We start from the raw sequence: 56130 nt of genomic DNA on the forward strand, positions 1-56130 counted from the left end.
GCCACCCGCTACGACAAGACCGCCACGTCCTACACCGCCGTAGTCACCCTCGCATCGCTACTGCTCTGGTTATGACCTTTGAAGACACGGCCTAGGACAGCCTGATCCCGCCGATCACGGCCACCAGGCGGGGCTCGTCACCGGCGGCCACCTCCAGCTCGGCCCCGAGCGCGGCCAGGTAACCGGCGACGGCCTCGGGGTCGGGGTGGGAGGCGGTGAGCGAGGTCAGCTCCACCACGGGCAGGCCGCGCTCGGCGGGGTGCGCCGTGCTCCCCCAGTCGATCAGGAACGGGACCAGGCCGTCGCCGGTGTCGTCGGGCGAGGTGGTGAGCCGCCACTCCAGCAGCTCGCCCTCCGGGGTGCGGCGCGACATCGGGTGGACGTCGCCCGGTTCGTACCCGCGCTCGCGGGCCCGCGCGACGGTCGCGTCGAGGTCGGCCGGGTGGATCGCCCAGGTGACCAGGCGCGGGCCGGGCAGCAGGTCGAGGCCGAACGGCCGGGCGAGGCCGGGATCGGGCTGTTCGGGATCAGGGCCGATGATCTCCAGGTATCGGCGCCCGCCCAGGCCCAGCAGGTAGTTGCGGGTGCCCAGGCCCACGTGGCGCCCGCCCTCGACGGGCTCCGCGCCGAACAGGCCCGCGAGCTCCCGCACGGTCGCGTACAGGTCGGGGGTGGCGTAGACGAGGTGGTCGAGCAGTTCTTCCGGCATGGGTCGGGCTCCCGTCCGTGTTTGCGGCGGGCGGCTCGGCGCCCGCAGGAGAGGTGTACTCGCGGTGCGAGGCGGGCGTCACCACCGGCACCGGTACCGGCACCGTCATCGGTACCGGCACTGTCATCGGTACCGGCACTGTCATCGGCGAGGGTCGTGAGGGGGACGATGACGGTGACACCGTCACTGGCATCGGCATCGGCATCGGCATCGCCACCGGCACTGTCACCGGTGTCGGCACCGTCATCGGCGCAGGCTCTCGACGGTGGCCAGGGCGGCGCGGGCGGACGCGGCGTCGTGGACCCGGAAGACCCGGGCGCCCTGCCAGGCGGAGACCGCCAGCGTGGCCATGGTCCCCGCGTGGCGCTCGTCCACCGGCAGGCCGCCGAGGGTCTCGCCGACGAAGTCCTTGTTGGAGACCGCGACGAGCACCGGCCAGCCGGTGGCGACCATCTCGTCCAGGCGGCGGCTGACCTCCAGGGAGTGCCAGGTGTTCTTGCCGAAGTCGTGCGCCGGGTCGATGAGGATCGACTCCCTGGGCACCCCCGCGGCGACGGCGCGCTCGGCGAGGCCGACGGTGTAGCCGATGACGTCGGCGACCACGTCGGCGTAGGCGATGCGGTGCGGGCGGGTGCGCGGGGTCACGCGACCGGCGTGCGCGCAGACCAGGCCGATGCCGTGCTTGGCGGCGACCCCGGCCAGCTCGGGGTCGACCCCGCCCCAGGTGTCGTTGAGCAGGTCCGCGCCCGCCTCGGCGACGACCTCGGCGACCTCCGCGCGCCAGGTGTCGACGCTGACGACGAGCCGGGGGTGACGGCGCCTGACCTCCGCGACCAGGTCGGCCACCCGGCGGATCTCCTCCGCGGGATCGACCTCGTCGCCGGGACCCGCCTTGACGCCGCCGATGTCGACGATGTCCGCGCCTCCCGCGACGGCACCGTCCACCGCCTCCAGGGCCGCCGCGAAGCCGTACGTCCTTCCCCTGTCGAAGAAGGAGTCGGGGGTGCGGTTGACCACCGCCATGATCGCGAACTCGCCGGGCCGGAACTCACGGCCGCGCAGGCGCAAGATAGTCATCGAGACCGAGCCTATAGCCCGGTGTCGGAGAGGACGGCGCTCCCACCTGCGCCGCCTCTGGGGGGAAACGGGGAAAACTGACGAGCCTCGGGGCTCCTACGCGGCCGACCCACTTTCGGCCACGGACAGGAACTCCTGGGCGATGGCGGGCAGCCGCCGTCGCGCGTGAACGATGGCGATCACCCGGCGGACCGAGGGATCGAGGGTGCGGACCACGAGTCCGGCGCGGGCGGCCTGCTCGGCCATCCCCCGGTACCAGAGCATCGAGGCCGTACCCGAACGGACGGTGCTCAGCCAGTTGCCGCGCTCGTCGAGCTGCGTCGCCACCACGGGGGCCACACCGTGTTTGGCGAAGAGCGCGTCGAACTCCCTGCGCCGGGAACTGCCGGGAACCGGCAGCACCAGCCGCATGCCGTTGAGTCTCCTCATCGGCACCGGGTCGGGCAGGTCCACGCCGGGCGGGGAGATCAGCACGATCTCCTGGCGCTCCAGCGGATGGCTGATCAGATCGGTGGGGACGGGCAGGTCCGTCAGGCCGAGATCGGCCCTCTGGTCCCTGATGGCGCTCACCACGCCGTCCCGCCCGTCACAGCGGACGATGTGAATGCGTACCCCGGGATGTTCGGCGGTGTACGCGGGGAGGAGGCGTCCTGCCAGCCCCGGTTCGAGGCTGGGTATCGAGGCGATGCGGAGCTCCGCCTCGGACGCGTGGCCGTGCGTGGACAATGACTCGATCTCGCGGACGGCGTCGAGCGCCTCCCGGGCCAGCTTGACCACCCGGCGTCCCTGCGCCGTGACGACCACGCCACGTCCGGAACGTGCGAACAACGTCATCCCGAGCTCTCGTTCCAAATCTCTGATCGCACGGGAAAGGGCAGGTTGTGCGATGTACAGCGACCTGGCCGCGTCGGTCATGGTGCGATGCTCCGCCGTCGCGACCACATAGCGGAGCTGCTGCAGATTCATGATTTGAAGCTAGGTCACGGGCCCTGGATCGGTCCGGTACATCGCGGAGATCACCTCGGATGATTTCGGAATGTAATCGAATGCAGCGACATCCGTGACGGATGATAAATCAGTATGCTTACGCCCCAAATTCGGCAAAAGTCCGGACCCGTAGCTCAACATCGGACGCTCGGGTCAACGGGGAGACAGCGTGACAGGCAACGGGCATTACCCCCCACCGCCCCCTCCACCTCAGGGGCGACCACCCCAGGCACCGCCCGAGTGGGCGGCTCAGGGCCATCCTCAACCGCCGCCACCGGGGCATCCACCGCAGCCGCCGCCACCGGGACAGGGATATTCGCACCTGCCCGCCTATCCGGGGCAGGGAGGCCCGCCGGGGCAGGGGGGTCCACCGGCGGGGCAAGGGGATCCACCGGGACCACCGCCGGGGCCCCCACCGGGACAGGCGGGATATCCGCCGGGACCACCGACACAGGGAAACCGTCCAGCAGCGCCGCCGGGGCACGGGAGCCACCCGGCGTCGCCGCCAGGACGGGGATTCCCTCCCGGGTACGGGTACCCGCCCGCCCCCACCCGGCAGCCACCCCCACCCCCGCCCGGCCAGGGGTACCCGCCCCAGGGCCACCCCCAGCCGCCGCCCCCGGGGTATCCGCCGCCGGGACAGCCGCGTTTCCCGGCCCCGCCCCCACCCCCGCCGGCGCCTCCGCGGCAGCCACCGCCGGGACCGGGATACCGGCATCCGCCGGCGCGGCCCGGCGGCCAGATGCCGTACGGGCAGACGCGGCCCGGGGGCCAGGCGCCGTACGGACAGCCGCCGTACGGACAGCCGCCGTACGGACAGCCGCCGTACGGACAGCCGCCGTACGGGCAGGCGCCCTACGGGCACCCGGCCCCGCCGACGCCACCGCCGCCGGACCCCCGGCAGCGGCACGCCTACCCGCCGCCGCAGTGGCAGCCGCAGCGCCCGCGCTCCAGCGGTGCCGGGGCGATCGTCGGCGGGATCCTCGGCGTGTTCGCGCTGGTGTTCGTCGGGCTCGTGGTGATGGGCGCGGTGGCCAAGAACAGCCGCCGCCCGGATCCGGTCTCGCCGGTCGCGATCCTGCCGCTGCCCACCACCCTGGACAGCAGGCCGTCGTACCGGCCCACCTCCGAGCCGAGGCGGACGACGGCCTCCTCCGACATCTCGGAGGACACGATCAAGCCCCCGGCCAAGGTGCGGACGCTCAACACCAGCCTGGAGAACAACACGCTCTACCGGGCCGGAGGCCTGCCCAGGGTGAACTGCCCGGGGGGATCGGCCAGCATCTACAGCCACAGCCAGCTCAAGGCGCTGATCCTCAGGACGTCCAAGTGCATGGACAAGGGCTGGTCCCAGATCATGCGCGGGCAGGGCCTGGACTGGCGCCCGCCCGGCTACGCCCTCACCGCGACGAAGGGCCGCGGCGCCTGCGGCGACTTCCCCTCGCCGGGCAGCATGGTGCCGTACTACTGCCCGCGCAACACCACCATCTACGCCTCGACCAGGGCGATGGTGCGGGGGGTGGGCGACTCCGGCGGGTACGGCTCGATCACCGAGTGGCACGGCGGGGTGATCAGCATGATGGCGCACGAGTACGGGCACCACGTGCAGCAGATGTCGGGGCTGTCCAACACCTGGTGGCAGCGGTCGCTGCGGTCCGGCAGCCGGAGCGGGAGGCTCGCGCTGAGCCGCAGGTTCGAGCTCCAGGCGACCTGCTTCGGCGCGATGTTCATGCGCTCGGTCTCGGCCAGCTACCCGGTGACCCCGGCCCGGCGCAACACCCTCTACTACTTCTACTCCCGCGTGGGCGACTGGCCCGGCTACCCCCGGGACCACGGCTCCCCGCGCAACAACAACCGGTGGTTCCGCCAGGGCTACGAGAAGAACAAGGCGTTCCAGTGCAACACCTGGTTGGCGCCCTCGTCATCGACGTCTTAGCCGACGTCACGACTTAAGGGATCATTCACCACAGATTAGCCATCTGTCTGTCATGTCCAGGTATGGGGACTAGAATCCTGGCAAATTCCGTTCAATCGGGGAACCTGGCTGTTTTGGCAGGTAGACCGGGGCAAAAAGTAGTAGGAAGCGGTGTGACGATGCGCCTTGGGCAAGACTCGGGGGATCTCGCCGGCGACAGTGGGAAACGGCGCCCCCGGCGCCGCAGCGGTGGCTCGGGTACGGGCCGCGGCGGCGCGCAGGGTCCGGCCGAGACGCGAGTCCCCCCTGGCCCGCCCGGCGCGTCACCGGCCCAGGACCCTCCCGCCGGGGACGCGCGCGACGGGCTCCGGGCGGTTCCCGACCCGGTCCAGGGCGTACCGGACGGGCGGGGGACGCTTCCCCCGCAGCCCCGGCCCGTCGCACGGGGCGCCGCCGGAGGGCAGGAGGCGTACCCTCTCCAGGGCCCGCCCAACGGCCGGGGCACCAACGGCCAGGGGACGCCGCCCCCGCACGGCGTACCCAACGGGCAGGGAACTCCCCCCGCGCACGTCGTACCCAACGGCCAGGGGACCCCGCACGGTGCGCCCAACGGCCAGGGGGCGCCTCCCCCGCACGGCGTGCCCAGCGGGCAGGCCGCGTACAACGGGCAGGAGACCCTCCCCTCCCAGGGCGCGCCCGACGGGCGGACGGCCTCCCCCTCGCAGGCCGGAGCGGACACGCGGCCCGGCCAGGACGCCCAGCCGGTCCACGGCGCGGGGCCGGTCCAGGGGCAGGTTCAGCCGGGGGGACAGACCGGAGAGCCCGCCGGATCTCCTCCCGGACCCCCGGGACCCCCCGACCAGCCCGGTCCTCCCGGGAAGCGCCCGCGGTTCGCCAGGCCGCTCACGGTCGGCGCGCTCATCGGCTGGACCGCGCTGTCGGCGATCCTCCCCGGCGCGGCGCACCTGCGGTCTGGCCACCGCCGCACCGGGTACATCCTGCTCACGATCTTCGGCGCGCTGCTGCTGTCCATCCTGGTCGGCGCGCTCATCCTCAGCGGTGAGGGGAACGCGGGGTTCCTCGCCCGCGACAGCACGCTGATGACCGGGGCGGTCCTGGCCATCGTCGGCGCGATCGCCTGGTTCCTGCTGCTGCTCTTCTCCTACATCTCCCTCGGGCCCGACCGGCTCAGCGGCAGGGGGCAGATCGTGTCGGGCATCGCGGTCGGCGTGCTGTGCGTGGCGGTGATGGCGCCGTTCGCGCTGACCGCGAGCACCGTGCTGACCGGCAAGGAGACGGCCAACGCCATCTTCGCGCCCGCCGCGGGCAACCCCACGGCCGTCCCCGTCAAGCACGAGGACCCGTGGGGCGGGCGCAAGCGGGTGAACTTCCTGCTCGTCGGCGGCGACGGCGCCGGGAACCGGGAGGGCGTGCGGACCGACAGCATGACCATGGCCAGCGTGCACGTCGCGACCGGCAACACCGCCATGTTCAGCCTCCCCCGCAACCTCCAGCACGTCCGCTTCCCCCCCGGCAGCGCGCTCGGCAAGCGGTTCCCCGACGGCTTCATGCGCGAGCTGCCCAACGGCGGCCTGCTCAACGAGGTCTGGCAGTACGCCGAGGACCACCCCGAGCTGATGCCCGGGGTCAAGGACGGGCAGCGGGGCCCCCGGGCGCTCATGGACGCCATCGGCTACACGCTCAACCTGAAGATCGACTACTACGCCCTGGTCAACATGTTCGGCTTCGCCCACCTGGTGGACGCCATCGGCGGTCTCAGGATCAGGGTGGAGCGCGACGTCCCGTGGGGCGGCCTCTACGGCACCGCGGGGACCATCAAGGCCGGATACCGGAAGCTCTCCGGCGAGGAGGCCCTCTGGTACGGGCGCTCCCGGGTCGGCAGCGACGACTTCTCCCGGATGGCCCGCCAGCGCTGCGTCATCGGCGCCTTCGCCCAGCAGGCCACCCCGTCGGTCGTGCTCACCAACTTCGCCAAGATCGCGGGCGTGGCCAAGAAGATGGCCAAGACCGACATCCCCCGCGAGCTGCTTGAGCACATCATCGAACTGGGACTGAAGGTCAAGGACGCCAGGATCGTCAGCCTCCAGTTCGTACCGCCGGAGTTCTACACCGGCTCGCCCGACTGGCAGAAGATCCGTACCGCGACCTCCAGGGCGCTGCGCCGGTCGCTGCAGCCCGCCCGCCGCCCCCTGGCCGCGACGGCCTCCCCCGGCACGAGCGGTACGAGCGGGGCGAGCGGCGCGACGCCCACCGCCACGCCCAAGCCCTCCAGGACGGCGGTGGCGGCCGGCCCGAGCCAGACGCCCACCCAGAACGGCGAGGCCGAGTCCCTGGACGAGCTCTGCGGATTCTGACGGCCCCGCGCGGGCGGCCCACCCACTGACGGGACGTCCCCGCGCGACCGCCACAAGCGAGTGGCCCGCCCTCCTTCACGGGAGGACGGGCCACAGTGCTTTTCCGGGACTCCGGGACTCCGGGACTCCGGGACGGGACTTCCGGGCCCCGGGGCCCCCGGGACTCCGGTGCTGCGAGACCCCGGAACCCCGGGGTTCCGGGACTCCGGGACACCGGAATCCCGGTGCCTCAGAACCCCGGAACCACCCGGAACCCGCCGACCTCAGCCGGCCTCAGCCGACCTTGGCCACTCCCGCGCCCCCGGCGCCGCCGATCCCCCCGACTCCCCCGGACTTCCTGGGCAGCAGGGCGAAGGCGCCCAGGTAGACCAGGCCCGCCACGATCAGCAGTCCCTGGTAGCCGATGATCAGAGCCAGGTACTCCAGGCAGCCGCCGACCATCGCGCCCAGCAGGTTGGCGCCGAAGGACACCGTGGCGTCCGCGGAGTCGGCGAAGCGCTTGGCGAACACCACGTTGGCCGCGAAGATCGGCAGGAACGCCACGACCACGGCGGTCACCGCGCGCAGTGGCAGCGGCAGGCTCAGCAGCCAGGAGTTGGGCACCAGCCAGGCCAGGACGAGCCCGGCGAGCAGCACGCCGTACATCACCGGCAGGGACGGCACCCGGAAGCGGCGGGTCACCTCCACCGCGGCGAGCACGGCGACCAGCACCCCGCCGAACACGATCGCGTTCACCACCCAGGTGGTGCCGAACAGCAGCGCGAACCCGGTGACGCTCTTCGTCTCCAGCAGCAGGAACGCCACCCCGAGCAGGAAGAGGTCCGCGTACGGGCGCATCCTCCGGTACGGACCGGCGACGGCGCGGACGGCGAGCAGGCTCACGACGAGGATCAGGCCGAGGGTGATGATGTAGATCTGCGGGATCGTCTGGTCCTTCAGGTAGAGGAAGGGCCGGTCGTCGCTCGCCGGGGGCGGGGTGTCGGCGGTCGCCCCCGCCCACTCCGAGCCGCAGCGCTGCGCCTCGGTGGTGAGCCCCGCGGTGATCACCGCCTGCTGGCCGGTCTCGCTGACGATGTCGACGCAGGGCTTGTGGCCGAAGGCGGCCTGCATGGTGGAGCCGAGGCGGTCCACCAGCCAGGTCTCGCGGTAGTAGTTGTACATCGAGAAGGCGCCGCCGGGCTTGAGGTGGTCCCTGGCCGCCTCCATCGCCTGCCGGGTGAACAGGTAGCTCTCCAGCCGCAGCGAGCTCGCCCCGGACACCAGGGTGAGCGAGTCGGGCAGCGCGAAGAGGATCAGGTCGTACTTGTCGGAGGTCCGTTCCAGGAAGGCGCGGCCGTCGGTGACGTGGGTGGTGACCCGGGGATCGCTGTAGGGGTTGTCCGGATGGTAGGAGCGGCCGAGTTCGAGCAGCTTGGGGTCGATCTCCACGGCGTCGACGTGCTTGGCGCCCTTCGACAGCGCGATCGACACGTCGGTGCCGCTGCCCGCGCCCACGATGAGCACGTTGTCCAGCTTGCCGGAGGCCGCGCGCTCGTACGGCAGGGCGTACTGGCGCTCCCACTCCAGGCGGCTCTTGGCCGGGGTGGCCTGCTGGTGCGGGATGCCGTTGACGTCGATGTTCATCAGCGGCACGTCGTTCCAGTAGCCGCGCACGTAGGTCACCTTGTAGTAGGGCGACCACAGCGCCCCGGCCGTCAGCGTCTCCGTCGCGAGGACGCCGACGACGATCAGCGACGGCACGAGCAGCGCCGCGCGGGCCCAGACCTTGCGGGGCCAGAGCAGCACCGCGTAGGCGATCGCGGCGATCGTGCCCCACACCACCGGGGGCGCGCTGAGGAACGACAGCGCGGTGAACAGCGCGATGCCGCTGAGGCTGCCGATCAGGTCGTAGCGGTAGGCCTCCAGCCGTTCGAGCTCGGGGAAGCACCGCCCGACCAGCTCGGCCGGGCCCATCAGCACGATCGCCGCCGCGGCGAAGATCACCGGAAGGATGAGCCAGGGGGGCGGCCCGCTCGCGCTCAGGCTCGTCCAGTACAGGACGCCCTCGGTCTGGCGGTCCACGGTCACCGGGAAGAGCCACACGACCAGGACCAGGGCGGCCAGCACGATCGGCGAGTAGTACGGCTGCCGGGTGCTGCGTCCCACCCGCAGGAAGCCGAGCCCGATGCCGAGGAAGGACCCCAGCAGGACGAAGTTGGTGAAGTAACTCAGATGAACGATGTTCGATCCGGTCCACCGGATCAGGGCCAGTTCCAGGAAGAGCATGAAACCGCTGGCCACTATGAGTCTGGGCCGCGTGCTCAGCCAGTGTGTGTGCCGGTCATCGGGGCTGGGGGGTGGAGTCGTCTCCGCCTCTGCGGTCATGACGCCCAACGCTAGTGACCGGTACCCGCGCATGGAAGGAAATCCACGCCTGTCGTTTACCCGGTTTACAACCTGTGAGTCCGTATAGGGGGTGATTTCAACGGCTGGACGCGATCGAGGCGGATGCAGGAACGTGGTGGGGCCCGATCCCCTCGAACCCCGGTGGTGCACATGCGGGTCCTGCTCCAGCTCCGTCCCTCCCCAGACGTCGTCGCGGCCGTGGCCGATCCCACGGTGAGCACCCCGGCGGCCGACGTCGCCGACGCGCTGCCCGGGGTCGTCGTGGATCCCTCCTTCACCCCGGTCGTGGCGCCCCGGCCGGTCCCCGTCGCCGGGGGCGACCCGCTCTCGCTCAACCAGCCGCTGACGTTTTCCTTCGCCGACAACGAGGCCTCCGTCCTGGTCCGCGGGGAGATCTCCGACGACGAGGTCTCCACCCGGATCACCCTGCTGCCCTCGCTCCGTCCCGACGTCGTGGGGGTCTTCGCCGACCCGGTGATCGAGCGGGGTCTCACCTGCGGCGGCACACCCCCGGTGGGCGACTGGCGGGACGTGGAGCGGCTGCTGACCGTCGCCGAGCTGGCCCGCGAGGGTCTCGACGGCTCGGGCGTCGCGCTCGCGGTGCTCGACACCGGCATCAACGCCGCGCACGTGGCCCGGCGCCTCGACCGCGCCGTGGCCCTCGACGCGCAGCACAGCTGGAAGCCGTCGGGCGTACGGGGCGAGGCGGGCGAGTTCCCCGTCGACCACGGCACGATGTGCGCCTTCGACGCGCTCATCGCCGCGCCGAGGGCGTCGCTGATCGACGTGCCCGTGCTGCTGTCCCGGCGCCCCGGCGGCAGCGCGCTGGACGGCCTGCTGTCGGACGCGGTGGCGGCCTTCGCCCACCTGCGCACCGTCCTGGAGGCCCAGCCCGCCGCCTCGCGCTCCCTGGTCGTCAGCAACAGCTGGGGCTCCTTCTCCCCCGGCTGGGACTTCCCCGCGGGCCATCCCGGCAACTACTCCGACAACCCGGCCCACCCGTTCAACCTGATCGTCGCGAGCCTGGAGCGGGCGGGCGCCGACGTGCTGTTCGCCGCGGGAAACTGCGGGCGTGACTGTCCCGACGGCCGGTGCGCGTACCCCAGCCGGCCGATCACGGGCGCCAACTCCCACCCGCGCGTCCTGTCGATCGGCGGCGTCGACGTCCGGGGCGCGCGGGTCGGCTACTCCTCCCAGGGCCCCGGCCGCCTCACCGCCCGCAAGCCCGACCTCTGCGCCTACACCCACTTCTCCGGCTCGGGGGCCTTCGGCGACGACGAGGCCGACTCGGGCACCTCGGCCGCGTGCCCCGTCGCCGCCGGGCTGGTCGCGGCCGTACGCACCCGGTGGCCCTCCTCCCGCCTGTCGCCCTCCCAGCTGCGCACCCTGCTCCGGCGCACCGCCGACGACCAGGGCGACATCGGGTTCGACCACGACTACGGCTACGGCGTCGTCGACACCGCCGGGATCCTCGCCTCGTTGCGTCGCCGCGCCAAACGCGTAGCGTGAGTGCATGCTCCTGATCACCGTACGGCTCCCGTCCGACGCGACGCTCGCGCAGGCCATGCGGCGGCTGGAGTTGTCGGAGGAGGACGTCGACACCGACTACGGCCTGGTGCTCATCGACCCCGCCAAGGGTCTGTACGGCCTGCGGGTGAGCGAGTCCGCCGCCCACCGGGTCGCCCCGGCGGGCGGGGGCCCCTACTCCGACCCGAAGATCGAGCCGTACGGACCCCCTGGCTGAACACCGCGCCCGCCGGGCGATCAGGCGGTCGGGCGGTCGGGCGTTCAGGCGGTCAGGCGTTCTCGCGGTTGAAGACGCGGGTTCCCACGACGACGCAGAGCACGGACAGGACCACGGTCACGGCGACGCCGAGACCGACGGTCCCGTTCGCGTAGTTTCCGTTGAACAGCTCGCGCATCGCCTCCAGCACGTAGCGGAACGGCGTGGCCCGCGACAGGACGTCCAGCCAGCCCGGTGCCATCGACATCGGCAGGAACGCCCCGGACAGCAGGACCAGCGGGACGATCGCCGTGCTCATGATCGGCGCGAACGCCTCGGGGTCCATGACGAGCGCGATGGCGTTGGACAGCGCGGCCAGGCTGACGCCGAGCAGGATCATCAGCAGCAGCGCGACCAGCACACCGGGAACGGCCGCGCGCAGGCCGAAGGCGTAGCCCACCGCGATCAGCATGATCGACTGGATCACCAGGGTGAGCGAGTTGGCCAGGACGCGGCCGAGCAGCAGGGAGACGCGGTGCGCCGGGGTGACCCGCAACCGCTCCAGCACCCCGGCCCTGGCGTCCATCACGATGCCGAACCCCGCCAGGCCCGCGCTGAACAGCGCCACCTGGATGAGCAGGCCGGGGATGAGCGTCTCCCAGGGGCCGATCGTGACGAACAGCGGGCCGAACAGCACCAGGTAGAGCAGCGGCTGCAGGACCCCGAAAATGATCCCGGCCTTCTGCCGCAACGAGATCCGGACGTTGTGCCGGAAGATCAGCCAGGTGTCGCGGACGACGCTCATCGCTCCCCACCCGCCAGGTGAGCCGCCCGCCGCTCGTCGCGCGTTCCCGGTGACTCAGGTGAGCCCGGTGACTTCGGTGGGCCCGAAGAACCCAAAAAGTCCGAGGAGGCCGGTGGATCGGCTTCAAGGAAGCGGCCGGTGGTGGGTTCGCCGTCCGTTGCCGGGGAGCCCGGCGGGTCGTCCCTCAGGGAGCGGCCGGTGATCGACAGGAAGACGTCGTCAAGGGTGCCGGTGCCGCCCTTGAGCTCGGCCGGGGTGCCCCGGGCGACGATCACACCGCCGTCGATGACGAACAGGCGGTCGGCGAGCGTGTCCGCCTCGTCGAGGTAGTGCGTGGTCAGGAAGACCGTGAGGCCGAAGCCGTCGCGCAGTTGTCTGATGTGGTCCCACAGCGCGGCCCGGCTCTGCGGGTCCAGGCCCGTGGTGGGCTCGTCAAGGAAGAGCAGGACGGGGTCGTGCACCAGCCCGAAAGCGAGGTCGAAACGGCGGCGCTGACCGCCGGAGAGCGCCCCGCCCGGCCGGTCGCGCAGCTCGGTGAGCCCGAACCGGCCGAGCACCTCTGCGACCCGTTCGCGGGCCTCGGCCGGGCGCATGCCGTACAGCATGGCGTGCAGTTCCAGCTCCTCCCCCACCGGGTTCGACAGGTCTATCCCACCGCTCTGGGACACGTAGCCGATGCGCCGCCGCACGCCCCTCGGGTCGGTGAGCAGGTCGTGGCCCGCGACCGTGGCGGTGCCGCCGGTGGGACGCACCAGGGTGGTGAGCATCCGCATCGTGGTCGTCTTCCCCGCGCCGTTCGGGCCGAGGAAGCCGACGATCTCCCCGGCCTCCACCGCCAGGTCGACGCCCCGGACGGCCGCCACGCCGCCGGGGAAGGTCTTGCTCAGTGCCGATGTCTTGATCATTTGATCGCCTCCATTTTTACAGTAACACCAATTTTGGAGTGACTACAAAAATAGTCCGACACCTAGGATGGCATCCATGAGCGAGGGCCTGCGCGAGCGCAAGAAACGGGAGACCCGGCAGCGCATCTCCGACATCGCCACGTGGCTGTTCGTGACGAAGGGCTTCGACAACGTGACGGTGGCCGAGGTCGCGAGGACCGCCGACGTGTCGGTCAACACGGTCTTCAACTACTTCGGCACCAAGGAGGACCTGCTCTTCGACCGGCAGGAGGAGGTGGAGGACCTGCTCAGCAGGGTCGTACGGGAGCGGAGGCCCGGCGAGGGCACGCTGGGGGCGCTGCGCCGCGACTTCCTGGACGCGCTCGACACCCGCCACCACCGCTACGGGTTCCACGAGGGAAGCGACGCCTTCACCCGCATGGTCTCGCGGAGCCCGTCACTCACCGGCCGGGTGCGGGAGATGAACGAGGCGCGGGAGAAGGCCCTGGCCAGGACGCTCGCCGAGGAGGCCGGCGCCGGCCCCGGCGACCTCACCCCCGTGTTCGTCGCCGCCCAGGTCAGCGCGGTGCTGCACCGGCTGATGACCCACGCGGTCGAGCGCATGCTGGCGGGCGAGACCCTCGACGCCATCGCCCCCGACCTGCGACGGCACGCCGAACGCGCCTTTGGGCTGCTGGAGTCGGGCATCGGCGACTACTGCGCCCGCCGGTAGGGCGAATCGGCCACGGCGCTCGGCCTGGCCGACGTGGAACACCACGGGCTCCCGGGGGCGTTCGTGATCGCGAGGGGCCGCACCATGCCGGACGTGACCTACGTCGAGTCCGCCGCGCACGGCCAGGTCGGCTGACGCGCGAGGCCTCACGGACGTGGGCTCCCCCGAAACCGGTGGAGCCCGCGCGTGTCCCGACTCCCGGGGACCGCGAAGTTCACCTGACCGAAATGGTTCGTGACATCAATGGAGGATCCGGAACTTCACCAGTCCGTTATGATCTTGGCTGTTCCCGGCCCCTCCGACCCCCCAGGAGTCCCCGTGCCTCCGCGCGAGCGTCTCCGCGCCCTGCTCGAAACACACCGCTTCCAGCAGTTCATCATCACCGTCATCGTGATCAACGCGGCCACCCTCGGGCTGGAGACCTCGGTGGCGACCGTCGAGCGGTACGGCACGGTGCTCACCGCCGTCGACCACCTGGCGCTCTACATCTTCGTCGTCGAACTGGCCGCCAGGCTCTACGCCTACGGCTGGCGGTTCTTCCGCAACCCGTGGAACCTCTTCGACGCCGCGATCGTGACGGTCTCGCTGCTGCCCACGGCGGGCGGGCTCTCGGTGCTGCGGGCGCTGCGGATCCTGCGGGCGTTGCGGCTGATCTCCGTGGTGCCGAGCCTGCGCCGGGTGGTGACCGCGCTGCTCACCGCGCTGCCGGGGATGAGCTCGATCGTGCTGCTGCTGGCCCTGGTGCTCTACGTCACGGCGGTGATGGGCACGAAGCTCTATCACGTCACCGCCCCGGAGTACTTCGGCGACCTGCCCACCTCGCTGTTCACCCTGTTCCAGATGATGACCGGGGACGCCTGGTCCGACATCACCCGCGAGGTGATGGCCGTACACCCGTCGGCGTGGGTGTTCTTCGTGGCGTTCATGCTGGTGTGCACCTTCGTGGTGCTGAACCTGTTCATCGCGGTGGTGGTCAGCGCGATGGAGGAGGAGCACGCCGAGGAGTCCGTGCAGGCGACCGAGGACCTGGGCCGGGCGGTGCTCACCGAACTGGCGACACTCCGGGCCGAGGTACGGGAGCTGCGGGACCGGGTCCCGGTGACACCGGGCGGCGCTCCCGTCCCGGCCGCGAAGGGCACCCCGGACGCGACCGGGAACGGCGGCCGGACCTCCGGGCGCGCGCCCGCGAACGGCGACGCGCGCCCGGAGGGGAACCGCGGCCCGGACACGGGCCCGGGCGTCAAAAGCACACGAGGGAACGGCGGCCCGGATGCCGACGCGAACGCCAAAGGCGCGCGTGGGAACGGCGGCGCGGACGCCAAAGGCTCGCGAGGCAACGGCGGCACGGACCCCAAGGGCACACAAGGGAACGGCGGCGCGGACGCCAAGGGCTCGCGAGGGAACGGCGGCGCGAGAAAGCCCGCCACCCGGGGGGCAGCGGGCCGGCGCCGCGGATCGGCGTCAGGTCAGCGCGAGTAGAACTCCACCACGAGCTGCTCGTCCACCGGGACCACGACCTGCTCGCGCAGCGGACGGCTGAACAGGGTGAACTTGAGCTCGGCGTGATTGACGTCGAGATAGGCGGCGATCCGGTCGTCCGCGTACGTGCCCTCGGAGGCGGCGACGAAGGGCTGCATCCGGCGTGACTTCTCGCGCACCGCGATGACCTGGCCCGGCTTGACCAGGTAGCTGGGGATGTCGACCTTGCGGCCGTCCACGGTGATGTGGCCGTGGGCGACGTACTGGCGGGCCGCGTAAATGGACGGGGCGAGACCGGAGCGCAGGACCAGGGAGGCGAGGCGCGTCTCCAGCAGCACCACCAGCTCCGCGCCCGCCCGCCCGGTGCCGCGCAGCGCCAGGTCCCAGTAGCGGCGCATCTGCCGCTCGGAGACGTCGTAGTACCAGCGGAGCTTCTGCTTTTCCATCAACCGCAGGCCGTAGTCACCGGTCTGCCGCCGGTTGGTCTTGCGACCGTGCTCACCCGGCGGGTAGGGGCGCTCCTCGAAATAGCGGACGGCCTTGCGGGTCAGCGGCACGCCGGCCCTCCGGGACAGACGCACCTTCGGTCCGGTGTAGCGCATGCTCACTCCTTTGTGGTTAGGTCTACCTTAGTTAGGCAAGGCTAATCTTACACAGCAGTATCTCCCGACCTCAAGGAGAGCCGGTTCATGCAGCCCGTCACCGCTCCGCCGATCCCCGAGCGGGTCCGCACCCTCGCCGCCACCGCCGCTCCCACCCACGTGTCCATCTCCGGGACCACCGGTGCGGCGACGCCCGCCAAGGGCGGCGTGGACGGCGCCGGCCGTCCCGTGCTGCTCGTCCTGCCGGGCGACCCGCTCTACGGCGCGCGGGACGAGCCGGTGGTGACCGTGGACCTGACGTCGAACCGCTCGCTGGGAGAGCACGAGCTGTCGCGCGGCCTGCTCAAGGTGCAGGGCTGGGTGCAGACCGTGCCCGAGACCGAGGTGCGTGAGACGGCGGTGGCGATCGCCGAGCGCTGCCCCGACGAGGCTCTGTTCGAGGTGCTCGAAGGGACGGACGGCCCCCGGCTGCTGCGCGTCGACGTCGGCAGGGTGATCTATCTCACCGGGCCGGAGTCGGGCGTGCTGGACGCCGAGGAGTATCTCGGTGCCGCCCCCGACCCCCTGATGGGCGACGCCGAACGCATGCTCCACCACATCAACGACTCCCACCGCGGGCAGCTGGAGACCGCGCTGGGCTCCCTGCTCGCCGCGCCGGTGCCGGAGGCCTGGCTCTGGGAGCTCGACCGCTTCGGGGCGACCGTCCGCTGCGGCGTGGACGACCCGACGCTGATCCGCCTCCCCTGGCCCTCGCCCATCACCGACGCGGAGTCTTTGGAGCACGCCGTACGCTGCCTGCTCTGCCACCACTGACGGCGGGTGTCCGCTGGGTGGCCGGGAGGCGGCTAGTGGGATGATCGGGCGGTGGCCGTTCAACGGCCGGCGGGCGATTTCCCGATGTCCTGCCGCGCGTTTATCTCTGTGGCGCCGTTTCCGGCCACGATTGGAAATGGCGCCGGGCCGTTCCGCGCGAAACCACCCAGGACGCGAAATTATTCCCAGGGTGCGATCATCCCGAGCGAAATTCGCCTCGGGAACGGAATGTCAGCCCTCGGAGACCACCTCGCTGGTGTTCCGGATGACCTGGTCGACGAAACCGTAGTCCTTGGCCTCGGTGGCGGTGAACCAGCGGTCGCGATCCCAGTCTTCCTCGATGCGCTCCAGCGGCTGGCCGGTGTGGAAGGCGATCCGCTCGCGCATCGTCTGCTTGGTGTAGAGCATCTGCTCGGCCTGGATGGCGATGTCGGCCGCCGTGCCCCCGAGCCCTCCCGAGGGCTGGTGCATGATCACCCTGGCGTGCGGCAGGATGTAGCGCTTGCCAGGGGCGCCCGAGCAGAGCAGGAACTGCCCCATGGAGCCCGCGATGCCCATGCCCACGGTGGCGACGTCGTTGGGGATGTACTGCATCACGTCGTAGATGGCCATTCCGGCCGACACCGAGCCACCGGGTGAGTTGATGTAGAGCCAGATGTCGCGCCGGTCGTCGTCGGCGGAGAGCAGGAGCAGCTCCCCGCAGATGCGGTTGGCGACCTCGTCGTTCACCTCGCTGCCGAGCACGACGATCCGCTTGCGCAGCAGCCGCTGGTACAGCTGGTCTTCGGGGACGATCTGGGGACCGCTCATGTCTTCCACCTGCTCCGAACCCGGGTTTGCGAATAACGAATACTCGCGACCATAGTCCCGCCGGAGACCGCGTTTTCCGTTCGTTCGCTGTCAGCGCTTTTCGCTGAAAGCGCAGCGTCCGTCATTCTGTTTCCCCGCCGCACCCGGTTGTTCCGAAACCGGCCTCGGTCGTTCCAAAGGCCGACACGACCGCTCCGAAGCCGGATACGGCCGTTTCGCGCCCCGGGTACGACTGTTTCGCGCCCGGGGCACAGCCGTTTCGCGGCCACGGCATGTCCCGTGCCTCCCGCGAGGGACGCGATCCCGCCGTACGGGCGACGTCCGACGACGGAGGCGACCCAGTGGCCCAGTGGCCCAGTGGCCCAGTGGCCCTGACGATCCCGGCGGCCCCGGCAGCCCAGGCAGTCCCGAGGATCTCGGAGGCGACCCGGCGATCCTGACGGCCCCGGCAGCCCCGGGAACCCCGGCGATCCGGAGAGCGGCACGACCCGCGCGCCCGTCCTCCGGGCCTCCTCACCGGCCGATATCGGATCGACCTGGCCTCGGGAGGCGGGCATGTTTACCCCCTCCTCTGCGGGAGAGGGGATACCACAGCGTGGACAAGAATCCACAAACGGGAGGAATCACATCATGGGTGCCGACGACAAGATTGCCAACAAGGCCGAAGAGCTCGGAGGCAAGGTCAAGGAAGGCGCGGGACGCGCCACCGGCGACGAGCGCCTTGAGGCCGAAGGCAGGACCGACCAGGCCGACAGCCACCTCAAGCAGGCCGGGGAGAAGCTGAAGGACGGCGCGGAGAAGGTCAAGGACGCTTTCAAGAGCTGATTCTCGACCATGTGACGGGGGTCCCGGTTCTCCGGGACCCCCGCCGCCGTGTCCGGGGGAAGAGCGGCTTCCCAGGAGACCGGGCCGGGGGCTTCGAAGAAGGGAACTCCGAGGAAGGGGCTTCGAGGAAGAGGCTTCGGAGAAGGCCCGGTAACTCTGAGAAGACCGGGCCGCTCACGATCGCCTGGTCAAGAAGGCCCCCGGGCGACTACCTGGTCAGCGACTACCTGGTCAGAAGCCACCCGCGATTGCCTGGTCAGAAGGCCACCCGGGGGGCCTGGTCAGGAGGCGGGGCCGACCTCCGGTTCCGGTGCCCCGTCGCCGGACGTGTCCTCCCCCTCCCCCGCGTTCCCCTCGGCCCCGTCTCCGGTGTCCCCGGTGTCCTCGGTGGCCCCAGCCTCCCCGGTGGCCTCACCGTTCCCAGCCCCCTCCTCGGCCTCCTCGGCGTCGGCCCCACCGCTGTCCCCGGTGTCGGCCTCGGCCTTGGCGTCGCTCGCGCCCTCGGGGCTCTCCTCCTCCGGGGTGCGGCGCGCGTCGTCGGGGTCCGCGAGCAAAGGCCGCTCGGGGAAGGTCGTGTCCGACCCCGACCGCTCCGCCACGACCCGGGTCTCGCCGTCGACCCCTCGCGGGCCCGCGGGCGGCGGGTCCTTCTCGGGAGTGTCGTGCGCGGGGGTGTCGCGCTCGGTCGTGTCTTCGCTCACCTCAGGAGTCTCGGTCATGCCGATCCCCTCCCCTGGGAAACCCCAAATATGTCGCCGGCAGGCATGGGGCCGGTCACCCGGGTAGGGAAACCCTCGACGAAGGGAGCGAGATCATGACGGTTACCCGGTTTCAGGATCTGCCACTGGCCGATCACGACAGGACCTGGGACGGCGAGGCGGCCGAGAAGCGCGTCCGCTCGTGGTCAGGTGCCACCGACGAACCCAATGCCCGCTACCGGGAAGCCCATCTCTGGTACGACGGCGACGAACCGGAGAACTTCGGGAGCTACAAGCTCCCCATCGCCGACGTGGTCGACGGCAAGCTCAAGGTGGTGCCGCACGCCGTACGGGCCGCGGGAGGGATCATGCAGGGGGCCAGGGGCGGGGTCAAGGTGCCCGAGGAGGACCTCGGCCGGATCAAGGCCCACCTGGCCAAGTACTACGCCAAGATGGGCGAGGACGCCCCTTGGGAGTCCTGACGGGATGACGGGATGACACGCTTCGCGTTCGGCCTCGACCCGGCGTGGCGGATACCGCTGCTGCTCTTCGGGGTGAGGCCCGGCAGGGCCTTCGCCGAGGTCCGCGAGGGTGAGTTCGCGGTCCGCTTCGGCTTCTGGTCGCTGCGCACGCCCCTGTCCAACGTCGCGGGCACCACCGTGACCGGCCCGTACGCGCCGTGGAAGGTGATCGGCCCGCACCTGTCGCTGGCCGACCGCGGGGTGACGTTCGGCACCAACGCCGGGCGGGGTGTGTGCGTCCGGTTCCACACCCCGGTGCCCGCTCTGGTGCCCGGCGGTCTTCTGACCCATCCGGGCGCAACCGTGACGGTCTCCGATCCCGAAGGACTGGTGGAAGCCCTCGAACGGTCACGCCGGACGTGAGCCGGACACATGACAGCGGGGCGTCCGGGTAAAGGACGCGTTCCAACCAAGGAGGGAAACATGACGGCCGAAGGACAGATGCCGGAGGAGACTTCGGCGAGCGGGAAGCCCATGGTCGCGGGCACCCCGCGTGACGTCGTCCACATTCGCCTGGGCTCGTTCGCCCTCATAGCGGTGATCGGCCTCGGGGTGCTCGGTGTCGTGGCCGGGATCACCTGGCTCACCGTCGCGATGGCCGTGCTGGCCGTGATCGCGATCGGGGACATCGTCCTGGCGTTGCGCCGGCAGTCACGTGCCGCTCCGGGCACGACGATGGAAGCGGGCTGAGCCACCGCGAACGCCCTCGGGGCGCGCTCCCACGCGTCCCCCGCAGGCATACTTCCGGCGCCGGCCGGGGCGGAGACGGGCCGCCCTCACGATCTCCCGTACGACATAAGGACGACGTCCCGTACGGCATCAAACGAGGGCGGCCCGTCCCGCTGCAAGACGAGGCGAGCACCTCGCGGATGACGTTCCCGTACGACGGAGGGCGTACGCGAGAAGCCATCCGGTGGAGGACGGCCAGGTGAGCGGCCCCGGCCAGAGTGGAACGGACACCACGACGATCCCGTCCCGCTCCCGCCGGGCCGCCTCGCCGGTTCTCCCGCACCCCAGGCCCCTGGCGGCCCGCGCGGCAGGGGCCGGTACGCGGCGCGGCACGTGCCCGGAAGGCGCCCATGCTTACGACCGCCCCCTCCGACGACCGCACCGCACGGCGTACCGCTCGCCGCCCCGCGCCGGTCATGTCGCCCCCGGTCCGCAAGACCGTCCTGACCCTGCACGTGGTGATCTCGGTCGGCTGGCTCGGACTCGACCTGGGGCTGCTCTGCCTCGGGATCACCGCCCTGACGACCGGGGATCCGGAGATGCTGCGAGCCTCCTACCTGGCCATGGACGTCTTCGGTGACGTGCTGATCGTCCCGTTGAGCCTCGGCGCGTTGCTGACCGGCGTCCTGCTCTGCCTGGGCACGCCGTGGGGATTCCTCAGGTACCGCTGGGTGCTGATCAAGCTGGTGACCACGCTCGCCGCGGTCGCCGCGTCCGTGCTCGCGCTGCGCCCCCACATCGAGACGGCCGCCACCGCGGTGTCGAAGACCCTTCCCGCGGAGCTGCTCTCCCTGGATCTCGACGGCGTGGACCGCGTCCTGGTCGTCGCGCCGAGCGTCGCGCTCGCCCTCTACGTGCTCAACACGGCGCTCTCGGTCTTCAAGCCGTTCGGCCGGACGGCGTACGGACGGCGGCGAGCGGCCCGGCCTGATCGCGTGGCCGGGCCGCGACCGGCGACGGCACCCCCGTCACCGTGACGGCGAACGGCGCCGGGCGTGGTCGGCCACGCCCGGCGCCGTCATGCCCGGCCATTACCGTGTTCTACCGTTTTCCGGCTTACCAGATGCGGTAGACGACAGGATTGTAGAAAGACTGGAAACCGAAAGGAACGAAGTTGTTGTAGAGACCGAACGGCGAATAGCGGGGGTAGAAACCGAAGGGGTTGAACGGGTCGAAGCTGCTGCTGCCGGCGGTCGCCGGGAGTGCCGACAGGGAGGCGACCTGCTGGGGCGCCGCGCTTGCGCCGGCGGGCTGGACCGCCATCGTCATGCCGACGACCAGGGTGGATGCCACCAAGGTGCCGGCGGCGAGAGCATGCTTGAACATGAGGAATCACTCCGTGTCTGATGGTTGAACCCGGCGTGCCGCCAGGGCTTACAGGGCGCCGAACAGATTTCCAGGAAATATGCTGAATCGACGTCACGTAAGACGCTAGTTCAGAGCCATAAGGACTTTCACCCCAGAAAGGACAAAGCCTTGGTCCGGGATCGTCGCCGGAAATGACCGGAAAGGAAAGGCGGGGGTTACACCGGAGTGGAGATCACCCACCCGTTTCCGCCGGGGACCCGCGCCCCGTCCACCACACCGTCTGCCGCCCCGCCCGTGGCACCACTTGTCGCGCCACTTGTCGCCTCGCCTATGACACCGCCTCTCGCCCCGCCCGCGGCATCGCCTGCCGTAACCGCCTATCCCCCTCCCTCCCGTCCCGGACGGCGCGCGGTCCGGCGCACCGGCAGCCGGAACCGGCCGGTCCACCCCAGCCGGTCCAGCAGATAGGCCACGCCGCGCGCGGTGTAGGAGACCTGGAACCTCTCCGCGATCAGCGCGGCGACGCGCTCGGTGGTCCAACGGCTGTCGTCCCAGCCGTGGGCGGCGGCGCCCTCCTCCAGGGCCTCCTCCAGCCGCGCGAGTTGCTCGTCGGTGAGCTTGCGGCCGCTGCCGGACCCCTTGGAGACCAGCGCCTCCCTGCCGCCCCGCCGCCAGAGCGCGTACCACTCGTAGGCGGACTTGCGGGTGATTCCCAGCAGCCGGGCCACCCTCGCCGGCGCGATCTCCCCCGCGAACATGTCCGCCGCCCGGAACCGCAGCCTCTCGCGCCTCTCCCGCTCCTGCGCGGACAGCCCGCCACCCCTGTCTGAATATCTCATACTTTAAGGCTCTCACCTGGGCAAACGGGATCTAACAGGCACCCACCCCGTGTCACCCCGGCGCTTCCCGGCCGGGACCGGAGAGACGGATCCGGCGCGGACTCAGAGGCCGGGCCGTTTCGCGAGACGGGGCAGGAGGGCGAGGGCGTTGTCCCGGTGGATGCCCGCCCTGGTGGCCTCGTCCATGGGATGGCCGTCGAGGAGACCGTCGAAGTAGCCGACGGCGAGCTCCGGGGCGAAGGGCGAGTCACTGCCGTAGAGGACGTGGCCCGGCTTGCCGAAGGCGAGCAGGCTGGGCAGCGCGGCCGGCGAGCCGGACAGGGCGGTGTCGAAGTGGAAGGAGCTCAGCTCGTCCAGGATCTGGCCGGGGTCGCGGCCGGTCTCGGCGAAGACGGTGACGGCGATCCGGTGGGCGGCGTAGGGGATGAACCCCCCGGCGTGCGCGAGGACGAACCGGATGCCGGGGAAGCGGCGGGGGACGTCGTTGCGTACCAGGAGGGCGCCGGCCCGGGTGGTGTCGAGCAGGAAGTCGACGGCGAAGGGCGGGAGGCCGGGCACCGGCGAGGCGGGAAGCTCGGCGGGATGCACGAACACCACGGCGTGGCGGCGGTCCAGCTCGGCCATGAGCGGGTCGAACGCCGGGTCGCCGAGGTAGGTGCCCCGGCTGTTGGCGAGCAGGACGACGCCGTCGGCGCCCAGCTCGTCCAGCGCGTGGACGGCCTCGGCGACGGCGCCGTCCACGTCCGGCAGGGTGAGCGTGGCGAACAGGCCGAACCGGTCCGGGTGGTCCCTGACCAGCTCGGCGCCCAGCTCGTTGAAGACGCGGGCCTTCTCGCGGGCCGTCGCCCTGGCACGGGCGTCATCGCCGATCCGGACGCCGGGGAAGGTGAGCGACAGGATCCCGGTGGCGATCCCGTGCCGGTCCATGAACGCCAGCGCCTCGGCCGGGCTCCAGGCGGGCAGGTCGTGGCCGGCGGGGGCCGGCATCCCCTCCGCGCGCAGCCAGCGCGCGTACTCCTCGGGGACGAAGTGCTGGTGGACGTCGACGCGTCGCGGGTCGGTCATGGTCACCTCGTGGTCTCGAAGGCCGGACGGCCCCGGCCCCTGTCCCGTACGGGCATCAGCCTGGTCCAGGTGTCGTCGAGCCGGTAGAACCGCTGCCTGCGTGTCCTCGTCGCGGCGCTGGCCAGGACGATCCCGTCCGGCCGGACCAGGGCGCTGTCGGCGCCCGCCCGCGCCAGCCAGCGGGCCAGCTCCCCCTCGGCCCGGACGGTCCGGGCGTCGCACAGGGAGGCGACGGCCGCCAGCTCGGGCACGAGCGGCCCGCGGTGCAGCAGGGCGAAGGAGCCGCCGATCAGGTCGTCGAGCCGGCGCGCCTCCCCGTCGACGACGACCCGGGGCTGGGGGCAGAGGGCTCCGGCGAGCGGGTCGCGGGCACGGCGCACCAGGGGCCCGCCGGGGAGGCGGGGCAGCGCCGTACCGGCGAGGCGGGCCTGCAGGCCGGGAAGGCGGCGGCTCGCGACGGCGGCCAGCCTGCGGGCGAGCCCGGCCGGGGGAAGCCGCGAGGTCATGATCCAGCCGACGGTGACGGCGATGCCGATGACGTTCCTGACGTGCGCGGCCCGCTCGGCCTGGTACGTGTCCAGCAGCCGCTCGTCGGCGCCGCCGGTGAGGACGAGGGCGAGCTTCCAGCACAGGTTCGCGGCGTCGCGCAGCCCCGACCCCATGCCCTGCCCGATGAACGGCGGGGTCAGGTGGGCGGCGTCGCCGAGCAGGAACACCCGTCCCCGCCGCCAGCGGTCGGCCACCTTGGCCCGGAAGGTGTACTCGGCCTGCCGGAGGATCTCCAGCTCGCCGAAGGCGACGTCGCCGAGCCACGGGGACAGCAGGGTCTCCAGACCGGGCAACGGGTGACGGCCGATCTGGAACTCCCAGCGGTGGCGGTCCTCGCCGACGCGCATGTAGGTCGCGGCGGCGCCGGGGGCGCAGAGCTGGTGGACGCCGTTCCAGTGCCGCAGGGGGCGGGGGCTGCGGGCGTCGACGACCAGCCACCGTTCGGCGAACCGGCCGCCCCGCAGGGTGGCGCCGATGGCGGTGCGCACCGTGCTGCCGGCGCCGTCGCAGCCCAGGACCGCGGCCGACCAGATCCGGGACCGCCGCCCGGTGGCGGTGTCCAGGACCGAGACCCGGACGGGACCGGGGCCGCCGGCGACGTTCTCGACCTCCTCCACCAGCGTGCCCGGCCGGAACTCGACGGCGGGCAGGGTGGCGAGGTTCGCGCGCAGCAGGCGCTCCAGCTCGGGCTGGTCGAACATGTTGGCCTGCGGCCAGCCGTGGTCGCCGACCGGCCGGTCCCGGCGGAACTCCGCGATCGTGGACAGGTCGGGGCCGACCAGCCGCAGCCCCTCGGCGGGCATGCTGATGCCCAGGAACTCCTCGGCGACGCCGACGTTCTGCAGGATGCGCAGCACCTCGTCGTCCAGGTGGACGGCGCGGGGCAGCGGGTAGGGCTCGGGGTGCCGCTCGCAGACGACGCTGGGGACGCCGTGGCGGGCCAGGAGCGCCGCGGCGGTCATGCCGGTCGGGCCCGCGCCGACGATGACGACGGGCAACATCCCGGCCCCGGGGCCGCCGGTCATGGCGGGGTCGTCCGTCGTGGCGGGGTCGTCCGTCGTGGCGGGGCCGGTCACGACGGAACCGGTGCCGGGCTCGGCGGCGGGTTCAATGGCGGGCTCAGTGGCGGGCGGGCCGCCTGGACGGTCGTGACCTGGGTCCCGAGGTCGAGCAGGCCGTCGCCGCTGTAGACGCGGGCGCTGATCCGGTCGCCGGGCCGCAGGTAGCGGGGGTTCCTGGCCTGCCGCGCGAAGAACGTCCGCCACTTCACCTCGGGCGGCAGCAGGGCGCCGACCTTCTCCACGAGCGGGGACGGGGCCTTGAGCGCGGTCCCGCCCGGGGTGCCGGTGAGCAGCAGGTCACCGGGGAGCAGGGTCTGGAAGCGCGCGAGCAGGGTGAGCGCCCGCGCCGGTTTGACGATCATGTCGTCCCAGGTGGAGTCCTGCCGGGTCTGCCCGTTGACCGCGAGGGTCAGCCGCAGGTCCGGCAGTCGGGCGAAGTCCTCGGGGTCCAGCAGGGTCAGGTGCGGGCCGAGCGGGGTGAACGTCGGGTACGACTTGCTCTCGTAGAACTGCCCCTTGCTCAGCTGGACGTCGCGGGCGGAGACGTCGTTGGCGACCACGAGCCCGGCGACCAGGCGCGGCAGGTCGGACTCGGTCACGGTGGCGCCGACGGGCAGGGGCGCGCCGAGGACCAGCCCGATCTCGACCTCGTAGTCCAGCAGGCCGACGTGGGAGGGAACCTCGATGGGGTCGTACGGGCCGCTCACCGAGCCCGAGGACTTGCGGAAGAACGTCGGCGGCACCCTGCCGGGGTCCATGCCGGAGTCGCGGGCGTGGGAGCGGTAGTTGACCATCTGCGCGACGACCCGGCAGGGGGCCGTGACCGGCGACAGCGGGCGCAGCCCGCTCACCGGCACCCCGCCGGAGCCGTGCCGGGCCCTCTCCAGGGCGGGGCGGTCGGCGAGCAGCTCGGCCGTGGTGGTGGCGGACGTGGGCACCCGGGTGGCCTCGCCGTCGTTCTCCACCCACCAGCCGTCCCGGGTCCGCAGTACGTTGACGCTCATCTGCTCATCGCCTTCATCAGGCCGACCAGGCGGCCGGGGTCGATCTCGTTGTCGGCCCGCAGCGCGCTCAGCACGTCGCGCAGCAGGGCGGGTGAGGGGCTGGAACCGAGGAAGTCACGGGTGGCCGGCGGCCCCCACTGGGCCAGGCCGCTCGCCGACATCGCGGCCCAGCCCGGCTCGACGGCGCTGTCGAAGAGGTCGCCGTCGGTGAAGTGCTCGACCATCAGCCGGTCGGGATCGCGCCAGTAGTCGAAGATCTGGCTGCCCTGGACATGGCGGCCGATCCCCCAGGAGCGCCGGTAGCCGCGGCTCTTGAGGTACTCCCCGCCCGCGGCGAGCGCGTCCAGGTCCGCGACCTGGTAGGCGGAGTGCACGTATCCGGTGCCGGGGCCCAGGTGCATGGCGAGGGTGTGGTGGTCGGCCGGCTCGGTGCCGCGGTCGCAGCGGACGAACGCCATGGTGGGTCCGCGATCCCGTCGGCCGTCCAGGTACAGGAAGTCGCTGACGATCATCCCGAGGGTCTCCAGGTACCAGTCCAGGGCCCTGCCGAAGCGCGGGGTCTGCAGGACGACGTGGCCGAGCCGCTCCACCCTGGCCGGCTCGCGGGCCGGTCGCTGGGTGAGATTGATCCGCGCTATGTCCCGCCCCCGGTTGAACGGCAGGGGCCGCTGCCCGTCGAGGGCGGGCAGTTCCTCGGCCCCGTGGACGACCCGCACCGGGAGCCCGCTCGGGTCGACCAGGTCGACCGCCCGCCCGCCGCCGGGCGTGTCCAGGTCGCGTACCCGGCCCCCGGTGGCGGCGGCGAGCCGGGTCAGGTCGGCGGGTTCGGCGGCGCGGAAGGCCGGGCCGACGAACCGGGACACCGGCCCCTTCCTGACCACCAGGCAGTGACTGCCGGGCAGGGTGCCGCGCAGGTGGAGCGCGGAGCCGGTACGCGCGGCCACGGTGAACCCGAAGTCGGTGAGGAACGTCTCGGCGCGCCTCAGGTCGGTCTTGACGAACTCCAGCCAGGCCAGGTCGGCGACCTTGATCACCGGGTTGGCCGCACGGCCGGGATGCTCGCGGCGGGTCCCGCCGTGCTCGCTGTGCAGGCCGCTGTGCACGTCATGGGTCATGGTCGGTTTCCTTCTTCGGGGCGGCTCGCGCCGTGGACGCGTTCGACGGTGACCCGCCGAAGATGGCGGCCATGTGCGTCCGCCCTCCTTGGCGGGTCACCTCCGATTGAACGGGGACGACCACCGGACCGGCTTGGGCCGGGAAACCAGAAGACGACGCCGCGACTGGTCGCCGCGCCCAAACCGCCCGAGCCGTACGAGCCATCCGAGACGCTCAGGACACCCAGGACGACCGGGAACACTCAAAGCACTCAAAGCACTCAAGGCACTCAGGACGCCTGAGTCACTCAAGTCGCCGGAGCGCTCAGGGCACCCAGGCCGCTCAGGGCGTTCAAGGTGCTCAGGGCAGGGTGGGGGCGATCTCCAAGGCGAGTCGTATCTCCAGCGGGTCGTCGCCGATCGGGCGGCCGAGGATCTCCTCGGCCGCGCGTACCCGGTAGACGACGGTGTTGCGGGCGATGTGCAGCAGCCCGGCGGTCCGCTGCGGGCTCCGGCCGCAGGCCAGGTAGACGCGCAGCGTCTCGCGCAACTCCCCCGAGCGCGCGTCGCCGCCCAGGAGCCTTCCCAGGGTCTCCTCGGCGAACCAGCGGGCCTGCTCGGCGTCGGCGGTGATCAGCGCCGGCACCCTGTTCTCCGCGTAGTCGGCCAGCCAGCCCGCGCGGCCCACCCGGGCGGCCTCCCGCGCGCCGAGGTGACTGCGCCGTACCCCCGCCGGGCCGGGGGAGACGGGTCCGGCCGCGGCCGTCAGGCCCTCCGGGGGCTCCAGCCGGTGGCGAAGGCCGGAGATCAGCCCGGCCGGAGGGTGCGCGGCCCAGCCCGCCCACACCCAGGCCTCGCGTGGATCGGCCCTGACCACCAGCAGACCCTGCGATCCGGTGGCCTGCCCGAGCGTCTCGGCGAACCGCTGGACCGCCTCGGAGGGGGTGTCCGGGCCGGTGGCCGAGACCACGAAGGCGCGGTGGCGGTGGCGCAGCTCGTACCCCAGAGTCCGCGAGGACTTCTCGGCCGCCACGGCGCGCCCGGCCAGCAGGTCGTCGATGATCCGGCGGCGGGCGGCGGCGCTGCCGGCCCGCCAGCGCTCCCGCTCGGCGATGTACTCCTCGGCCAGCCGGCTGGCCTGCACGTCGGCGTAGGTGAACAGCGACTCGGTCACCCGGCGGCCCTCGGCGGCCCGGACCTCCTCCGGCTCCGCCTCCAGCGCCTCGATCAGCGCCCGGTGCAGCATCGCGTGGCCGAGCCGCACCCCGCGCAGCACCCGGTCCAGCGCGATGCCGCGCCGGGCGTGCTCGGCGTCGCCCTCCACCGCGGCCGGTGCCACGAGGTCCGGGGTGGGCGGCACCTCGCGCAGCAGCCCGTCCAGAGCGGTCAGCACCGTCGCCTCGATCGACCTGCGCAGCGTCTCGAACGGAGCCGGCCCCCCGCCGTGCTCGGGCACCTGCTCGATGACCTCCTCGGTCATCCGGTGGGCGAGCTCCACCGCCCAGCCGACCGGGCCTGGCCCGAGGCGCGCGTCCGCCGCCGCCAGCACCGCGGAGGGGGAGGCGGGCTCCGGCACCTCACCGCGCGGGGCGAGCCTGAGCAGCCAGGCGGCCGAGGGCACGTTCATCCCCCCAGTATCGGCCAGGGGCCTCTCCCCGGTCGCCGGGCGGAACACCGCGACCGCTCGCTCTCCCGGTGCCGGGCGAACGGGGTCTCTCCGCGATCTCCTCCCGGTCAGCGGGGCGCGGGGATCCTCGCGGCCGGGTGGGCGTTCAGGAACTCGTCCAGCACGAGGGTGGCGGCGCCGTGGGCCACCGCGTCGGGACCGAGGCGGCCCAGGACGATGGAGGTCGCCGCGTACGGCCGGGGCAGGGAGTTCTCCGCCGAGGCGGCGCGGATGTCGTCGAGCAGGTACCGGCCGAGCAGGAGCCCGAGCCAGCCGCCGATGACGATCCGCTCGGGGTTGATGAGGTTGATCAGGTTCGACAGGCCGACGCCCAGGTAGGTGACGGTCTCGGCGATCACCGGCGACCCGGACTCCACCAGGGCGGCCAGCTCGGCCTGCCAGTCGGCCGTCCGGGTGGGCACCCCGGCGCGGTCGAGGATGCCCTCGGCTCCGATGTAGGCCTCCAGACAGCCGCGCCCGCCGCACCGGCAGGTCCGGCCGTTCACCACTATCTTGGTGTGGCCCCACTCCCCCGCGCTGCTGCTCACGCCGCGGAAGGTCGTGTTGTCGGAGACGATGGCGGCCCCGACGCCGGAGCCGATCAGTACGATCACCGCGTCACCGGAACCGCGTCCCGCGCCGCCGCCCCCGCGCCCCGGAACACCTGGAACACCCGAACCGGCCGGACCACCAGAGCCCGCCTGACCGCCCGGAACGCCCGGAACGCCCGGAACGCCCAGGCCGGCCGGACCGGCCGGACCGTGCCCCGAGCTCCCGGAGCCGGGCCCGGCGCCCGTGACGCCGCGTGCCGTGACGCCGGAGCCGTGCCCCGGACCGGGACCGGGACCAGGGCCGCCGGAGCCGCGCGACGTGCCGTCGCGTCCCTGCGCGCCGCCGTGGCCACGGCGGCGGGGGTCGGGCCACAGCTCGGCGCGGCCCAGCGCCTTGGCGCCGTTCTCGACGAACAGCGGGAGCGTGGTGCCCGCGCGTAGGAGCGCTCCCATGGGGACGCCGTCCCAGCCGAAGGTCCTGGTGTGGATGAGCGCGTCGGGGCCGTCCTCGACGATGCCGGGCACGCCCACGCCCACGCCGAGGGTCTGGCGGGCCGGGACGCCCGCGTCGCCGAGGACGACCTCGACCCCGGCGAGGATGTGGCGCACCACGAGCTCGATCTGGTGCCCGGCGGGGCGCAGGGCGTACTCGACCCTGGCCAGCTCGTTCATCTCGAGGTCGAACAGCTCGACGCGCACGTGGGTCTCGGCGACGTCGACGCCGACCACGTGGCCGTACACGGGGTTGACCCGGAGGATGGCGCGGGGGCGGCCGCCGTCGGACTCGGCCTGCCCGGCCTCGACGACGATGTTCTCGGCGAGGAGGTCGCCCGTCATGCTGCTGACCGTGGCGGCGCTGAGGCCGGTGAGCCTGGTCAGCTCGTTGCGGGTCACGGGGCCGTTGAAGTACAGAGTCCGCAGCAGCATGGCCCGGTTGCCCTTGCGCACGTCGCGGACCGTCCTGCGCTCGGGCCTCACGATGGCCTACCTCCCCATGTCACGGCACATGGTAGTTGAGAATCGGACGATCCAGGATGGCCTGGTCGGCTCCCGCGGCCGGCCGAGGAGCGGCCGTGCGGTCGAGAATCGGATGCTCCCGGATGGCCCCTGCCCCACGGGTGACCTACGTCCGTCTTTCCTCCGTGTTACCAAAGCGTTTCTTAAGGGGACTGAACTTTTTTCACATCTTACATTATCGTCCGTTGCACCCCCCATCAGGAGGAAGAAATGATCAGGAGAGTCACAGGGGCTGCGGCCGGTATGGCACTGCTCGCCGGACTCGTCGCCTGCGGCGGCGACAACGGGACGGCCTCGGAGGCCACGACACTGACCTACTGGATGTTCCAGGACCGCACCCCGCAGGCGGGGGAGGTCGTCGAGAAGCTGCGCGCGGACTTCGAGAAGGCCAACAACGTCACCGTCAAAATCGTCAAGATCCCCAAGGACGACTACAACACCAAGCTGGGCAGCGCCGTCGCCGCCGGGACCGTCCCCGACGTCGGCATCCTGGACCAGCCGCTGGTCGCCAGGTACGCCCTGGACGGCACCATCAAGGAGGTGCCCGCCGGTACGGTCGACGAGAAGATCTACTACGAGGGCGCCCTCAACACCAACAAGGTGAACGACAAGCTCTACGGGCTGCCGCTCGACCACACCGCGGTGGCGCTCTTCTACAACAAGAAGCTGGTGCCGACGCCTCCCAAGACCTGGGACGAGCTCAAGGCGACGGCCGCGAAGATCCACCAGGCCGACCCGAAGATCGCGGGCATGGTCGTGCCGAAGGGTGACGGCTACGGCGGCTGGATGTGGCCGGGCTTCCTCGGCGCCGCCGGCGGCTCCCTCGTCGACGAGAAGAGCAAGAAGATCCTGTTCGACCAGCAGCCCGGAGTCGACGCGCTCCAGCTCTGGGTCGACCTGCTGCCCTCGTCGCCCCGGCAGATCACCGACTCGGACAAGCCCTTCGAGAACGGCCTCGCCGGAATGATGATCTCCGGCCCGTGGGACGTGGCCACCATCAAGGCCGACTTCCCCGACCTGGAGTTCAGCACCGCCCCGCTGCCGTACAAGACCGAGCCCTCCGGCAACATCGGCGGCGAGAACGCCGTGGTCTTCAGCAAGGGCAAGAACGCCGACCTGGCGTGGAAGTGGCTGACCTTCCTGACGAACGCCCAGAACAACACCACCCTGGCGCAGGCGCTGGGCGGCTTCCCGACGAACATCGAGGCGGCCGAGCGCGACGCGGCCACGTTCGGGCCCGACCAGGCGGCGTTCCTGGAGCAGCTCAAGGTCGCTCAGGCCAGGCCCGCCCTGCCGGAGTGGATCCAGATCAACGACGAGATCATCGCACCCGCCATCGAGTCGGCGCTGAGCGGCAAGGTCACCTCCCAGCAGGCACTGACCGAGGCCGCGGACAAGACGCGCGCGCTGCTCAAGTGGAACGGCTAACGCGAAAGCGAGGCAAACGTGGCATCTCCGGTGCTGGCTAACAAGCCCGCCGTGACGCCTCCTCCCGGGCGGCGGCGCCGTCGCCCGGGGTTCGGGCGACGCGACCACGTCATCGGGTGGCTGCTGATCGCCCCCGCGGTGATCTACTTCGTCATCTTCCTGCTCTACCCCGCCCTGGCGGCCCTCTACTACAGCTTCACCGACTGGAACCTGCGGACGGCGCCGAACTGGGTGGGCCTGGCCAACTACACCGACCTGCTGTTCGACGACGTGAAGTATCCGCACTTCTGGAAGTCGGTCCAGGTCACCCTGCAGTACACGCTGATCGCGGTGCCGCTCACGCTGGGCACCGCGCTCGTCCAGGCGCTGCTGATCAACGCGATCCGCCGGGGTTCCAACCTGTTCCGGCTGCTGCTCTTCCTGCCGGTCGTGACCGCCGAGGCGGCCGTGGGCGCCATCTGGCGGTGGCTCTACGACCCGCAGTACGGCCTGGTCAACACCCTGATCGGAATCTTCGGCATCCCGCCGCAGAACTGGCTCAACACCCCGGACCTGGTCATCCCGGCGCTGTCGTTCATCGCCGCCTGGCAGTGCGGCATCTCGATGATCATCTATCTCGCCGGGCTGAAGGGCATCCCCGACTCGATCCGCGAGGCCGCGATCATCGACGGCGCGGGGCCCGTGCAGCGGTTCTGGAAGATCGTCGTGCCGATGCTGCGGCCCACCACCTTCTACCTGCTGGTCACCGGCGTGATCGCGGCGCTCCAGGTCTTCGGCCTGGTGTACGTGATCTTCTCGGGCGGCGGCGGCAGGAGCGTCACCGGCGGCCCCGAGCAGGCGGGCCTGACCTACGTCCTGCACCTGTACCTGTTCGCGTTCCGTTACGACGCGATGGGCGCGGCCTGCGCGATGTCGTTCATCCTGTTCGTCTTCATCATGATCATTACTGCGCTGCAGTTCAAGTTCGTCAAGCAGGAGGCGTCGTGAAGGCCGCGAGGAAAGTACGGCTCGCGCCCATCTACATCGCGCTGGTGCTGCTGGCCCTGGTGTCGGTCGTCCCGTTCCTGTGGATGCTGGCGACCTCGTTCAAGCACGGCTCGGACGTCTACACCAAGGTGCCCAGCCTGCTGCCGCTCGACCGCAAGACCGGCGAGTTCTCCCCCACGCTGGAGAACTACGACCACGTCCTGCAGGTCAGCGGGCTGGGCCAGGCGTTCGTCAACAGCGTCTGGGTCTGCCTGATCCTGGTCCCGGCCAAGCTCCTCGTGGACGCGCTGGCCGCCTACGCCTTCGCCAGGATCCCCTTCCCCGGCCGGGACAAGCTGTTCGTCGTCCTGCTCGCGGGCATGATGGTCCCCACGATCACACTGCTGGTGCCGCGCATCCACGTCACCCAGGCGCTCGGCATGTTCGACTCCGGGTGGGGGCTGATCCTGCCCAACGTGGCCTCGGTGCTCGACATCTTCCTGCTGCGACAGTTCTTCATGTCGCTGCCCTCCGAGCTGGAGGAGGCGGCGCGCATCGACGGCGCGGGGCGGATGCAGATCTTCTGGCGCATCATCATCCCGCTGTCGAAGCCGGTGCTGGCGGTCGTGACGATCACCAGTTTCATCTTCCACTGGAACGACCTGGTCTGGCCGCTGGTGGTGCTCAACGACCCCGAGCTCTACACGCTACCGCTGGCCCTGCAGCAGCTGGCCAGCAGCGAGTCCGGGCGGTCGTACTACATCATGGCGGGCGCGACCCTCGCGGTCGTCCCGGTCATCGTGGTGCTGCTGATCTTCCAGCGCCGCATCATGCAGGGGATCGCGTTCACCGGGCTCAAGAGTTGACCTCTCCGCCGGGCACGGGCGGGGCGCCGTACGACCGCGAGGACCCACCGGCCGCGAGCCGGACGACGCGCGGCCGTGAGGGTTCGCCGGGCAGGAGCTGGGCGGCGCTCGGCCGCGAGGACCCGCCGGGTGCGGGCGGTGCGACGCGCGGCCGTGAGGCTCCGCTGGATACGGGCAGGGCGATGCACGGCCGTGAGGATCCGCCAGGTACGGGCGGGACGATGCGTGGCCGTGAGGACATGCGCCGGCTCGTGGCCGAGCTGGTCGAGCCGCTGGTCCCCCGCTTCAGCCCCGGGCGGGCGCGCCTGCGGCTCGGGGCGAACGCGGCCCTCTACGGCGACGAGGCCGCCGAGCTGGAGGCGTTCGCCCGCCCGCTGTGGGGGCTCGCCCCGCTCGCGGCCGGAGGGGGGTCCTTCGGGCACTGGGAGCTGTGGCGGCGCGGTCTCGCCGCCGGGACCGACCCCGGGCACGGGGAGTACTGGGGGGCGGCGACCGACGTCGACCAGCGGCTGGTGGAGACCGCCGCGATCGGTCTGGCCCTCGCCCTCGCCCCCGAGGCCGTGTGGGACCCGCTGAGCGGCGCGGAGCGGGACAATCTCGCGGCCTGGCTGCTCCACGCGATGACCCGGGAGACCGCCGACAACAACTGGCGGTTCTTCCCCGTGCTGGTGGGGCTCGGGCTGGACCGGGTCGGGGTGCGCTTCGACCCCGGGCCCAACCGGGCCCGGCTGGAGCGCCTGGAGTCCTTCGCCCTGGGCGGCGGCTGGTACAGCGACGGCCCCACCGCGCAGCGCGACTACTACGTCCCCTTCGCGATGCACTTCTACGGCCTGGTCTACGCCGCCCTCTCCGGCGACCGCGACCCCGGCCGGACGGAGCGCCTGCGCGGGCGGGCGGCGGAGTTCGCGCTCGACTTCCAGCACTGGTTCACCTCGGACGGGGCCGCCGTGCCCTTCGGCCGGAGCCTGACCTACCGCTTCGCGCAGGGGGCCTTCTGGGGCGCCCTGGGCTTCGCGGGGGTCGAGGCCCTGCCCTGGGGGGAGGTGCGGGGCCACCTGATGCGGCACCTGCGCTGGTGGCTGCGGCGGCCGCTCCGCGACGCCTCGGGCCTGCTGACCCTGGGGTACGGCTACGCCCAGCCCGCCCTCGCCGAGCAGTACAACGCCCCCGGCTCCCCGTACTGGGCGATGAAGGCGTTCCTGCCGCTCGCGCTCGCCGACGACCATCCCTTCTGGGCGGCGGGCGAGGAGCCCGCGCGGGAGCTCCCCGAGACCAGCGTGCAGCCCGAGGCCGGTGTCGCGCTGATGCGGTGCGAGGAGGGCCGTCAGGTCGTCATGCTGAGCGCGGCGCAGCACAACACGTGGGTGCGGCACGGCCCGGCGAAGTACGCAAAGTTCGCCTACTCGACGTCCTTCGGGTTCAGCGTGCCCGCCGGTTCGTGGGGGCTGGAGCAGGGCGCCTTCGACGGCACCCTGGCCCTGAGCGACGACGGGACGCACTGGCGGCCCTGCGAGACGCCCGGGGACTTCTCCGCGCGCGACGGCCTGCTCCACGCCCGGTGGGCGCCGTGGCCGGACGTGGAGGTCGACACCTGGCTGCTCCCCCGCTCCCCGTGGCACGTGCGGGTACACCGCGTACGGTCGGGGCGGGGGCTGCTGTCGGCCGAGGGGGCGTTCGCGGTCGACCGCGATCCCGTCGCGCACCGCGTCGCCGAGGGGCCGGGACACGCCCGCCTCGACTCCCCCGCCGGGCTGTGCGTGATCGAGGACCTCGGCGCGACGCGGGCCGGTGAGCTGGTCCGTCCCCTGCCGGGGACGAACGTCGTCGTCCCGCGTACGGTCATCCCCACGCTGCGCGGCGAGCACGAGCCGGGCGAGCACTGGCTGGCCTGCGCGGTCCTCGGCCTGTCCGGTTCCAGCCCTTCCGGCTCCGGGCTGTCCGGCCCTGGCCTGTCCGGTTCTAGCGTGCCCGGCTCTGGCGTGCCCGGCTCCGGTCCGTCCGGTTCCGGGCTTTCCGGATCAAGGCTGGACGGCTCCGGCGCCGGGGTGGCCGTGGACTGGCCGGAACCGCCCGGCCTGGAGGGCGTCCTGGCGCTCCTCCCCGGCGGACACCCCTTCCGGCCCGGCTGACCGGCGCCACCCGGTCCGCGTACGAAAAGGTGTCGAACTAGGTCAGAATGGGAATTTCCTCCCAGAGTCACCTATTTCCCCCGGCGGCGCTCTTGATCGAGAGAGCGCCACGACGACCGGAAGGCCGAGCGGGGCGCCGCGTCGTCACGACGACCCGCGAGCGCCGCGCGCCGACCGCGCGGGCCGGTCGGGTCTCCGGATGCCCAGCGGGAGGAGGCGACCGTGAGGTCCTTCACAGACGGCACGTTGCCCTCGGACGATGTCGTCGTCGCGGCCCTGCGCGCCGGGGATGAGGCGATGTTCACGGCACTGCTGGACACCTGGTCGCGAGGGATGCTGTGGCTGGCCCGCGCGCACGTGTCCACCAACGACTCGGCGGAGGAGGTCGTGCAGGACACCTGGCTGGCGGTGATCCGGGGCATCGAGTCCTTCGAGGGCCGCTCGTCGGTGAAGACCTGGGTCTACCGGATCCTGGTCAACACCGCCAGGAGGCGAGGAGTGCGCGAGAACCGCACGGTCCCCTGGAGCAGCGCCTTCGAGCAGGAGAGGCAGACCGTCGACCGCTCGTGTTTCCAGGGGACGGGCGATCCCTTCCCGGGACACTGGAAGGATTTTCCGGCCGCCTGGCCGACCCCGGAGAGCGAGGTGCTCGCCGCCGAGGTACGCGACCGGATCGCCGCCGCCCTGGCCGAACTGCCGCTCAGGCAGCGCACCGTGATCACGCTCCGCGACGTCGAGGGGTGCACCTCCGAGGAGGTCTGCGAGATCCTGGAGATCTCCGCCGCCAACCAGCGCGTCCTGCTGCACCGCGCCCGGACGACCGTGCGCGGGCGGCTTGAGGATTACTTCGAGACGGCGAGGCGTCCGGCTTAGCGCGGGCGGCGCGCCAGGTCAGGCCACGGGTTCGGTCACAGGTTCGGTCACGGATTCGGTTACAGGGTCAGGTTGCCGGGATGGTGAGGTGGTCACGGTTGTGAAGCGGTTCAGCTGCGAGGAGGCGGTGGAACTCGTCACCGCCTTCCTGGAGGGCGAGCTGGACGGGCCCACCCGGCATCGGTTCGAGGAGCACCTGGGCGGCTGCGAGGGCTGCGAGCGCTACCTCGGCCAGTTCCGCGTCACCGTCGAGGCCCTCGGCTGCCTCCGGCCCGCCACCGAGGCCACCGACACCACCAAGGCCACCAAGGCCACCAAGGCCACCAAGGCCACCGAGGCCACCGAGGCCGACAAGGCCGACGGGGCCGACGACCCGGGCCACGACACCGCCGACCCCGCCGACACCGCCGACGCCACCGGCAGCACCGACGCCGACGGCGCTCCCGGCGCTCCCGGCGTGACCTCCGAAACCTCCGAGACCCCCGAGGACTCCGAGGCTCCCGACGTCGCCTCCGGCCCGTCGCGGCCGGGAAGCCTGCCGGAGGCCACGCGCGACCGGCTGCTGGCCGCCTTCCGCGCCAGACGGCCCCACTGACCGGCGGAGACGCCACCTCCCGGAAAACCGTCCCGCTCCGGCCGAACCGCCTCTCACCGGGGCGGCCCGTCCCTCCGGACTCCCGGTAACGCCAGAGCGTAACGCCTGGACGCCTCGCGACTCTATAAATCCGTACACATCTGGATATATCGGCCGAAAGGGGATGGGGATGACCGGCCTGGCGACCGAGGACACACTCATCCGGAACGCCTCGGATGTGGAGACCTTCGCGCGACGCTGCTTCCTCGGCTCTCCCGGCGACCGGGTGGGGATCGAGCTGGAGTTCCTGGTCTTCGACCGTACGGCCCCCGCCCGGCAGGTCCCGATGGCCAGGATCGCCGACGCCCTGCCCCCGCTGCCCGGTGGCAGCCTGGTGACCTTCGAACCGGGAGGCCAGCTGGAGCTCTCCGGGCCGCCCGGCTCGCTGCCGGACGCGATCGCCCTCCTCACCGCCGACGTGAACGCCGTGCGCCGGGCGCTGCGGGACGCCGGCCTGGCGCTGGGCGGGGTGGGCCTCGACCCGCTGCGCCCGGCCAGGCGGCAGCTGCGGCTGCCCAGATACGAGGTGATGGCGCGGTTCCTCGGCACGCCGTACGGCTCGCTGATGATGTGCTCGACGGCGTCGATCCAGGTCAATCTGGACCTGGGCGAGCGGCCCGCGGTGCGGTGGGAACGCGCCCACCTGCTGGGGCCCGTCCTCGTGGCGGCCTTCGCGAACTCGCCGCTCAGCGAGGGCCGGCCGTGCGGGTGGATGTCGGGGCGCCAGGCGGTGTGGGAGCGGCTCGACCCCACCCGGACGGCCGCCGTCCCGGCGAGCGCCGACCCCGGCGCCGCCTGGGCCGAGTACCTGCTCGACGCCCGTCTCATGGCCGTGCGCGACACCACCGGGAACACCGGGAACGGGAACGGCGCGGAGCCGTACCGCCCGGTCCTCGACGGCTCGACCTTCCGCGACCGGCTGGCCTCGTCCGGGCACCCGCCGACCCTGGCGGACCTGAACTACCACGCCACGACGCTCTTCCCGCCCGTACGGCCGCGCGGCTGGCTGGAGATCCGCTACCTCGACGCCCAGCACCCGGCGAGCTGGCCGGTGTGCGCGGCGGTGACCCACGCCCTGGTGACGGACGACCGCGCGGCCGACGCGGCGCTGGCCGCGGCGGGACCGTGCGCGGAGATGTGGTCGGCGGCGGCACGCCACGGCCTGTCGGACCCCCTGCTGCGCAGGGCCGCAGGCGCCTGTTTCCGTGCCGCCCTCTCGGCGCTGCCCCGGCTGGGGGCGGCCCCGTCCCTGGTCTGCGAGGTCGCCGCGTTCGCCGACCGCCACGTGACACCCGGCCGCGCCCCGGCCGCGGACCTGCTGGACCTGGCGAGAGGACCGGGAGGGCGCCTGCCGGACTGGCTGGCCGAGGAAGGACGGATCTGAGTCCTTCCCGGAACCGGCCGGGCACGGGATCGGGCCGGGCACGGGATCGGGCCGGGCACGGGATCGGGCCGGGCACGGGATCGGGCCGGGCACGGGATCGGGCCGGGCACGGGATCGGGCCGGAAAACCCGGGTCTCCACGCTGGAGGTATCTGATGAGCGACTTCAAGGAACGGATCGCCGCCGAGCTGACCGCCGCGCGGAACCGCTCCACCGCCTACACCGACGCCGAGGACGACCTGCTGGTCACGCAGCACTCGCCGCTGATGTCGCCGCTGGTGTGGGATCTCGCCCACGTGGGCAACTACGAGGAACTGTGGGTGCTGCGGGAGGTCGGCGGGATCACCCCGCTCCGCCCGGAGATCGACGACCTGTACGACGCGTTCAAGCACCCGCGCGCGGACCGCCCGTCCCTGCCCATCCTGGGGCCGGTGGAGGCGCGCCACTACATCGAGGGCGTGCGCGGCCGGGTGCTGGACGTCCTGGACACGGTCGACCTGCACGACCCCGACCCCCTGCGGCGGTACGGCTTCGTCTTCGGCCTGGTGATCCAGCACGAGCACCAGCACGACGAGACGATGCTCGCCACCCTGCAGCTGTCGGGGCGGCCTGGCCTGGTCCGCGACGGCGAGCTGCCGCCCGGCGGGTCCTGGCGGACACGGGGCGCCGACGAGGTGTTCGTCCCGGCGGGCCCCTTCATGATGGGCACCGACACCCAGCCGTGGGCCTACGACAACGAGCGCCCCGCCCACCGGCTCGACCTGCCCGGCTACTGGATCGACAGGCTGCCCGTCGGCAACCGCGCGTACGCGGACTTCATCGAGGACGGCGGCTACGACGACCCCCGCTGGTGGGCCCCGGACGGCCTGCGCTGGCTGCGGCGGACCCGCGCCTTCGCCCCGCTGTTCTGGACCAGGGACGGCGACACCTGGTGGCGTACCCGCTTCGGCAGGACCGAGCCCGTCCCCATGGACGAGCCCGTGCAGCACGTGTGCTGGTACGAGGCCGACGCCTACGCCCGGTGGGCGGGGAGGCGGCTGCCCACCGAGGCCGAGTGGGAGAAGGCCTGCGGCTGGGACGCCGATGCTGGGCGGTCGCGCACGTATCCGTGGGGCGACGACGTCCCCGGGCCCGGCATGGCGAACCTCGGGCACCGGGCGGCACGGCCCGCGCCGCTCGGCGCCTTCCCCTCGGGAGCGAGCCCCTGCGGCGCCGAGCAGATGATCGGGGACGTGTGGGAGTGGACCGGTTCGTGGTTCCTGCCCCACCCCGGCTTCCGCAGCTTCCCCTACCGCGAGTACAGCGAGGTGTTCTTCGGCGCGAACTACCGGGTGCTGCGCGGCGGGTCCTGGGCGTCCGACCCGGCGGTGGTCCGCACCACGTTCAGGAACTGGGACCGCCCGGCCCGCAGGCAGATCTTCTCCGGCTTCCGGTGCGCCCGCTCGGCCTCCCCCGAGCGGTCCCCCGAACACTCCTCCGAGTACTCTCAGGGCCACTCCCCGGGACGCTCGACAGGGCATTCGGGACACCCGGCGGAGAACTCACCGAGACGTTCCCCGGGACGATCCCCAGGACGCTCGCCGGGGCGAGAGTAGATGTGCCGCCACGCGTCCTGGCTGGGTGCTCCCCGCGCCCTCGCCTCACTGATCCACGAGCCGGTCCACGGCCTGCTCCGGCAGTCCCACACCCCGCGCCTGCAGCGCCACGGCACGATCAACGCCGACGGCTTCGGCATGGGCTGGTACGACGCCGCGAGCGCGGAGCCGGTCCGCTACCGCCGGGCGATCCCCGCCTGGACGGACGCCAACCTGGCGGGCCTCGCGCGGACCGCCCGCTCCGGCTGCATGCTGGCCGCCGTACGGTCGGCCAGCGCCGGGATGCCGGTCGAGGAGACCGCGACCGCGCCCTTCACCGACGGGCCGTGGCTGCTCAGCCACAACGGCCGCGTCGCGCGGGAGGCGGTCAGGGAGCTCGCCGACGACGCGGAGAGCTCCTGCGACTCCGCGTGGCTCGCCGCAGCGGTGTTCCTCCGGCGGCGGGCGGGCGATCCGCTCGGCGAGGCCCTCGCGGAGATCGTCACCCGCGCCGGGCTGAAGGACCCCCGCGCCCGCCTGAACCTGCTCGCCTGCGACGGTACGTCGATCGCCGCGACCGCCTGGGGCGACACGCTCTTCGTCCGTCTCGACGGCCACCCGCACGGCGGCGTGCTCGTGGCGAGCGAGCCGCTGGACGACCGGCCCGGCTGGCAGGCCGTACCGGACCACACCCTGGTCCTCGCCTCACCCGACGGGGTGCGCGTCCAGCCCCTGTGAGCGGGCGGAGCGAGACCCCGGGAAAGCCGGGACCGCAGGAAAGCACAGCACCCGGCCACGGACCGGCGAGCGGGACCGTGGCCCACACACCCAGGAGGCCCCGTGTCCGTCAGTCAGTCAGCCATCCGCCTCGTCAACCATCTCGGCCGCGACCATCTTCGCCAGGCACTCGAACACGACGTCCGCGCCGGGCTGACGTCGACGCCGAAGTGGCTGCCGCCCAAATGGTTCTACGACGAGGCGGGCAGCGAGCTGTTCTCCCGCATCACCCGGCTGCCCGAGTACTATCCCACCCGCCGCGAGCTCGCCATCCTGCGCAGGGAGGCCCTCGACATCGCCGTGCGCAGCGGCGCGGACACCCTGGTCGAGCTCGGCTCCGGGACGAGCGAGAAGACCGTCCTGCTGCTGGACGCCCTCTCCGCGACGGGGACGCTGCGCGCCTACACGCCGGTGGACGTCGACGCGGCCACCCTGGGCGAGGCCGCGCACCGGCTCGCCTCCCGCTACCGGGGCCTGACCGTGAACGCGATCTGCGCCGACTTCGAGGCGCACCTGGGCCTGCTCCCCCGTACGGGACGGCGGATGGTGGCCTTCCTCGGCGGGACCGTCGGCAACCTGACCCCGGCGGCACGCGAGGTGTTCCTGAAGGAGCTGCGCGCCACGCTCCGCCCCGGCGACACCTTCCTGCTCGGCGCGGACCTGATCAAGGACACCGGCCGGCTGGTCGCGGCGTACGACGACGTGAGCGGGGTGACCGCCGCCTTCAACCGGAACGTCCTGCACGTCATCAACAGGGAGCTGGACGCCGACTTCGAACCGGACGCCTTCGAGCACGTCGCCCTGTACGACGCGCGGAACGAGTGGATCGAGATGCGGCTGCGCGCGAGCCGCGCCATGCGCGTGCGGATCGGCGACCTCGGCCTGCGGGTCGACTTCGCGGCCGGGGAGGAGACGCGGACCGAGATCAGCGCCAAGTTCCGCCCGGAGGGACTGCGGCGAGAACTCGTCGCGGCCGGTTTCGGGATGATCCGCCAGTACGCCGACCCGACCGGCGACTTCGTCCTCGCCCTCGCCCACCCGTGACCCGTGACTCCTGACCCGTGAGAAGCGGTGAGGATCAGGGCACGGGTCCCGGTTCCGGGGCGGTGATCCGCCGGAAGACCGGGCGCGGCTCGGGAAGCCCGCCCTCCCCGGCCGCGCACTGCGCGGCGATCCGGGCGGCCGTGCCGGGCAGGAAGGGTGCCAGCTGGTCGCCCAGCGTCCGGCACGCCCGGACGAGCCCGGCGAGGACGGCGTCGAGCCGGGCCGTGGCGCCGGGGTCGCCGTCGCGTTCGGCCCGCGCCAGTTCCCAGGGCCGGACGCGGTCGACGTAGCGGTTGGCCTCGTCGACGATGGCCCAGACCGGCGCGGTGGCCCGGCGGAACTCGAAGTCGTCCAGGGCCGAACGGACGAGACCGGGCGCCTGGCGACAGGCCGCCCGAAGCCCCTCCCCCTCCTCATCCCCCTCCCACGCACCGCCCCCGGACCTGCTCCCCGCCTCGCTTCCGTCCCCGTCCCCGCCCCTGGCCCCGGACCCGGACCCGGGAAAACACCCGTCCCCAGGTACGTCCCCGCCCCCGTCCCCGGGAACGTACCCGTCGCGGTAACGGTGGACCATCGCAACGACCCGGTTGACGAGGTTGCCCAGCCCGTTGGCGAGCTCGTCGTTGGCGCGGGCGACGAGCCGGTCGACCGTGAAGTCGGCGTCCCCGACACGCGGCACCTCGCGCAGCAGCCACCAGCGGACGGCGTCGGTGCCGTACTCCCCGGCCAGGGCGACCGGGTCGGCCGTGACCCCACCGGACTTGCTGATCTTGCGGCCACCGGCGGTGAGGTAGTCGTGCACCACGATGTCCGTGGGCGGCGGCTGCCCGGCCGACAGCAGCATCGCCGGCCAGTAGACGGCGTGGAAGCGCACCACCCCCTTGCCGACCAGGTGGACCCGGCGGCCGGCGCCGGTCCACCAGCGGCCGTAGTCCTCACCGCCGGTGCCGTAGTCCAGGGCCGTGACGTAGTTGCCGAGCGCGTCCCACCACACGTAGACGACCTGGCCGGGGTCGCCGGGAACGGGGATCCCCCACCCCCGGGCGCGGGCGGTCGACCGCGAGACCGAGAGGTCCTCCAGACCGCCGGCGATGAAGCCGAGGACCTCGTTGCGGCGTTCGGCGGGCTCGATCCTGAGGCGCCCACCGGCGACGAGGTCGTGCAGCCGGTCGGCGTAGCGCGAGAGGCGGAAGAACCAGTTCTCCTCGGCGACCCGCTGGGGTGCGACGCCGTGTTCCGGGCAGCGTCCGCCGGTGAGCTCGGCCGGGGTGTAGAACTGCTCGCAGCCGACGCAGTACAGCCCTTCGTAGTGCCTGCGGTAGAGGTCACCGGCGTCGGCGCAGGCCCGCCAGAGCCGCTCCACCCCGGCCCGGTGGCGGGGGTCGCGGCTGGTGCGGATGACGTCGTCGACCGCGAGCGCCAGCGGCTCGCGCAGCGCGACGAACGCCTCGGCGTTGCGGTCGACGAACTCCTGGACGGGAACGCCCGCGGCCTCGGCGGCCAGCACGTTCTTCAGCGAGTTGTCGTCGGTGCCGGTCTGGAACCGCACCCGGTCGCCTCGCGCCCGGCGGAACCTGGCGAGCACGTCGGCCTGCACGAGCTCCAGGGCGAACCCCAGGTGGGGGCGGGCGTTGACGTACGGGATGGTGGTGGTGACGTAGGTGTGCGACGTGGTCATCGGAACCTCCTGGAGAAGGGGGCTCCGGCCGGTGAAACGCGTCGAGGCCCCGTGACAGGGCCTCGGAAACGATCGTCCGTGCGGCGTCAGCGGCCCCGTGAGCGGGGCATCATCACCTGGCGTGCGGACGCGTTCATGCGGTCAGGCTAACACCGGCCGACCGGCACGAGCCGCCGGTTTTACCGACATCGCGAGTGGCCGGAACGAGGCCGTCGGCTTGATCCAGGCGGGACAGGTGTCCTACGTGCGCCGGGGGACGGGCTGTGCGCCGTCGCCGCCGTCGCCGTCGCCGTCGCGCAGGGAATGGATCATGCTCCGCAGGATCCGGAACGCGTCCGACCGCTCGGCCTCGGTCATGCCGGCCAGCATTCTGACCTCGACGGACCGGACCGCCACGGTCGCCTTGTCGAGGCTCCGCCGGCCGCGAGGCGTGAGCCGCGTGGGAAGGACCTTCCCGACGGGTGCCTCCGCGGGCCTGGTCACGTAGCCGTCTCGTTCCAGGGCCTGGAGCAGCACGTTCATCGACTGCCGTGTCACGAACGCGCCCCGCGCGAGCTCGGAGTTCGACAAGCCCGGCCGTTGCGCCAGCAGTTCGAGGCAGGAGTAGTGCGTCACGCTCATCCCGAGCGGCCGCAGCACCTCCTCCATGGCCGCGCGGAGGGCGCTCGACGCCTCTTTCAGCAGGTAGCCCAGTGACGTCTCCAGGTCGACGCCGGCCTCGCTTTGACTCATGTCAGGATTCTGACATAGATTGACGTGTGTCAGAAAACTGACACAGAAGGAAGGAGCATCCCCATGCCCGTCACCGGACCCGACTTCATCTCGCTCCAAGCGCGCGACCTCGACGCCTCGCGGGCGTTCTACGAGCGCTACCTGGGCCTCGTCCGCTCGCAGGCCGGGCCCCCGCACGCCGTCGTCTTCGAGACGAGGCCGATCGCGTTCGCACTCCGCGACGTCGTTCCCGGCACCGATCTCGCGTCCGTCGCCCGGCCCGGCATCGGTGCCGCGATCTGGCTCCACGCCACAGACGTCCAGGCCATTCACGACGCCCTCGCCGCCGACGGTCACACCATCGTCTCCGCACCGGTCGACGGCCCCTTCGGCCGGACGTTCACCTTCGCCGATCCCGACGGCTACCAGGTCACCCTCCACGACCGCGCCTGATCGGCGCTTCGAGACCTCAAGACCGCAGCGGCCGGAGAAATCCCCGGCGCGGCGGCAATCGACGGGTAACCGCCGCCCAAAGACAGGCCCTCGCCCACCGTGCCCTTGTCGATCGTTGGGGGTGATCCGATCCAGCGAAGCACCAGTTCGGGTGCGGCGCGACGAGCTTCGAAGGGGTACGGGGTACGGAGAGGCCATGACCAAGAAGCACAAGCGGGACGAACCTGACGTGGGCGACGACGTCACGTGGGAGAGCCACGGCTCGTCGACCTCGGGCAAGGTCGAGAAGAAGATCACGAAGCGGACCGAGGAGTCGGGGCGCACCGTGGAAGCCTCGGCCGACGATCCGCAGTACCGCGTACGCAGCGACAAGAGCGGCAAGACCGCCGTGCACAAGCCGTCGGCGCTGCACAGGAAAGACGGCCATGACTGAGGACGGCGAGCGGATCGCCGCGGACTTCGGCCAGGCGGTCAACATGACGGCCACGGAGCTGGAAAGCTGGCTGGAGACCGAGGAGTCAAGGAGCGTGGGGGACAAGTCGGACGGTGAGGAGTCGACAGGCCACCGGTCCGGCCGCCGGATCGTCGAGATCCTGCGGAAGCGGAAAGGCGACCTGGGCGAGGACGACTACTCCCACATGCGCAAGGTGACCGGCTACGTCCGCCGCCACCTGAAGCAACGTCCGTCCGGGGACGTCAAAGAGACCCCGTGGCGATACTCCCTCATGAACTGGGGACACGACCCGCTCAGGTGAGCCGCCCCGTCGAGCGTGTGCCGCCCCGGTCCTCTCCCGGAAACCGCCGCACCCGGCGGGCCCGGCGATTCCGCGAACGGTCCCGGCAATGCGCAGCACGCTTTGCTCACTCAGAGTAGTGTCTTGACTACTCTCAGTAGAGAGCAGAGACCGTCGAGAGGATCATCGTGAAGCGAATCGCCCTCGTCCCCGTCATCTCCGCCGCCCTGGTCGCGGTCATGGGCAGCGCCGCCTACGCCTCGCAGTACGTGGCCTACGAAGGGCCGGGCTTCACCGGCCGGTCGGTGGTCATCGACCGGTGCGGCCCGTCCAACATCCCCTTCCACGGCTCGTACAAGTGGTACGGCGACGGCCAGAGCGGCCGGATGTACAACCAGCCCGACGCGCAGGGGACGACGCACTTCGAGCTGGCACCCAATCGCAACGCGGAGCAGCGGACGCCCGTCGGCTGGAAGAGCATCTTCATCGTGTGCTGACACCCGGAAGGCGTGACCGGAACGCGTGACCGGAAGCCGGAGCCCGTGCGGCTTCCGGTCAGGCGCCCGCCCCGGCGGGGCAGGCCTCCATCGCCCGGAGCCGGGCCCGGCGGCACCTCGCGACGTCGCCGAGCCCGGATCGGGGAGGTCACGCGTCATCGGGGAGGTCACTCATCGTCCGGCAGCGGTTCGCCGGTCTCCAGCAGCGACTTCAGGCTCGCCACCACGTTCGGCCAGCCGTGGCTCACCATCTCGGCCAGGCTCGATCCGGGCTCGAAGCCGTCGTGCACGACGGTGAGCTTCACGACCTGCGCGGTCTCCTCAAGGGTGAAGGTGACCTTCGATCGGGGCTCGGCGGACAGCCGGGGGAGCAGTTCCTCGTCCCAGCCGAAGCGCTTGGCGAGCTCCGGGGTGATGGCGTGCCAGGTGTAGGAGAGCCGGCTGTAGGGCTCGGCCTCCAGCACGACCTGCTCCGGGTCGCTGATCAGCACGCCGTGGTTGTCCCAGGTCATCGGCGAGCCGGCGGACCAGTCCGTGGTGAACTCCGTGGCCCAGTAGCGGCGGGTGAAGGCGGGTTCGGTCAGCGCCTGCCAGAGCTTCTGCGGGGTGGTGCGGATGTAGGTGGTGTAGACGAAGGTCGGCGCGTCCATCGGGGTCTCCTCCAGGGCGAATTTCAGGTCCGCCAGGGCTTGGACCCTGGCCCGGTCGTAGCGGCTGATCCACCGGTGGGCGATCTCGTGCACGGGCGCGGCGTTGAGGTAGTGCAGCTTCTCCCGGCCCCGCCGTACGGTGGCGACGAGCCCGGCCTCCTCCAGCACCGCGAGGTGCTTGCTGACGGACTGCCTGGCCATGTCGAGTCCGGCGCACAGCTCACGCAGCGTCTGCCCGTTGCGGGCGTTGAGCGAGTCGAGCAGCGCGCGCCGGCTCGGATCGGCCAGCGCCTTGAACACCTCGTCCATGTCCGCCCCCGTACCCAGGTCGCCGTCCGCCGATATGCAGCCTTTCAGCTGCCTTTAACTTAGGCAGCCAGATGGCTGCCTGTCAAGGCGCGCAGCCACGACGGGTGGCCGCGGGCACGGGTACGCGGGCGGCCGTCCGGTCCGGGGTCCGTTACCGGGGGACGATCGGGAGGGTGATGTAGGAGTCGGGGAAGACGGTCTGGTGCTGGAGGACCAGGTCGGCCTCGGTGGAGTCGGCGGAGGTACGGCCGTTGCCGGGGTTGCGGTCGAAGCGGGGGAAGTTGGAGCTGGAGATCTCGACGCGGATGCGGTGACCGGTCTTGAAGACCTGGCTGGTGGCGACGAGGTCGATCTCGTGCACCCCGGACGCGACGGAGGTCCGGACGATGCCGTCGGTCACGCTCATGGCCCGGCCGTCGGGGTGGACGTCGACGAGCTTGGCCGTCCAGTCGGTGGAGACCGCCGAGGTCTCGGCGTGCAGGGTGACGGAGAGGGGGCCGGTCACCTCGACGTCGGAGGCGAGCGCCTCGGTGGTGAAGCAGAGCACGTCGGGGCGGAGCTCGACGTCGCGCTGGTCCTGGGGGCCGACGTTCGTCACGTCGGGGAGCAGGAGGGGGCCGCCGGTGGTGGGTACGGGATCGCGGGGGTCGAAAGTGAAGGTGGACGGCGTGGCGCCCGAGGGAGGCGTGGCATTCGGGAGGAGCTCGGCGCCCGAGGGAGGCGTGGCATTCGGGAGGAGCTCGGCGCCCGAGGGAGGCGTGGCGCCTGGGAGCGGGCCGGAATCCGAGGAAGGCTCGGCGTCCGAGAGGGGTACGGCGTCCGAGAGGGGGGCGGCGTCCGAGGGGGGCTCGGTGGACAGCAGGCCGCCGGGGTGCAGGTGGTAGCGGGTGTCGACCGCGCGGGACAGCGGCCATTCCTCCTCGTCCCGCCAGACGTTGTCGCCCATGACGAAGATCTTCACGGCCGGGCCGGTGTCCTCCCCGCGGAGGAAGTCCATCTGCCGCTGCGGCAGCATGGCCGCCTGCGCCGAGGCGGAGAACCCGAAGTCCAGGCGGCCGGTGCCCGTCGCGCCGGAACCGTGCGACCAGGGGCCGATGACCAGCGGGCCGCCCAGCCGCCGGTGGTTCTCCAGGGTCCCGGCGAGGAACAGGTCGAACCAGCCCCCGACGTGCATCACGGGCACCTCGATCCGGTCGTGCCGCAGGGTCTCGGCCAGTCCCTCCCAGTAGGCGTCGCGGGTCAGGTGCGAGATCCAGTCGTTCCACCACGGCCCCGCGGGGATGTCGCGCAGCGGCAGCGTCCGCACGGCGGCGGTCTGGTCGCCCAGTACGGGCAGGAGCGCGCCGAAGCCCGCGCCCACGTCCTCCCCCGCCTCCATCCCGTGCATCAGCCCGAGCATCGCCTGCAGCAGGCCCCAGTTCAGCGCCGAGCCGAGCGCGAACGCCCCGCCGTGATAGTTCAGCCCGTCGTAGAAGTCGTGCGGGGTCATCGAGGCGACCACGGCCTTGAGTCCCGGCGGGCGCTTCGCGGCGGCCTGGAGCGCGCATCCGGCGAGGTAGGACATCCCGAAGGCCACGACCTCGCCGTTCGACCACGGCTGGGAGGTGATCCACCCGACGGTGTCGTAGCCGTCGTCGCCCTCGTCCAGCCACGGCCGGAACTCCCCGTCACTGCTTCCGCGTCCCCGGCAGTGCTGGAGCACCACCGCGAAGCCGGCCTCCAGCGCGGGCGTCCTCGGCGCCATCAGGAACGAGCCCGCGCCGTACGGCGTGCGGACGAGCAGGGCGGGGAACGGCCCCTCCGAGGCGGGGCGGTAGACGTCGCCGCGCAGGATCGTGCCGTCGCGCACCGGCATCGGGGTGTCGTGCTCGGCGACGATGGAGAGCGGCGAGCGGTTCAGCTTCAGCATCACGAGTTCCTTGGGGTGTCCGTCGAGCCTCGGGGGTCGCGCCGGGGCCGTGTCGCGATTCGGGATGGGTCGGTCAGGTCAGCTCAGGTCAGTGTGTGGGTGTCGTGCGGGATGGATCGGGCCAGGGTGTAAGCGTCGTACGGGAGAGGTCAGGGTGTGGGCGTCGTGCGGGATGGATCGGGTCAGGGTGTGGGCGTCGTGCGGGAGGGGTCAGGTCAGGGTGTAGGCGTCGTAGCGGACGGCGTCGGGCAGTCGGCCGCCCGTTCCCACGGCGAGGGTGCGGTTGAGCCACAGGTAGCGTTCGTCGCCGGTCTCGAAACGGCAGAAGAGCCGGAAGTAGTACTCCGACGGGTCCACCGGCTCCCCCTCGGCGAGGCGGGCCATGACCTCGGCGGGGCCGTGCCGCACGCCGGAGGTGGAGAGGTAGAGGTGCGCGCCGTCGTGGGTGCGCAGGGTGTAGCGGGTGTCGACGCTGGCCATGCCGTCGGCGTGCACGACCTGCCAGTCGGCCCCGCCGGGCAGGACGACGCCGGAGAACCGCCGGCCCTCGAACGATCCGCCCACGATGTTGATCACCCGTCGCCGGCCCCAGTGGGTGCCGCCGAGTTCGAGGATCGGATCCAGCCTCACGGTGAACGTGGCGAGGTGTTCGAGGTTCATCGGACGACGCTCCAGGACGGGGACTCGTTCAGCGAAGCCGGGTCGAACCCCGCCGTGCGCTTGTAGGAGGCGGCGATCTCGGCCCGCTCCGCGTAGGGGATGACCTGCTCGATGTCGTCGAACCCGCCGGGTGCGCGCTCGTGGGCGAGCTTCATCACGATCTCGGGGCCCATGCGCCGGTTGGACAGCTGCAGGGTCGTCGTGGCGGGCCGCCGCGTGGCCTCGTACGCCGCCAGGTCTCCGTGCGCGAGGGAGTGGGCCAGCACCCGGGCGTCGATGATCGCCTGGGAGGCGCCGTTGGAACCGATCGGGTACATCGCGTGGGCGGCGTCGCCCAGCAGGGTGACGTTTCCCTCGGTCCAGTACGGCAGCGGGTCGCGGTCCACCATCGGATACTCGTAGGCGGCCTCGGCTCCGGCGATGATCCGCGGCACGTCCAGCCAGTCGAACCGCCAGTCCGCGAAGTGTCTCCCGACCTCGGCCAGGTCCGCCGGACGGTTCCAGTCGCCCCGGTCGGGGGCCTCGCCCTCGAAGGGCTTCTCGGCGATCCAGTTGATCAGTGTCCGCTCGCCGACCTCGATCGGGTAGGCCACGAACTTCTGCGTCCCGTCACCGATCATGATCATGGACCGTCCGGTGAGGAACGGCGTGCCGTACGTCGTCCCGCGCCACAGGACCAGCCCGTTCCACGGAGGGGGTCCCTCCCCGGGGAACAGGCGCGCGCGGATCGCCGAGTGGATGCCGTCCGCCCCGATCAGCAGGTCCTCCGTTCCCGGGCCGGTGATCCGGCTGCCGGTGACGACCGACCTCGGGCCGAGCCGCTCGACCACGGCGTCCAGCAGCATCATCTGCAGCCGTCCCCGGTGGACGGAGTACTGCGGCCAGAGGTATCCCGCGTCGACGCCCCGGGGCTCGGACCAGATCGCGGAGCCGTGCCGGTCGAAGTAGCCGAGTTCGGCGGTGGCGACACCGATCGCCGCCAGCCGGTCGGCGAGGCCGAGCTCCGTCAGTTCCCGTACGGCGTGGGGCAGCAGGTTGATGCCCACGCCGAGGGGACGGATCTCGCGCGCGGCCTCGTGGACGGTGAGGTTCTCGAAGCCCGCCGCGTGCAGGCTGAGCGCGGCGGCGAGGCCGCCGATGCCGCCACCGGCGATGACGATGTCCACGGGCGCCTCCCGTCGATTGTTATGGCCATAACAATATTCATAGGTGGGTGCTCCTGCGCAAGACTTGTGCGGTGGAATCACCAGTGGAGCGGTCGGGCGGGGAAACAACGGGCGCGGGCACAGGCGCGGGTCCGGGTTCGGGCCGTCGCGCCGAAGGCCCGGGAGGGGTCGGAGGCCGAGGAGAAACCGGAGTCCGGGGAAGAGCCGGAGTCCGGGGGGAAGTCGCGGCGCCAAGCGCGGCCGAGGACAAGAGGGTGTCGCGGGGCGAGGACGGCGGGAGGTCGCGGGTAGAGGGCGGCAGCCAGATTTCGCATGCCGAGGAGAGCGGGACACTTAGGGACGGGGGCAGGATGCCTCGGGCCGAGGACGGTGGGACGCCACGGGGCAAGGACGGTGGGGTGTCACGGGTGGAACCGGGGAGCAGCCGGATGTCGCATGCCGAGGAGAGCGGGACACCTCGGGGCGAGGACGGTGGGATGTCGCGGGTGGAGCCGGGGGGCAGGGCGGATCTTCGGTATGCCGCGTACGCTCGGGAACGCCTCGCGGGCATGCCGCCTCCCGCCGACCCGGAGGGGTTCGAGCTCGCCTACAACCTGCTGCAGCTGGCCTACCTGCTGGTGACGGACCTGGAGACACGGATCCACCGCCCGCGCGGCTGGACGCTGCCCGGTTTCCGGCTGATGTTCAAGCTCTGGATTCTCGGCCCGACCCAGCCCGCCCGGCTCGCCGAGATCTCCGCCATGTCCCGCTCGGCGGTGACGAACGTGGTCAACACCCTGGAGCGCGACGCCCTGGTCGAGCGCCGTCCGGTGCCCGGCGACAGGCGCGCGGTGGTGGTCGCGCTGTCCGGCAAGGGGGAGGCCGCCGTCCGCGAGACGTTCGCCGAGCAGACCCGCAGGGAGCAGGAGTGGTTCTCCCCCCTGGACCCGCGCGAGCAGGCCGATCTCAGCGGTCTGCTCGCCCGCATCCTCACCGCTCGCCCGGCTGACACTCCCTAGCCTGGCCGCCGTTCCATCGCCCGGCCGCCGCTCCGGGGCACGACCGGCACTTCGCAGCCCGGCCGCCGCTCCGGGGCACGACCGGCACTTCGCAGCCCACCTGCCGTTCCGGGGCCCGGTTGCCCGTTCCGGGGAGTTCCCGTCGTGCCGCTCGCCCAGATCGGCGGGAAACGGGAAACAGGAAAAGCGGGTTACTCGCCGCCGCGCAGGTCGGACAGGCGCTTGGGCGAGTACACGATGTCCTCGAAGCGCACGGTGCAGCCCTCGCCGGTGGGGCTCTGCGCGAGGAAGCCGACCTCCGGGTCCCCGTCGAGCGCGAAGTATCTGATGAGGTTCCAGAACCCGGACCCGTCCGCGACGTGGAAGGCGAAGGCGGTGCCGATGCGGGAGACCCGCAGCCGGATGTCCGTGCCGTCCATGGTCACGGAGTTGCAGTCGTCGGACACCCCTCGGGTGACCACCGAGACAATCGTGGGCCTGCCCTGCGGGGAGAGTTCGAGGCAGAACTTGGCCCACCGGTCGTCGTCGGCGTACAGCAGCAGCACGGCCGCGTCGTAGGTGGAGAGCAGGTCGAGCCTGACCCGCGCGCTGAGCGTGAAGTCGCCGTCCAGGCGGCCGACGAGGGCGGGGGCGTTGGCGTAGCGGTTCGGCTCCCCGGGGTCGGAGAAGAGGTCGGTTCCCGCTCCCGCGACGATGGAGAGCGCGTCGCCCTCGGCGCTCCAGTCCTCGGGCCGGTTCAGCCAGCGCAGCGGCGCGGGGAAGGCGGGCAGGGAGACGGTTTCGCTCACGGGAGTTCCTCCAGACGGGTTGCGAACGCGTAGGCGTCCGCGATGAGGCGGTCGACGACCTCGGCGTCACGGACGGGGCAGACCGGATCGGTCCCCTCCCGGACGCTGCGGGCGAAGTCGGCCATGAGGGGCAGGTGCGGGTTCTCCGGCGGCGGGAGGAACTCCTCGACGGCGACCCCGTCGACGATCCCGCGCACGGTCCCCGAGTCGAGGGGGTCGAGTTCCAGGTGACCGCCCTCGAAGGACAGGTGGAACCGGTCGTGGCGGGCACCGGGCGCCCACGCCGCCTCCAGCCCGGCCGTGGCTCCCAACGGCCAGGCCAGCTCCATCCTGGCGAGACGCTCCGCGCCCAGGTCGAAGGGCAGGCCCGTACGCGCGCTCGTCACGACGGGCTCCCCCAGCAGCCAGCAGAGCAGGTCGAGGCGGTGACTGCCGATGTCGGCGAGCACTCCCCCGCCGGAGATCGCGGGGTCGGTACGCCAGAGCCGGGGGTCGTCCGGCCCCGGGTCGAAGTGGCTCCGGAACTCCACGGTCGCGTGGTGGACGGCACGCCCGCGCAGGATCTCGCGTACCCGCCCGAGCGCGGGCGCGAGCCGCCGGTAGTAGGCGACACCCGCGTGCGCGGTGGCCAGCTCGGGCACCGTCCCGCTGTGGCGGACGGCTCCCGCGTGGGCGTCGTCCGGTTCGGGAACCGTCCCACGGTGATAAGTGACCTCCGCGTGGGCGGCCGGCTCAGGGACCGTCCCACGGCGGTAGGTGGCCTCCGCGTGGGCGGCGGGCTCGGGAATCGTCCCACGATGGTGGGCCGCCTCCGTGTGGAGGATGGACGGCTCGGGAACCGTCCCGCGAGCGGGGGCCGCTCCGCCGAGGGGTTTCTCCACAAGGACCGGCAGGCCCGCGCGTGCCGCCGCGATCGCGAGGGGCAGGTGGGCCGCGACCGGTGTGGCGACGTAGACGACCTCGGCCACGTCGAGCAGCGCGGTGTAGTCGGACGTGCCGAAGGCCCCAGACGCCCCGGACGCCCCGGACGCCCCGGACGACCCGTCGCGGGAAACCCCGAACTCCTCGCAGGTGGCCTGCGCTCGCGCGGCGTCCCGGCCCCACACGCAGGCGACGGTCTCACCGAGGGACAGCAGGGCGGGCAGCGCCTTCCTGCGCACGATGTCGCCGTATCCGGCGATCCCCCATCTCAATCCTGGTTCGGGCATACGGCTATCTTCAGGGTTTCCGGGGGCGGAGTCTGGAACGGCGCGGCGCTTCCCGCCGGATGGAGGGTGGGACTCTCGGACAGGCGGTCGAGGGCCTCCTGGAGCCGCTCCAGCGGGTAGGTGGCGGTGAGGATCATGTCGAGGCGCAGGCGCCGGGTGAACGTGGCGGCCAGCCGTTCGGCCACCCGCATCGCCTCGGCCCGCGCGGTGTCGGTCGGCTCGGCGGAGCTGTGCACCCGCAGCCCCTTCTTCTCCCACTTGACCATGTCGAAGGTGACGTGGGTGTCGACGTGGTGGGTGCCGAGGAAGACGACGAGACCGTTCTGCCGGACCAGGTCGACGCAGGCGTTGGCGGTGTGCGGGGTGCCGACCGCCTCGATGGCGACGTCGAACTCCGTCCCCAGCTCCTCCGGTACGGCCTGCGGTGACTTCACCAGCGAGGTGCGGTCCGCGCCGAGGAGCACCGAGCGCTCCAGACGCCAGGGGTCCAGGTCGGCGACGGCGATCTCGGCCGCGCCGCGCAGCCGCGCCACCTGCAGGGCCATCAGCCCGACCGGCCCCTGCCCCACGATGGCCACCCGGTCGCCCAGCCGTACCCCCCGGGTCGCGTGCACGGCCAGGGGCAGCAGCTGCAGGATCGCGCCCTGCTCGAAGGGCACGTCGTCGGGGAGGGCGCCCACGCTGACCTCCCTCGCCGTCGCGTACTCGGCGAAACCCGAGGTGAGCGGGGTGCGGACGAACACCCGCTGTCCCGGCGCGACGCGGGTCACCCGCTCTCCCACGGCCTCGACGGTTCCGGCGACCTCGTGGCCGAAGCAACCGGTCGCGCAGTGGTCGCGCAGGCCGTGGTAGTGGTAATAGGCCAGGTCACTGCGGTTGCAGACGGTGCAGGCCCCCACCCGGACGAGCACGTCGCCCGGCCCGATGGACGGGACCGGCGCGTCGCCGTCCAGGCGGATGCGGTGTCTGCCGACGAGTTCGATCCGGCGCACGTCACTCCTCGTTTCCGGTCTGCGGTTGCCCCGTGGTCGTGTCGCCGATCAGCTCGCGCCAGAACAGGTCGCCGTCCGGGGTGGCGCCGACGAGCCTGCCCGCCGTTCCGGTCAGCGTGGCCAGCCCGGGGGTCGTGCCCAAAAGGATCCACCCGTCGTCATCGTCCCGCGCCCCGACCCCGTCGCTCCGCGCCCCGACCCGGTCGTCTCGTGTCCCGGCCCCGTCGCCCCGCGCCCCGACCCGGTCGTCCCGCGCCCCGATCCGGGCGTCTCGTGTCCTGGCCTGGTTGTCCTGTGCCTTGACCCGTATCTCTCCATCACGGGTCAGCCCGATCAGCCGTCCCCCCGTGTGGGCGAGGGCGGCGAGCCTGGGGCCGTCGTCGCTCGCGCGGGTCCACGGTTCCGGCCGCCCGGCGGCGAGCGGGCGCCGCCACAGCTCGCCCTCCGCGCCCGCCGCGAACATGATCTGGTCGATGGGAGCGATCCCGACCGCCCCCGGCGGGGCGTCGTACAGGTCCGTCCAGGGGGCCTGCCCGGTCACCGGCTCGCGGGCGAGGACGCGACCGTCGGCGTGCAGGCCGTACAGGAGAACGGGCGAGCCGGGCGTCGCCTCGCGCGGCGCGGCGAGGGCCACCAGGCCGGGCGCGGGCTCGATCCGCCGCCATCCCAGGTTCTGGGTGCGGTACGGCCGGGTCCAGAGGTCCCTGTCGGCGAAAACGGCGAACAGCTGTTGCTCGCAGGCGGCGAGCGCGAGCGCGGGTGCCCCGCCGCCCATCGGCTCCCACCAGCCGGGAGCCCCGGCGAGCCTGGCGAGCACGTTGCGGGTGACGCGGTCGATGACCGGGTCGTCGAGGGCGTCGCCCCAGCCGATCGTGGCCGCGTTGAAGACGGTGCCCGCCCCCCGGCGCATGATGCCCATGGTGGCGTGGCCGCCCTGGCCCAGGCGTCGCCAGTGGCGCAGGTCGGCGGTGGCCAGGATGGCGAAGTCGGCGGGGGTGCCGTCGGCGCCCGTCGCCAGCGGGACGCCGTCGACCTCCACGTACTCGGCGGCGTCGGTCTCGTAGCCGACCGCGCCCCTGCCGAAGGTGTCGCCGTCGCGCAGCCCCGTGCCCTCGAACGCCCAGTGCCCGGCGAAGCGCACCGTGTACGCCTCGGACTTCATGGCGTCCATGTCCTCCCAGCAGCCCGCGCCGCGCCGGAAGCTCACGCCGGTCAGGCTGTTCTCCGGCCGGCACACCGGGGAACCCGACCACTCCACGGTGACCAGGCTCGGATCGGTCGCGGCCATCGGGTCGAGCAGGGCGTCACGGTGGCACACCATGGTGCGGCCGTCGTCCTCCAGCCGGATCTGCCACCAGCACGTGTTGCCGCCGAAGAAGGCGATGTTCCCCCCGGCCGCGACGAAGGACTCCGCGGCGTCACGCATCCGCCGGGTCCAGTACTCGTCGTGCCCGGGAATCACGAGCAGGCGCCGGTCGC

At 72.0% G+C, this 56130-nt stretch carries 53 protein-coding genes and 1 pseudogene (1 of these 54 only partly in view); 27 read left to right on the forward strand and 27 right to left on the reverse strand.

From position 1 onward, the window contains the following. Positions 1 to 91 precede the first annotated feature (91 nt). From ABT053_RS00005 to ABT053_RS00015, 3 genes are all read right to left on the reverse strand, one after another. Positions 92 to 709 carry a VOC family protein gene (locus ABT053_RS00005; protein WP_350966545.1) on the reverse strand — a complete coding sequence of 206 codons (618 nt, stop codon included), beginning with the start codon at positions 707 to 709 and terminating at the stop codon, positions 92 to 94. A 243-nt stretch (positions 710 to 952) separates the two neighbouring features. After that, on the reverse strand, positions 953 to 1786 hold the full coding sequence (gene folP, locus ABT053_RS00010; protein WP_350966546.1) for a dihydropteroate synthase: 834 nt from the start codon (positions 1784 to 1786) through the stop codon (positions 953 to 955). A gap of 96 nt (positions 1787 to 1882) precedes the next feature. Continuing rightward, positions 1883 to 2752: a LysR family transcriptional regulator gene (locus ABT053_RS00015; RefSeq protein WP_350966547.1), complete on the reverse strand. Its 870-nt coding sequence runs from the start codon at positions 2750 to 2752 to the stop codon at positions 1883 to 1885. 763 nt (positions 2753 to 3515) lie between these two features. Here ABT053_RS00015 and ABT053_RS00020 point away from each other — a divergent pair. Both ABT053_RS00020 and ABT053_RS00025 read left to right on the forward strand, forming a co-directional pair. Continuing rightward, positions 3516 to 4709 carry a neutral zinc metallopeptidase gene (locus tag ABT053_RS00020; RefSeq protein WP_350966548.1) on the forward strand — a complete coding sequence of 398 codons (1194 nt, stop codon included), beginning with the start codon at positions 3516 to 3518 and terminating at the stop codon, positions 4707 to 4709. A gap of 158 nt (positions 4710 to 4867) precedes the next feature. Continuing rightward, the gene (locus ABT053_RS00025) at positions 4868 to 7063 is read left to right on the forward strand and encodes an LCP family protein (RefSeq protein WP_350967092.1); all 2196 of its coding nucleotides are present in this window, start codon (positions 4868 to 4870) and stop codon (positions 7061 to 7063) included. 273 nt (positions 7064 to 7336) lie between these two features. On the opposite strand, the gene ABT053_RS00030 is transcribed toward ABT053_RS00025, so the two are convergent. After that, positions 7337 to 9427: a spermine/spermidine synthase domain-containing protein gene (locus tag ABT053_RS00030; RefSeq protein WP_350966549.1), complete on the reverse strand. Its 2091-nt coding sequence runs from the start codon at positions 9425 to 9427 to the stop codon at positions 7337 to 7339. 171 nt (positions 9428 to 9598) lie between these two features. Between ABT053_RS00030 and ABT053_RS00035 the strand changes: the two genes are divergently transcribed. Then, entirely contained in the window at positions 9599 to 10957 is a 1359-nt protein-coding gene (locus ABT053_RS00035; RefSeq protein ID WP_350966550.1) for a S8 family peptidase, read from the forward strand. 4 nt (positions 10958 to 10961) lie between these two features. Continuing rightward, positions 10962 to 11192, forward strand: coding sequence for a hypothetical protein (locus ABT053_RS00040; RefSeq protein ID WP_350966551.1), 231 nt, complete (start codon positions 10962 to 10964; stop codon positions 11190 to 11192). A gap of 52 nt (positions 11193 to 11244) precedes the next feature. Here ABT053_RS00040 and ABT053_RS00045 read toward each other — a convergent pair whose 3' ends face one another. Next, a complete protein-coding gene (locus ABT053_RS00045; protein WP_350966552.1) occupies positions 11245 to 11976 on the reverse strand; it encodes an ABC transporter permease in 732 nt (243 codons plus the stop codon). Further along, positions 11973 to 12881, reverse strand: a complete 909-nt coding sequence (locus ABT053_RS00050; protein ID WP_350966553.1) for an ABC transporter ATP-binding protein — start codon at positions 12879 to 12881, stop codon at positions 11973 to 11975. The genes ABT053_RS00045 and ABT053_RS00050 overlap by 4 nt, the downstream gene beginning before the upstream one ends. A 76-nt stretch (positions 12882 to 12957) precedes the next feature. Here ABT053_RS00050 and ABT053_RS00055 point away from each other — a divergent pair, with 76 nt between their 5' ends. Continuing rightward, positions 12958 to 13593 carry a TetR/AcrR family transcriptional regulator gene (locus ABT053_RS00055; RefSeq protein ID WP_350966554.1) on the forward strand — a complete coding sequence of 212 codons (636 nt, stop codon included), beginning with the start codon at positions 12958 to 12960 and terminating at the stop codon, positions 13591 to 13593. Between the two features lie 318 nt (positions 13594 to 13911). After that, the gene (locus ABT053_RS00060) at positions 13912 to 15072 is read left to right on the forward strand and encodes an ion transporter (RefSeq protein WP_350966555.1); all 1161 of its coding nucleotides are present in this window, start codon (positions 13912 to 13914) and stop codon (positions 15070 to 15072) included. On the opposite strand, the gene rpsD is transcribed toward ABT053_RS00060, so the two are convergent. Beyond that, the gene (rpsD, locus tag ABT053_RS00065; protein WP_350966556.1) at positions 15060 to 15674 is read right to left on the reverse strand and encodes a 30S ribosomal protein S4; all 615 of its coding nucleotides are present in this window, start codon (positions 15672 to 15674) and stop codon (positions 15060 to 15062) included. The genes ABT053_RS00060 and rpsD overlap by 13 nt on opposite strands. 87 nt (positions 15675 to 15761) lie before the next feature. On the opposite strand from rpsD, the gene ABT053_RS00070 reads away from it, so the two are divergent. Next, a complete protein-coding gene (locus tag ABT053_RS00070; RefSeq protein WP_350966557.1) occupies positions 15762 to 16487 on the forward strand; it encodes a DUF2470 domain-containing protein in 726 nt (241 codons plus the stop codon). Positions 16488 to 16718: 231 nt separating this feature from the next. On the opposite strand, the gene ABT053_RS00075 is transcribed toward ABT053_RS00070, so the two are convergent. Next, positions 16719 to 17297, reverse strand: a complete 579-nt coding sequence (locus tag ABT053_RS00075; protein ID WP_350966558.1) for a ClpP family protease — start codon at positions 17295 to 17297, stop codon at positions 16719 to 16721. A 630-nt stretch (positions 17298 to 17927) separates the two neighbouring features. Here ABT053_RS00075 and ABT053_RS00080 point away from each other — a divergent pair. Continuing rightward, the gene (locus ABT053_RS00080; protein ID WP_350966559.1) at positions 17928 to 18122 is read left to right on the forward strand and encodes a CsbD family protein; all 195 of its coding nucleotides are present in this window, start codon (positions 17928 to 17930) and stop codon (positions 18120 to 18122) included. Between the two features lie 281 nt (positions 18123 to 18403). Here the strand turns inward: ABT053_RS00080 and ABT053_RS00085 are convergent, their stop codons facing one another. Further along, positions 18404 to 18841, reverse strand: coding sequence for a hypothetical protein (locus ABT053_RS00085; protein ID WP_350966560.1), 438 nt, complete (start codon positions 18839 to 18841; stop codon positions 18404 to 18406). A gap of 95 nt (positions 18842 to 18936) precedes the next feature. On the opposite strand from ABT053_RS00085, the gene ABT053_RS00090 reads away from it, so the two are divergent. The 4 genes from ABT053_RS00090 (at position 18937) to ABT053_RS00105 (ending at position 21047) form a co-directional block, all read left to right on the forward strand. After that, entirely contained in the window at positions 18937 to 19302 is a 366-nt protein-coding gene (locus ABT053_RS00090) for a hypothetical protein (RefSeq protein WP_350966561.1), read from the forward strand. Between the two features lie 12 nt (positions 19303 to 19314). Beyond that, entirely contained in the window at positions 19315 to 19704 is a 390-nt protein-coding gene (locus ABT053_RS00095) for a hypothetical protein (RefSeq protein ID WP_350966562.1), read from the forward strand. A gap of 60 nt (positions 19705 to 19764) precedes the next feature. Further along, entirely contained in the window at positions 19765 to 20031 is a 267-nt protein-coding gene (locus ABT053_RS00100; RefSeq protein ID WP_350966563.1) for a hypothetical protein, read from the forward strand. Positions 20032 to 20420: 389 nt separating this feature from the next. Then, positions 20421 to 21047 carry a hypothetical protein gene (locus ABT053_RS00105; protein WP_350966564.1) on the forward strand — a complete coding sequence of 209 codons (627 nt, stop codon included), beginning with the start codon at positions 20421 to 20423 and terminating at the stop codon, positions 21045 to 21047. Positions 21048 to 21126: 79 nt separating this feature from the next. On the opposite strand, the gene ABT053_RS00110 is transcribed toward ABT053_RS00105, so the two are convergent. From ABT053_RS00110 to ABT053_RS00145, 8 genes and pseudogenes are all read right to left on the reverse strand, one after another. After that, the gene (locus ABT053_RS00110) at positions 21127 to 21396 is read right to left on the reverse strand and encodes a hypothetical protein (protein WP_350966565.1); all 270 of its coding nucleotides are present in this window, start codon (positions 21394 to 21396) and stop codon (positions 21127 to 21129) included. Between the two features lie 383 nt (positions 21397 to 21779). Beyond that, positions 21780 to 22217: pseudogene (locus ABT053_RS00115) on the reverse strand (winged helix-turn-helix domain-containing protein); the annotation flags it as partial. Between the two features lie 102 nt (positions 22218 to 22319). Next, entirely contained in the window at positions 22320 to 23282 is a 963-nt protein-coding gene (locus tag ABT053_RS00120) for an amidohydrolase family protein (RefSeq protein WP_350966567.1), read from the reverse strand. A gap of 2 nt (positions 23283 to 23284) precedes the next feature. Next, positions 23285 to 24907 carry a bifunctional 3-(3-hydroxy-phenyl)propionate/3-hydroxycinnamic acid hydroxylase gene (locus tag ABT053_RS00125; RefSeq protein ID WP_350966568.1) on the reverse strand — a complete coding sequence of 541 codons (1623 nt, stop codon included), beginning with the start codon at positions 24905 to 24907 and terminating at the stop codon, positions 23285 to 23287. Beyond that, positions 24904 to 25896 (reverse strand): fumarylacetoacetate hydrolase family protein, encoded by a 993-nt coding sequence (locus tag ABT053_RS00130; RefSeq protein ID WP_350966569.1) that lies wholly within the window; start codon positions 25894 to 25896, stop codon positions 24904 to 24906. Before ABT053_RS00130 ends, ABT053_RS00125 begins: the two co-directional genes overlap by 4 nt. Then, entirely contained in the window at positions 25893 to 27011 is a 1119-nt protein-coding gene (locus tag ABT053_RS00135; RefSeq protein WP_350966570.1) for a VOC family protein, read from the reverse strand. Before ABT053_RS00135 ends, ABT053_RS00130 begins: the two co-directional genes overlap by 4 nt. A 340-nt stretch (positions 27012 to 27351) precedes the next feature. Continuing rightward, positions 27352 to 28617, reverse strand: coding sequence for a PucR family transcriptional regulator (locus ABT053_RS00140; RefSeq protein ID WP_350966571.1), 1266 nt, complete (start codon positions 28615 to 28617; stop codon positions 27352 to 27354). Between the two features lie 107 nt (positions 28618 to 28724). Continuing rightward, positions 28725 to 30185, reverse strand: coding sequence for an ROK family protein (locus ABT053_RS00145; RefSeq protein WP_350966572.1), 1461 nt, complete (start codon positions 30183 to 30185; stop codon positions 28725 to 28727). 249 nt (positions 30186 to 30434) lie between these two features. Between ABT053_RS00145 and ABT053_RS00150 the strand changes: the two genes are divergently transcribed. The 10 genes from ABT053_RS00150 to egtD all read left to right on the forward strand — a co-directional run bounded on the left by ABT053_RS00150 (position 30435) and on the right by egtD (position 41898). Continuing rightward, the gene (locus tag ABT053_RS00150) at positions 30435 to 31652 is read left to right on the forward strand and encodes an ABC transporter substrate-binding protein (RefSeq protein ID WP_350966573.1); all 1218 of its coding nucleotides are present in this window, start codon (positions 30435 to 30437) and stop codon (positions 31650 to 31652) included. A gap of 51 nt (positions 31653 to 31703) precedes the next feature. Continuing rightward, positions 31704 to 32639, forward strand: a complete 936-nt coding sequence (locus ABT053_RS00155; protein WP_350966574.1) for a carbohydrate ABC transporter permease — start codon at positions 31704 to 31706, stop codon at positions 32637 to 32639. Further along, the gene (locus tag ABT053_RS00160; protein ID WP_350966575.1) at positions 32636 to 33484 is read left to right on the forward strand and encodes a carbohydrate ABC transporter permease; all 849 of its coding nucleotides are present in this window, start codon (positions 32636 to 32638) and stop codon (positions 33482 to 33484) included. The genes ABT053_RS00155 and ABT053_RS00160 overlap by 4 nt, the downstream gene beginning before the upstream one ends. A gap of 221 nt (positions 33485 to 33705) precedes the next feature. Beyond that, entirely contained in the window at positions 33706 to 35613 is a 1908-nt protein-coding gene (locus tag ABT053_RS00165; RefSeq protein ID WP_350966576.1) for a DUF2264 domain-containing protein, read from the forward strand. 222 nt (positions 35614 to 35835) lie between these two features. Beyond that, a complete protein-coding gene (locus ABT053_RS00170; RefSeq protein ID WP_350966577.1) occupies positions 35836 to 36486 on the forward strand; it encodes an RNA polymerase sigma factor in 651 nt (216 codons plus the stop codon). Between the two features lie 88 nt (positions 36487 to 36574). Next, entirely contained in the window at positions 36575 to 37081 is a 507-nt protein-coding gene (locus ABT053_RS00175; protein ID WP_350966578.1) for a zf-HC2 domain-containing protein, read from the forward strand. Positions 37082 to 37250: 169 nt separating this feature from the next. Further along, the gene (gene egtA, locus ABT053_RS00180) at positions 37251 to 38504 is read left to right on the forward strand and encodes an ergothioneine biosynthesis glutamate--cysteine ligase EgtA (RefSeq protein WP_350966579.1); all 1254 of its coding nucleotides are present in this window, start codon (positions 37251 to 37253) and stop codon (positions 38502 to 38504) included. A 154-nt stretch (positions 38505 to 38658) separates the two neighbouring features. Then, entirely contained in the window at positions 38659 to 40098 is a 1440-nt protein-coding gene (gene egtB, locus ABT053_RS00185; protein ID WP_350966580.1) for an ergothioneine biosynthesis protein EgtB, read from the forward strand. After that, the gene (gene egtC, locus ABT053_RS00190; RefSeq protein WP_350966581.1) at positions 40099 to 40815 is read left to right on the forward strand and encodes an ergothioneine biosynthesis protein EgtC; all 717 of its coding nucleotides are present in this window, start codon (positions 40099 to 40101) and stop codon (positions 40813 to 40815) included. It abuts the gene before it with no gap. A gap of 102 nt (positions 40816 to 40917) precedes the next feature. Then, positions 40918 to 41898, forward strand: a complete 981-nt coding sequence (gene egtD, locus ABT053_RS00195) for an L-histidine N(alpha)-methyltransferase (RefSeq protein ID WP_350966582.1) — start codon at positions 40918 to 40920, stop codon at positions 41896 to 41898. Between the two features lie 34 nt (positions 41899 to 41932). On the opposite strand, the gene ABT053_RS00200 is transcribed toward egtD, so the two are convergent. Continuing rightward, on the reverse strand, positions 41933 to 43576 hold the full coding sequence (locus ABT053_RS00200; protein WP_350966583.1) for a methionine--tRNA ligase: 1644 nt from the start codon (positions 43574 to 43576) through the stop codon (positions 41933 to 41935). Positions 43577 to 43816: 240 nt separating this feature from the next. After that, positions 43817 to 44308: a MarR family winged helix-turn-helix transcriptional regulator gene (locus ABT053_RS00205; protein ID WP_350966584.1), complete on the reverse strand. Its 492-nt coding sequence runs from the start codon at positions 44306 to 44308 to the stop codon at positions 43817 to 43819. Between the two features lie 63 nt (positions 44309 to 44371). On the opposite strand from ABT053_RS00205, the gene ABT053_RS00210 reads away from it, so the two are divergent. The 4 genes from ABT053_RS00210 to ABT053_RS00225 all read left to right on the forward strand — a co-directional run bounded on the left by ABT053_RS00210 (position 44372) and on the right by ABT053_RS00225 (position 45971). After that, positions 44372 to 44740 carry a VOC family protein gene (locus ABT053_RS00210; protein ID WP_350966585.1) on the forward strand — a complete coding sequence of 123 codons (369 nt, stop codon included), beginning with the start codon at positions 44372 to 44374 and terminating at the stop codon, positions 44738 to 44740. Between the two features lie 196 nt (positions 44741 to 44936). Then, a complete protein-coding gene (locus ABT053_RS00215) occupies positions 44937 to 45173 on the forward strand; it encodes a hypervirulence associated TUDOR domain-containing protein (RefSeq protein ID WP_350966586.1) in 237 nt (78 codons plus the stop codon). Continuing rightward, entirely contained in the window at positions 45166 to 45495 is a 330-nt protein-coding gene (locus ABT053_RS00220) for a DUF3140 domain-containing protein (RefSeq protein WP_350966587.1), read from the forward strand. The genes ABT053_RS00215 and ABT053_RS00220 overlap by 8 nt, the downstream gene beginning before the upstream one ends. Before the next feature lie 167 nt (positions 45496 to 45662). Continuing rightward, positions 45663 to 45971 (forward strand): MiAMP1 family antimicrobial peptide, encoded by a 309-nt coding sequence (locus tag ABT053_RS00225; RefSeq protein ID WP_350966588.1) that lies wholly within the window; start codon positions 45663 to 45665, stop codon positions 45969 to 45971. Between the two features lie 167 nt (positions 45972 to 46138). On the opposite strand, the gene ABT053_RS00230 is transcribed toward ABT053_RS00225, so the two are convergent. From ABT053_RS00230 to ABT053_RS00245, 4 genes are all read right to left on the reverse strand, one after another. Continuing rightward, positions 46139 to 46930, reverse strand: a complete 792-nt coding sequence (locus tag ABT053_RS00230; protein ID WP_350966590.1) for an ArsR/SmtB family transcription factor — start codon at positions 46928 to 46930, stop codon at positions 46139 to 46141. A gap of 151 nt (positions 46931 to 47081) precedes the next feature. Beyond that, the gene (locus tag ABT053_RS00235; RefSeq protein WP_350966591.1) at positions 47082 to 48839 is read right to left on the reverse strand and encodes a CocE/NonD family hydrolase; all 1758 of its coding nucleotides are present in this window, start codon (positions 48837 to 48839) and stop codon (positions 47082 to 47084) included. A 210-nt stretch (positions 48840 to 49049) separates the two neighbouring features. Further along, complete coding sequence (locus tag ABT053_RS00240) at positions 49050 to 49499, reverse strand: DUF3237 domain-containing protein (RefSeq protein WP_350966592.1); 450 nt, start codon at positions 49497 to 49499, stop codon at positions 49050 to 49052. Continuing rightward, positions 49496 to 50665: a flavin-dependent oxidoreductase gene (locus tag ABT053_RS00245; RefSeq protein WP_350966593.1), complete on the reverse strand. Its 1170-nt coding sequence runs from the start codon at positions 50663 to 50665 to the stop codon at positions 49496 to 49498. Before ABT053_RS00245 ends, ABT053_RS00240 begins: the two co-directional genes overlap by 4 nt. Before the next feature lie 428 nt (positions 50666 to 51093). Between ABT053_RS00245 and ABT053_RS00250 the strand changes: the two genes are divergently transcribed. Then, positions 51094 to 51663 carry a MarR family winged helix-turn-helix transcriptional regulator gene (locus ABT053_RS00250; RefSeq protein WP_350966594.1) on the forward strand — a complete coding sequence of 190 codons (570 nt, stop codon included), beginning with the start codon at positions 51094 to 51096 and terminating at the stop codon, positions 51661 to 51663. A 191-nt stretch (positions 51664 to 51854) separates the two neighbouring features. Here the strand turns inward: ABT053_RS00250 and ABT053_RS00255 are convergent, their stop codons facing one another. The 4 genes in view from ABT053_RS00255 to ABT053_RS00270 are tightly spaced (at most 1 nt apart) and all read right to left on the reverse strand, a layout consistent with a single transcriptional unit that may run on beyond the window. Next, complete coding sequence (locus tag ABT053_RS00255; RefSeq protein ID WP_350966595.1) at positions 51855 to 52451, reverse strand: DUF1349 domain-containing protein; 597 nt, start codon at positions 52449 to 52451, stop codon at positions 51855 to 51857. Then, the gene (locus ABT053_RS00260) at positions 52448 to 53659 is read right to left on the reverse strand and encodes a Gfo/Idh/MocA family protein (RefSeq protein WP_350966596.1); all 1212 of its coding nucleotides are present in this window, start codon (positions 53657 to 53659) and stop codon (positions 52448 to 52450) included. Before ABT053_RS00260 ends, ABT053_RS00255 begins: the two co-directional genes overlap by 4 nt. Beyond that, positions 53641 to 54651: a zinc-dependent alcohol dehydrogenase gene (locus ABT053_RS00265; RefSeq protein ID WP_350966597.1), complete on the reverse strand. Its 1011-nt coding sequence runs from the start codon at positions 54649 to 54651 to the stop codon at positions 53641 to 53643. Before ABT053_RS00265 ends, ABT053_RS00260 begins: the two co-directional genes overlap by 19 nt. A 1-nt stretch (position 54652) precedes the next feature. Then, on the reverse strand, positions 54653 to 56130 hold the 3' portion of the coding sequence (locus ABT053_RS00270) for a N,N-dimethylformamidase beta subunit family domain-containing protein (protein ID WP_350966598.1). 727 nt of this gene lie beyond the right edge of the window; the window shows 1478 of its 2205 coding nt (coding positions 728-2205); its start codon lies off the right edge, out of view; the stop codon is at positions 54653 to 54655.

This window comes from Streptosporangium sp. NPDC002524, from assembly GCF_040295985.1.
Classification (GTDB): domain Bacteria; phylum Actinomycetota; class Actinomycetes; order Streptosporangiales; family Streptosporangiaceae; genus Streptosporangium.

Coding starts and splice junctions, on each gene's coding strand:
- ABT053_RS00260 (WP_350966596.1), bottom strand. CDS start 53,659: ATGCCCGAACCAGGATTGAGATGGGGGATCGCCGGATACGGCGACATC.
- ABT053_RS00050 (WP_350966553.1), bottom strand. CDS start 12,881: ATGATCAAGACATCGGCACTGAGCAAGACCTTCCCCGGCGGCGTGGCG.
- ABT053_RS00220 (WP_350966587.1), top strand. CDS start 45,166: ATGACTGAGGACGGCGAGCGGATCGCCGCGGACTTCGGCCAGGCGGTC.
- ABT053_RS00250 (WP_350966594.1), top strand. CDS start 51,094: ATGTCGCATGCCGAGGAGAGCGGGACACCTCGGGGCGAGGACGGTGGG.
- ABT053_RS00230 (WP_350966590.1), bottom strand. CDS start 46,930: ATGGACGAGGTGTTCAAGGCGCTGGCCGATCCGAGCCGGCGCGCGCTG.
- ABT053_RS00120 (WP_350966567.1), bottom strand. CDS start 23,282: ATGACCGACCCGCGACGCGTCGACGTCCACCAGCACTTCGTCCCCGAG.
- ABT053_RS00085 (WP_350966560.1), bottom strand. CDS start 18,841: ATGACCGAGACTCCTGAGGTGAGCGAAGACACGACCGAGCGCGACACC.
- ABT053_RS00080 (WP_350966559.1), top strand. CDS start 17,928: ATGGGTGCCGACGACAAGATTGCCAACAAGGCCGAAGAGCTCGGAGGC.
- folP (WP_350966546.1), bottom strand. CDS start 1,786: ATGACTATCTTGCGCCTGCGCGGCCGTGAGTTCCGGCCCGGCGAGTTC.
- ABT053_RS00035 (WP_350966550.1), top strand. CDS start 9,599: ATGCGGGTCCTGCTCCAGCTCCGTCCCTCCCCAGACGTCGTCGCGGCC.
- ABT053_RS00150 (WP_350966573.1), top strand. CDS start 30,435: ATGATCAGGAGAGTCACAGGGGCTGCGGCCGGTATGGCACTGCTCGCC.
- ABT053_RS00110 (WP_350966565.1), bottom strand. CDS start 21,396: ATGTTCAAGCATGCTCTCGCCGCCGGCACCTTGGTGGCATCCACCCTG.
- ABT053_RS00235 (WP_350966591.1), bottom strand. CDS start 48,839: ATGCTGAAGCTGAACCGCTCGCCGCTCTCCATCGTCGCCGAGCACGAC.
- egtB (WP_350966580.1), top strand. CDS start 38,659: ATGAGCGACTTCAAGGAACGGATCGCCGCCGAGCTGACCGCCGCGCGG.
- ABT053_RS00090 (WP_350966561.1), top strand. CDS start 18,937: ATGACGGTTACCCGGTTTCAGGATCTGCCACTGGCCGATCACGACAGG.
- ABT053_RS00200 (WP_350966583.1), bottom strand. CDS start 43,576: ATGACCACGTCGCACACCTACGTCACCACCACCATCCCGTACGTCAAC.
- ABT053_RS00025 (WP_350967092.1), top strand. CDS start 4,868: ATGCGCCTTGGGCAAGACTCGGGGGATCTCGCCGGCGACAGTGGGAAA.
- ABT053_RS00130 (WP_350966569.1), bottom strand. CDS start 25,896: ATGAGCGTCAACGTACTGCGGACCCGGGACGGCTGGTGGGTGGAGAAC.
- egtA (WP_350966579.1), top strand. CDS start 37,251: ATGACCGGCCTGGCGACCGAGGACACACTCATCCGGAACGCCTCGGAT.
- ABT053_RS00070 (WP_350966557.1), top strand. CDS start 15,762: ATGCAGCCCGTCACCGCTCCGCCGATCCCCGAGCGGGTCCGCACCCTC.
- ABT053_RS00015 (WP_350966547.1), bottom strand. CDS start 2,752: ATGAATCTGCAGCAGCTCCGCTATGTGGTCGCGACGGCGGAGCATCGC.
- ABT053_RS00030 (WP_350966549.1), bottom strand. CDS start 9,427: ATGACCGCAGAGGCGGAGACGACTCCACCCCCCAGCCCCGATGACCGG.
- ABT053_RS00055 (WP_350966554.1), top strand. CDS start 12,958: ATGAGCGAGGGCCTGCGCGAGCGCAAGAAACGGGAGACCCGGCAGCGC.
- ABT053_RS00095 (WP_350966562.1), top strand. CDS start 19,315: ATGACACGCTTCGCGTTCGGCCTCGACCCGGCGTGGCGGATACCGCTG.
- ABT053_RS00240 (WP_350966592.1), bottom strand. CDS start 49,499: ATGAACCTCGAACACCTCGCCACGTTCACCGTGAGGCTGGATCCGATC.
- rpsD (WP_350966556.1), bottom strand. CDS start 15,674: ATGCGCTACACCGGACCGAAGGTGCGTCTGTCCCGGAGGGCCGGCGTG.
- ABT053_RS00100 (WP_350966563.1), top strand. CDS start 19,765: ATGACGGCCGAAGGACAGATGCCGGAGGAGACTTCGGCGAGCGGGAAG.
- ABT053_RS00020 (WP_350966548.1), top strand. CDS start 3,516: ATGCCGTACGGGCAGACGCGGCCCGGGGGCCAGGCGCCGTACGGACAG.
- ABT053_RS00210 (WP_350966585.1), top strand. CDS start 44,372: ATGCCCGTCACCGGACCCGACTTCATCTCGCTCCAAGCGCGCGACCTC.
- ABT053_RS00005 (WP_350966545.1), bottom strand. CDS start 709: ATGCCGGAAGAACTGCTCGACCACCTCGTCTACGCCACCCCCGACCTG.
- ABT053_RS00140 (WP_350966571.1), bottom strand. CDS start 28,617: ATGAACGTGCCCTCGGCCGCCTGGCTGCTCAGGCTCGCCCCGCGCGGT.
- ABT053_RS00105 (WP_350966564.1), top strand. CDS start 20,421: ATGCTTACGACCGCCCCCTCCGACGACCGCACCGCACGGCGTACCGCT.
- egtC (WP_350966581.1), top strand. CDS start 40,099: ATGTGCCGCCACGCGTCCTGGCTGGGTGCTCCCCGCGCCCTCGCCTCA.
- ABT053_RS00040 (WP_350966551.1), top strand. CDS start 10,962: ATGCTCCTGATCACCGTACGGCTCCCGTCCGACGCGACGCTCGCGCAG.
- ABT053_RS00135 (WP_350966570.1), bottom strand. CDS start 27,011: ATGACCCATGACGTGCACAGCGGCCTGCACAGCGAGCACGGCGGGACC.
- ABT053_RS00205 (WP_350966584.1), bottom strand. CDS start 44,308: ATGAGTCAAAGCGAGGCCGGCGTCGACCTGGAGACGTCACTGGGCTAC.
- ABT053_RS00215 (WP_350966586.1), top strand. CDS start 44,937: ATGACCAAGAAGCACAAGCGGGACGAACCTGACGTGGGCGACGACGTC.
- ABT053_RS00165 (WP_350966576.1), top strand. CDS start 33,706: ATGCGTGGCCGTGAGGACATGCGCCGGCTCGTGGCCGAGCTGGTCGAG.
- ABT053_RS00075 (WP_350966558.1), bottom strand. CDS start 17,297: ATGAGCGGTCCCCAGATCGTCCCCGAAGACCAGCTGTACCAGCGGCTG.
- ABT053_RS00045 (WP_350966552.1), bottom strand. CDS start 11,976: ATGAGCGTCGTCCGCGACACCTGGCTGATCTTCCGGCACAACGTCCGG.